The following is a 55,124-nucleotide window of genomic DNA, read 5'->3' on the forward strand; positions in this document are numbered from 1 at the left end:
GCTCGAACTTCCTCAAGTGAGTGCAGCGCACGGTTCGGGAAGAAAGATGGAAGATAGATAAGATTTCTTGTATGTGGTTTTGAAGGTACATGTACCTCAATTAAATATTCCTCCTTAGCTCAGTCGGTAGAGCACTCGGCTGTTAACCGAGTTGTCGTTGGTTCGAGTCCAACAGGGGGAGCTGACAGAGTCTTATATTACTGAGGTGATATGAGACTCTTTTTTACTATTGGCGCAAGGAAAGAAGCAAGGGACGTGAACTGATGAAAGTGAGAGAAAAGATAAACTGGGGAAGACCTATGACCGTGACAGCTATACTGATTGCCTTGATCATATCGGTTTCCTGCGGCGTAAGTGCCTGGATCAATCACAGGGAGGAGGAGCGGAGCTTTGAACGTCTCTATGAAGAAGCCGGCGGTATTGCGGACGAGATTGAGTACAATATGAAGAACGACAGGGAAGAGCTGGAAATGATCGCGGCAGTTGTAGCCAGCTATAACGATCTGGGCTCAAAGGAGCTATGGAGCCTTCTGGATTCGTATACAACAATTGGGATGATGTCCAGAGTGGAAATGCTGCTTCCGGACAACACGGTCATAACAAAGGGAGGGCAACGGATAGACGCGGAGGGAAGGCTTTCCTTTTCAGAGGAGGCTTCCCTTGGAGAGCATATTTCAGACCGGGAGACGGATCTGACTGGAGACGAGGAGTATATTGTCAGGCATTATGTGCCAGTAAAGAAGGACAATGAAACGATTGCTATGCTCTATGGTGTGATAGAGCTGGGTACGCTGCCGGACAGTATTGCGAACAAGCCTTATGACGGAGATGCGGCTATTTATGTTATTGATGGAGAGACGGGGGATTTCCTGGTCGATACATGGCATCCCGGCGAGACGGGAAATATATGGGCTCTGGGCGAGCGTAAAATGGCGCCGGGATATGACCAGAAACAGCTGGAGCAGGGACTGATTGATGGAAAAGACGGGTATGTGGTCTTTGTTTCTGCGTCTATTGGGGAGTATCTGTATTTCTGCTACAAACCTATGAATATCAATCAGTGGCGGATTGCGCTGTCCGTGCCAGAAGATGTTGTGTTTCAGAATGCGGACGAGATCAAAGGCGCGCTGAATTATGCCTTTATATTTGAAATTATTTGCTTTATCCTCTATTTCCTCTGGATCAGCCGGTATTTCCGCAGTGTGACAGATGAGAAGCAGCGAAAGCTGGAGACGATCAACTACATGTATGATGTAGAAAACCTGCTTTTTAATGCTCATGAAAAGCAGGAGAATATTGCCACGACCCTGGAAAAGATCGCTCATATCCTGTCGGCAGAGAGAGTATGCTTTTGGATGGTTGGAAGATCCCGGGAGGAAAAGCGGTTTATCTGGCAAAGAGATGAAGGGGCGGCAGACCAGGATTTGAGTACCAGAAAGGAAAAAATTTACAGACTGCTGGAATATTTTGGACAGGGAAACAATGAGTTTGCCGCGTACAGCCCGGAGGAGATTGAAAGGAAGCTGCCTGGCAACAGCCAGGGTATGATGGAAAACATCATCGCTGTTCCAGTGAAGGATCTGGAAGGGCGGATCTGCGGTATCCTGATAGGCTGTAATATGGACAGAAACAAGGCAGATACCGCGTTCCTGGAGAGTGTAAAATTCAGCTTCAGTATGTTCTGTCAAAATCTGGATACGCTTAACGCTGTCAGGGAGTATGGAGAAAGGGATGCGCTGACAGGACTGTACAACAGGAACAAATATGAGGAAGACCTGCCCAAAGTACAGGGGTGCTATGAACATTCTCTGGCATGCGTCTATATTGATGTCAATGGACTGCATGAGCTGAACAACACAAAAGGACATGAGGCTGGCGACATGATGCTTAAGACTGTATCCCGGAAAATAAGAGACAGGTTTGGCGAGGAGTATGCCTACAGGATAGGGGGAGATGAGTTTGTCGTATTTGTGCCTGACCAACCGGAGGAGGTCTCCGGCAGGCTCGCTGAAGAGCTCATCGGATTTCTGAAAGAGGATGGGTACTATATCTCTGTGGGAATCGCATGGGAGGAGAACGGAGCTGTAGACGGCCTGATCAAGACGGCGGAAAGGAAAATGTATATAGAGAAAAAGAAATTCTATGAGCAAGCGGTAAATGACAGAAGGGGCAAGAGTCGCCTGTAGGCAGCTGACTGCGTTTCTTGTTTCAAAATGAAATATATGATAGACTAACTGTTATATTTGTAGCTTGTGGGACAAAAGAGTGGAGTGGTAGAGTGGAAAAGAATTTTGGAGATAGCCTGAAAAAATATCTGAAGCGTTCAGGACTGAAGGAAAAGGACCTTGCTGCTTTTATTAACTATGATATTACATCCATAAGTAAATGGATCAATGGGGCGAAGCTGCCTTCCAGCAGAAACGGCGAAGACATTATCCGGAAGATGGCTAAATGCTTTGCCGATGGGGAAGGGGCTGATCTGTCCGAGGAGGAAGTCGCGGACAGTCTGCGCTCAGCCTGGGAGAAGGATCTTGCCTATCAGGATATGAATGTGCCAGGACTATCCGGGAGTCTGGCTTTTGTAGACGACAGAAGAGCTTTTTTTGATCTGATGAGGAAGATTTTCAGGCAGACAGGCGTGGTCAGAGAAAAGTCTATTGAAATCTGTGCGACCTTTGATGTTCTGAAGCTTCTTGGACATAGATTTTATGAGCTGATCCGCGAGCTCCCATCTCTGGGGATACATTTCATTTCTCTTCAAATGTGTATGGACATGGATGAGGCAGTGGGGGACTATCACTTTTACTGCGAGACTCTACTGAACATGGTGGCCGGATTTGAACGGGCCGAGATTACGATCATACAGAGCGAGAGGGACATGCCAAGGATGCTCATGGTGGGAGACCTGTTCTATGTCCAGATACTCCACATGTCCGGGGATGAGTTTGCTGCCTGCTACAGCGCGGCCAGGGAGATTACGGAAAAATTTGCAAAGATATGCGCGGAAATACTGGAGAGGCCTGATAAGCTTCTGACCTATGCGTCTCCTGAAAATCTGAGAAAGACAAATATTCAGCTGGATTCCTATTCTTCTGAGAGGCAGAGGCTGTTTTTCAACGAGGCACCCGCTATGCTTCTGCCGGACTCTGTCATGGATGAGCTGATCCATGGGACAGAAAACAGAAGCTATCAGGAATATCTCCGGAAATTAAAGCGTGTGTTTCAAAAATACACCTGTAAGGCTCACGTGGATCTGATCCTGTACTCTTCCGTGATCAGCGACTATATCATGACCGGTGAACTGAGCCTTGGCAATGTAGCCCATCAGATGGAGCCGGAGCAGGTGAAAGCACATATCAACTACCTGGCAAGGTGTCTGGAGGAAAATGAGAATTTTCGGCTGTTTGTCTTGAAAGATACCTCCAACATGAGGACGAATTTTCCAAAACCGCCCTCCATTTTTATTGATACAAATGCGGTCACGATTGAGAATTCCCAGAGAAAGCCTAATGAGAACTATCATATCTCTATGTATCCGCAGATGATAGAAATGTTTGCGAATTATTTTGACGATATAAAACAGAAGCCTAACTGTGTGGAGCTGACAGCGGAAGAGCTGCGCAGGTACCTGTAAAAGGATGCTGAGAAAGAGGTTGAACCATTTGAATTCAACCTCTTATTTTTTGCGCAAATTTGACGGTAAATGATGAAAATAAGGTTCAATTGAATGATAATTTCCTGAAGTGTATAGTGAAATTACAAGGACGGAAATAAAATGAAAAAGGAGGTTTCTCATGGAAGGCAACAAAATCAGTATTCCCCAGATTATTGCCATAGGCGGAGCTTTTATGGGATTCGTGATCGGCTCCAGCTTTGCGTCTGGACAGGAATGTATGCAGTATTTCACGGGCCACGGGGTCCTGGGCAGTATTGGTGTTGGCATCATCGCAATGATCCTGTATATCTGGTTTGTCACAGTGATCGTAGAAGACGGAAGACAGCTGAAGCTTCAGAATTCCGGAAAGATGTTTAACTTCTATCTCGGAAAATACCTGGGCTATGTCATGGAGTGGTTTACGCCCATCATGCTTTTCTTCGTGTACTCTACCATGATATCAGGAGCGGGATCGACCTTTGAGGAGTATTACGGGGTAAACGGAAATATAGGGAGGGCGTTTATGATCATCGCCTCACTGGCCACAGTGCTTCTGGGGCTGAACAAGCTCGTCAAGATCGTCGGATACATAGCCCCTGTGCTTCTTGTGGTGACTATGGTGATCGGAGTGATTTCAATTATCAACAACCCGGCAGGTATTGCGGAGGCGGACGAGGTTCTGAAGCATGTGGAGGTCAAAAACACATTTAACAACTGGGCAGTATCCGGTTTTATGTACGGGGCTTACACGGTTACAGGGGTGGTGCCGTACCTGGCGGATATAGGAAAGTCTACGGCGACAAACAAGAAAAATGCTCTTCTGGGAGGATTTTTCGGGGGCGGCGCTTTTCTGATCGCGGTGATGATCCTGAACTTCGGGCTGCTGGCCAATCTGGCAGATGTGTACAATCTGGAGATTCCGTCGCTTTTTGTGGCGGCATCCATCCATCCGGTGTTTGGCACTATCTTTTCTGTCCTGCTGATCGGAGCCATTTACACAACTGCAGTGCCGATGCTTTATACTGTATGTAACAGGGTCTCATCGGATTCAAAGAGTACACCGTACCGGGTGGCGGCGATCGTGACGGCTATTGTCAGTATCTTTGGCGGACAGCTTTCGTTTTCCACTATGATCGGAATTATTTACCCGATTTCCGGGTATGCGGGAATTGTCATTTTTGCGGGAATGATCTACACAAAATATATTAAGAAGAAAAAATATGAAGATTTTGATGAAAATGATGTCATAGGAAAAAGGAGGGCATAAGTATGAGAACGTATGAAGATGGAAGAGAGTTTGCGCAGAAGAAGGATGCGGCGGACGGATTGAAGAAATTTCAGGAGCGCTTCTACAAACAGGAAGGGATTATCTATATGGACGGCAATTCCCTCGGACTTTGCAGCAAGGATGCGGAGGCGAGCCTGATGGAGGCGCTGGATGCGTGGAAGAAGGCAGGAATCGATATCTGGAGCCAGTATGGATATTTTCTCTATCAGGATAAGTTGGGAGAGCTGTGCGCGCCACTTGTGAACGCTGATCCGGACGAGGTGACGATCTGCATGAGCACAACAATGAACGTGCATCAGGCCATTGCCACTTTCTATCATCCCACACCGGAGAGAAATAAGATTATCATGGATGATCTGAACTTTCCTACAGACCGCTATGCGGTGTACAGTAATATACGGGTGCATGGCTATGACCCTGAGGAGTGCCTGAAGGTGGTCAAGAGCCGCGATGGTGAGTATATCTATGAGGACGATGTGATCGAGGCCATGACAGATGATGTGTGTCTTGTGCTTCTCCCCTCTGCCCTCTACAGGAGCGCGCAGCTGATTGATATGAAGAAGATTGCGGATGCGGCTCACGAGAGAGGGATCTATGTAGGATTTGACCTGTGCCACTCCATAGGAGCTGTGCCCCATGACTTCAAGGAGATCCAGCCGGACTTTGCGCTCTGGTGCACCTACAAATACTTAAATGGCGGGCCGGGAGCGATCGCGGGACTGTATATCAACAGGAAGCATTTTGGCATGGAGCCGGGACTTGCGGGCTGGCACGGCAACAAAAAGGATACCCAGTTCAATCTGGAGCAGTATTTTGACCATGCGGAGTATGCCGGAGGCTGGCAGACGGGAACACAGCCTGTTCTGTCCATGGCGCCCCTGGAGGGCAGCCTGAAGATGATCCAGGAGGCGGGGCTTCAGAATTTGAGAGAGAAATCCCTCGACATCACAGAGTATCTGATGTATCTGATCGACACCAAGCTGGCAAAATACGGATTTTCTGTAGGAAATTACAGGGAGGACTACAGGCGCACCGGACATGTGGCTCTGGTACATGAGGATGCCATCCGCATTAATGCGGCTATGAAGGCCCGGGGAGTGATCCCGGATTTCCGGTTCCCGGATGTGATCAGACTTGCACCGGTTCCTCTTTACATATCCTACACAGAGGTTTATGACATGGTGGATATTATCGTGGACATCATGGAGAAGAAAGAATACGAAAATTTTGAAAATAAGCGTGGAACAGTAGCATAAAACGAGGACCAGGTCCTCCGGCTTACAGAAGCCGGAAGACCTGGTTTATTGTCTGTCTGATATTTTCTTTTGCGTTCTCTGGTTTCATAGCTTCTTCCAGTGTGGTGACGCCCCGGACAACGGGGAAGAAGGCGTCGATGCCGGCGTCGTTGCAGGCGGTGGCCTCTCTTGTGACGCTGCCTGCAATGGCAATCACCTTTGCGCCGTGCTTGTGGGCCAGCTTTGCCACGCCAACCGGGGCCTTGCCCATGGCTGTCTGGTGATCCAGACGGCCCTCTCCGGTGATGACCACGTCCGCGCCCTCCAGCTCGTCCTCCAGTCCCACAGCGTTCAGGATCAGGTCAATGCCCGGCGAGAGCTCCGCGCCCAGGAAGGAGAGGAAAGCAAAGCCGAGTCCGCCGGCAGCTCCCGCGCCCGGATACTCCGCGTAGTCGCATCCCAGATCCCGGGAGACTGCCTTTGCATAGTGAGCCATACCCTGATCCAGGGATTCCTTCATCTCATCGGTGACACCCTTCTGGGGGCCGTAGATGTAGGTGGCGCCGTTCTCGCCGCAGAGGGGGTTGTTCACATCGCAGGCGATCCGGAAGTGACATTCCTTCAGGAGGGGATTTTGCCCTTCTGTTTTGACTGAGGCTACCTTTGCCAGGGCCTGTCCGCCCTCGCCGGGGTCATTGCCGTCCGCGTCTGCAAAGGAGAAGCCCAGAGCCTTGAGCATGCCGATCCCTCCATCGTTGGTGGCGCTCCCGCCGATGCCAATGATAAAATTTCGGCAGCCTTTCTCCACCGCGTTCAGGATCATCTCCCCCACGCCGTAGGTGGAAGCGCGCAGAGGGTCTTTCTCCGCATCGGTTACAAGGGTGATGCCGGCCGCGGCTGCCATCTCGATGATGGCGGTCTGGCTGTCAGGCAGGTAGCCGTAGTAGCAGTCCACAGGCTTGCCAAGGGGACCGGTGGCAGTCATTTCCACCTTTTCTCCGTTCATTCCCTCGATGAGGGCGTCTGTGGTTCCTTCACCTCCGTCCGCCAGCGGCTTTACGGCGATCTGCGTGTCCGGCTTTGCCAGGAGTATGCCTTCTTTGGCCGCGTTCCCGGCCTCCATGGAAGAGAGGCTTCCCTTGAACGAGTCTATTGCAGCAACAACTTTCATTAGAAATTCCTCCTTATTCTGATCTGTTATTCTTAGTCTATCATCTTTCCTTTGTTATAGAAATAGAATTTATGACAAAAAAGAGAAAAAATATGTTATGTATAACAATAATTGGCCTTTAAGGCCAGATAGAGAACAGCGGCGTCCCGGAACCTGCGGGGATTGAGGCCGCAGAGCCGGTGGATTCGGTTCAGCCGGTATTGGACCGTATTTTTGTGGAGAAAGAGAGCCTGGCAGGTGTCCGCAAGGGACTGATCCTTCTCAAAATAGGTTTCCAGGAGCCGCAGGTCGTCGCCGGAGAGGGCGGACAGAACCTTTTCCAGAAAGAGCTTCAGGTTTTCCCGACTGATACCGGACAGCAGGACTTCCAGTGTCAGGTCATCAAAGAGAGAAAAGGACTCCCCGCTTCCAAGCGCCTCCAGCGCGATGCGGGCTGTGGCCAGGGAGCGGGGCAGATCCTCAAGGGGGACAGAGGAGCCGGCTCCCGCCAGGAGAGCAGAAGAGTGGGCTGCGTGGAACTGCTTCAGTTTTTCACGGAACAGCTCCAGATCCCTGTCATTGATAAGGACACGGAAGAAGGAGGGATACTGATAGCCATAGAGACAGCCGGGCATCTCGTCCAGCAGCCGGGCTACATTGCTTTCCAGGCCGGATAGGCTCTCCTTTTCCGGATACCGCAGCCTGAGCAGCAGCATCCGCTTGGAGGAGGACGGGTCTATATGGAACTGCTTCAGCTCCTCAAGAAGCTCGGGAAGGCCATCGGAAAAGCGCTGTCTGTCCTCCTCCAAAAGAAGGTCCAGGAGATAATTTTTCTTCTCGGCCAGGGAGCGGGCTCTGGCGCCGATCTCCTGCTCCCGGAGGATGAGGAGAGTGATCCGCTCCGCCAGGTGGGCGAAGGCGCGTACCTTCTCCGGATCCCCGCTGATGCCGATGACCGCGGCCAGAACACCGCCTCGAAAGACGGGAATGTTCACACCCTTCTTCGTGCCGGGAAGGAGATCGTCCTGCTCCACCTCCAGAGTCTCTCCACGGGCGATGACCTGCCTCCCGCCCTCGTGGACAGTGCCGATCCGCGCCGGATCCGTGCTGGCGATGACAAGGCCTCTGTCATTGATAAAATTGATGTCGTAGCCGCAGACCTCCTTGACGGTGTCCGCAATCTGCTGCGCAGTCTTCTTGTGGATCATATGGTGTACTCCTTTTTTGCTCCGCGTTTTACTTCTATATCTTACCGTGAAATATGAAATGCCGGCTCACAGGCTCTAACCGGCATTTTCCGGGAAGAGGGGTTTGCTTAATGGCATGTAGGTGAAAATACCCTGGGCCAGCAGGCTGTCCTGGTCATCATATACGGTGACCTCGTAGACGAGGAGACGCTTTCCTCTCTTGATGGCCCGGGCCCTTCCGGTTAGACGTGAGGTCTGAAGACCGGCCCGCAGAAAGTGAAAGCTGCTGTCCACCGTGGCGATATGCATGCCGCAGGAGCTGGCCGCGGCGCCGCCCACGGCATCAGCCAGAGTATAGAGGCATCCGCCGTGAACCGAGCCGCCCGGGTTCAGGTAGTCGGATGTGACAGGAAGCTCTGCCTCCGCCTCACCGTCCCGTATGGCTGTGATGGTCAGCCCCAAGTGGCGGGCAAAGGGGTTGGTGCTGTTCCGCAGCTCTCTGAGTCTCTCATAATCCATGGTCATCTCTCCTTTGGAATTGAAAAATTTATATTTTTTAATCTAAATTAGTTATAACCGCAATACAGGGGAATGTCAACGCGGGATTTGTGGGGGTTCTAGCCAACGACGCATATCCCAATGAGGCCGGAAGGCAGATCGCAGAGTACGTGGACAAGGAGGAACTCTTTGCCAGGTCGGATGTGATCGCGCTCCACTGTCCTCTCTTCCCTGAGACGGAGGGGATCGTCTGCAAAGAAAATATTGAGAAGATGAAGGACGGCGTCATCATTCTGAACAACTCCAGAGGGCCCCTTGTGAAGGAGCAGGATCTGGCGGACACGCTGAACAGCGGGAAGGTCTATGCGGCCGGGCTGGACGTGGTTTCCACAGAGCCCATCCGGGGAGATAATCCGCTTCTTCAGGCAAAGAACTGTATCATAACGCCCCATATGTCCTGGGGAGCGAAGGAGAGCCGCCAGCGTCTGATGGATATAGCAGTCTCCAACCTGAAAGCATTTCTGGAGGGACAGCCTCAGAATGTGGTAAATGGCTAGATGAAAAAAGAGACGAAAAATTAAAAAAAATCTTGCAAATAGCAGGATGGTATGCTATCATATAAAACGGTCACTTGAGGAATTGCTGTGCGCATTTTTGACAAGTGACTGTTTACGGCTCCGTGGTCAAGAGGTTAAGACATCGCCCTTTCACGGCGGTAACACGGGTTCGATTCCCGTCGGAGTCATTAGCGCGTCAACTGTAAGGTTTGCGTTAAGTGCGCCGATGTGGCTCAATTGGCAGAGCAGCTGATTTGTAATCAGCAGGTTATCGGTTCGAGTCCGATCATCGGCTTTAGTCCTTTAAGGGACTGATAATTTTGGACCTTTAGCTCAGTTGGTTAGAGCAACCGGCTCATAACCGGTCGGTCCTGGGTTCGAGTCCCCGAAGGTCCATCGAGTACAGAAGTGCCTGGGATAAGGGCACTGAGTGCTCAGAATATATTACAATAGAATTTGGCCCAGTGGCTCAGTTGGTTAGAGCGCCGCCCTGTCACGGCGGAGGTCGAGAGTTCGAGTCTCTTCTGGGTCGTTAGCTTAGGCACTTGCCGAGGCCTTTTCGAGGCTGGTGTTAAGCTGCAACCTGCTGGCTTAGCGAGGTTTTTCACGAACTTAGCAGCGCGGTTGTTTCATCTGGGATCTTAGCTCAGCTGGGAGAGCATCTGCCTTACAAGCAGAGGGTCATAGGTTCGAGCCCTATAGGTCCCACTTATCTCATACATATGAGATATGCCGCAGTGGCGGAACTGGCAGACGCACAGGACTTAAAATCCTGCGGGACTAACCTCCCGTACCGGTTCGATTCCGGTCTGCGGCATTAAAAAACCCTTGATTTTTCAAGGGTTTTATTTTTTTATGTTGTATTTCGTGTTGCATATACTTTCAAAATGTGAGTTTGTCAGAGCTGACATTTCTTTTGATTTTTCTTCCATTGCGTGTCTGTATACTGCTTTCAGTACACCGTCATTTCCCCATCCACCCCGCTGCATTATATAGGCATCCGGAACTCCGATGGCATGCTGGATACTTGCTGAGTAATGTCTTAGATCGTGGAAGCGGAAGTGGGGCAGGCCGGCTCTTTTGAGGATGTACTTAAATCTGTCTGTGATCTGGTTCGGAGTAAGTTCTACAATGCGGCCTTTCTTTCCCCTAAATCTATTTGTGACGAAATCAGGAAAATCTATATATCGGTTTCCGGCATATGATTTTGGTTCCTTCTCAATCCAGGTATTGTCGGTTGTCCGAACCATATTCCGTTGGACATGGACCAGAGAGCCTTGGATATCTTCTGCACGCAATGCACAAATCTCTCCTCTGCGCATAGGCCCGAATGCTGCGAGAAGGATTGGAAGCTCCATTTCTGTTCCGGCAACGGTGTCGAGCAGTTTTTTGACATCCTGGTCTGAAGGAATGTACAATTCCACTTTTTTCTTCTTGGGGAGAGAGGTGTTAAGCGCAAACTCTGGCCGGTATGCCCTCAGAACGGCGGAAATCAGCCCGTGAATGTTTCGGATTGTCTTAGGTGATAAATGTACCGCCTCAAGGTTTACCGCCCTTTGTACGTCCTCCTGCGTGATCCTGTCGATGGGTATGGGCATGAGAGACTGGATATAGTTCTTCCGTGTGCATTTGTAGTCCATGATCGTCCTGGGGGATAGGACATTCTCCCTGGAATAGATATATTCATCCAGTGCTGTCCCGAACGAGACAGAACATTTCGAAGATGTTTCTTTGTCTGCCGCCCAGGAAGCGGCCATCTGCTCGCATTTCCGTTTCCCTGCAGGCCCAGGGGTAGAACATGTGAATGATCGGTATATTCGCTTCTTTTTGATAGTTCCGTCCTTCTGTGGTATCTCCTCCGTGTGGGAGTATACTTGACATCTCCATGATCCAGACGGTAGTTTCTTTGCTGTTGCCATATCATCATCTCCTTTTGGGGTACAAAAATAACAGCCAGCATGAAACATCTGTTCCGCTTGCGCTGTTTCCAGGAAGATGATAGAATGATTTTTGAGGGAGCCGTATTAATTACGGCTGCGAGGCTCTTCCTGGAGTCTTGCATATAGCCGCTCGGTATTGGTAGTACCGGGCGGTTTTCTTATTTCAGTTCTTCTTGTTTTTTTCTGTATAACGTAGGAGTACGTATACCATCTATATGTTCGAAGAGATCATCTTTAATAGTCGATCGCATTGGATCAAGTATGAAATCAATTCCTTCTCGACGAGCCTGCTTTGCGGCTGGAACAAAATCGCTATCTCCGGATATCAAAATAATTTGGGTTACTTGGTGCTTAAAAACAAGAGAAGATATATCAACGCCTATTCTCATATCAACACCTTTTTGCTCTATATTGAGTTGGAGATCACTAAGAGTTATATCTGTTAAATTAATATCTCCTCTCAAAAGTTTTTTTGTGGGATCAGGTTTTAGAGAGTATTGTACTTGAGTGTCATTGATACGCCCCATCCGGAGAGCAAATTTTCGGTGATGTTTCAATTCTTTTAAAAATTCTGTCATCCAAGAATATTCAGGTGTCGCTTCAAGAGAGGTTGTTTTTTGTGTTATTGGGTTATAAATGTTTTTACCTATTGGGGGACAATCATAATAAAAAACCCTATATAAATATCGATTCTCATATTTGTCTTGCAGATGTTTATAGCAATAGTCATTAAGCTCATTAGCCCGTTCTGCAGGAGTTTTATTTCCCCATAAAGCTTTTGCACGTTTGCGATAAAACCCACCGTCTACTAATATTGCCGTGCGAATTTGGTGCCTTTCAAATTTTCTTTTGTTTTCATTATCCATATTTTTCTCCTTAAATAAAAATACCCCAAGTTTCGTCGATTCCCTTATGGTGGGAGGACTACAGCTAGGGGTATGTTAATGCTTTGTAACTATCTGTTACATCTTTATATTATTCCCCTTGCAAGAAAAAATCAACACTTTTTAAAAAATAATTTGATTAATTTTTTGTAAAGTTGTATAATAAAAAAGCTGTTTATATAGCATTCCGTCCCGGTGTTGGCGCACCGGGGCGGTTTTTATTTATTATTCGCCAACTGGTACAAGTTGTATGGATGTACCAGATATGCTCAATGTTTCGCCTTCTGGTAAAACGGCATTATTAAACTGAGTAATTCCAAATCCATCATTTCCCATTACTTCATTGAGACCGCCTTCAAACATATTAGATGACGATACATTCCCAGAACCTCCAGTTGCTACGATAGTATAGGTTCCAGCAGGAAAATCTGTCCCAGAAGTATAGTTACCAGCTTGAAGATCTACGGGTGTTCCAGAAGCTTCTCCACGAGCTGTAACATTGCCTGTCTGAGCATCTTCAGCTACGAGATGGATTACAACATTCCCTCCAACGCTTAAAGTGACATTTTCATCCATTGCCAATCCGTTAAAAGATTGCTGGGAAATACCATCATTTTCAGCTCCCATCACTTCGTTTAACCCGCCATTATACATATTGCTAGATGAAACATTTCCTGATCCGGATGTAGCAGTAATATTATATGTTCCAACTGGAACATCTTTCCCTGCTATGTAATTTCCAGCAGACAGATCAATCTCGTAATGTTCTTTCACGGGTTCTTGTGACTCTGCCGACGCATCTTGCGTTGCACCATCACCAGATGTATCTGTGGTATCAGAAGAACCACCGCATGCGGTAACGGATGTGGCAAGCATGCCAACAAGTAATAAAGTTACAATTTTCTTTCTCATAAAAACCTCTCTTTCATCCTTGGTATTGAGAAGCCGTCTATTATATAAACGCCAGAGCGGTTATATCAAATATCATATAGCCATGATTGCTCCATAGCCCGAAGGCGCCGCCCGTCTTCCGGGAAGTCCCTGAAATAATCTATATGCCCTAATTTCCGTGCAGGGCTCCGGTCAGCAAATGGAATTTCGCACATGTGACAGTGGCTATCGCGGGAATTGTACAAAATCCTTCCGCAGAAGTCACATTTCTTTTTGCTCCACACGAAACACTTCTGATCTGGGTTATAGAACTGCGCATACATGGCCTTGTCAAGAATAGTCATTTTATGAGTAACAACTTTTCGGTGCCATTTCCGATAATCAATATAGGCGTTGTCAGCTGCCTCAAAAGACATCCCAAATAGCTTTGCTACATCATTCGCATTTTTGCACTGGGCATAGTGTATAGCCATTCTCGGAGCGAGAATGTAACTGGCAAACGCATTGGCTGCCTTTTCATTCTGGTCAGACGGATATGTATGCCCTAAAACATGGTGTCCAAGCTCGTGCATCAGTGAAAATCTTATACGTCCCTCCGGTCTATCCGTGTTATAGGCTACAACCTTTGAAATCCCAGAGCGAAAGGCATCCTCGGAATAATCCAGACAAAGAACGTATAGTTCTGGGTTCTTTTGCTGAAGTTCCTTATAAGTGAAGAGACGATATCCATAGTGGATAAGTAGCTCTTCGCAATCGATAGGAAATGAATGCACATTACACTCATGAAACACTTCAATGGTAGCTGAGACTATTCTGTTGTTATCCAAAAAATCAGTCCTTCACTAATCTATTTCGGACAAAAGTTTGATCAAGCGCATTTTCTGTTCAGTAGAAAATTCTTTTCCATTACGGGCGAGGAGCTGCTCTACTTCCTCATAGGATGGCTCTTGAGATTTTTGCTGAGGAATATCGTCAAAATCATCTAAGCTACATCCTAAAACCCGTGCAATGGCTTTTAAGGTTTCCAATTTAGGATCCTTTGTTACTCCAGATAAAATTTTATCAAGAGTTCCCTTGGGAACACCGGATTTTTCGGCCAATTCCGCCGTTGTCATACCAAGTTTCCTTTTATATTCCTCGATTATTTCAAGTCCCATCCGTTCTCCCTCCTTTATAAGTAGAATATAGCACCGTTGACGGATATAGTCAAGAAATATATTTCCGTCAAAAGCTACAAAATAATAATTAACGGAAAAAAAGTGCGTAAAATCCATTGACAATAGTAATTAACGGATATATAATGCAAGCACAATAACCATTAACGGAAAGGAAGGAGTGGTTTAATGTACAGGGTACTAAAGGGAGAAATGGTAAAAGCAGATATCAGCATCCATGACTTGGCTATGAAAATCGGCATTACTGAAAGAAGTCTGAGGAACAAAATCAACGGAGTTACTGCTTTTACTTGGACGGAGGTACTTAAAATTAGGTCAATTGTTTCTCCCGATATGTCATTGGAAGACCTGTTTGAAGTTGCCTAACACAAACAAATGTTCGATAAATTTACTATAGCATTTCCATATACGGAAATCAACTGGTAATTATCGTAATGCAGATGAGGTGTCCTATAAAAAGGACAAGGAGGTGAGGAAGATGGTAAGACCAAGAGGGACTGACTCGGCAAAGGTCATTCAAGTTATTCAAACAAAGTCCCTACGTGGAGAAGGGACGCAGCAGGATTTATGCAGGATTGTTACTCAATACTGGGATTTCGATGGAAATTTACTTGCTGAGAATGATCCGTGTGCAAAAGAAAAAGAGTAGTTTCCTACCCTTTATCCTTTTGAGATTGCATGTCTTGATCAAGTTCAAGAACATCTTTATACAGTTGTTCCTGCTCATGACGTTCGATGTACCATTGGCGAATTAGAAGTTCAATAATGGAAATTAATTTTTGTGCATCTTCTGGTTCGATATCAATGATCAAATTTACATCAGCTTCAGGGTGAGCGCCAATGTTACCTATGCGTCGAATGCTATTAAGAATTTTCCATTGTGATGCTGGTACTTTATCTTGCAGAGCATCTATTTCATCTACCAAACGCTTTTTGTCAGTGATCTTCCAAAAATCACGGATCATACCTTGGAGGCATCTTCGTGAAAGTGTGGCAGAAGCTTTGGGGCTAAGAGATACTATTGCACAGGCTTCCTCGTAATCTTGACGGATAGATTCTGGAATATAAGACGGGAATTGTATAGCAAGAGAAGATGGGCGAACATGTATGTTTTTAACATCTTCGACAGAACTCCCGACTCCGTTAAGTATGATTGAATATTGTTTGCAATTAGGACATTCGTAAAAATCAATTTTTAAGCAGGATTTGTTGTAACAGATTTTATAATCGGCATTTCGATAAACGCCATGTTGACTGTCAAACGAAGGATATAAAGTTTTGTTGGTATCTTGTGAGATTGGCATTACCATTGAGCAATACGGACATTTAAAGCCAGGCATATTATCATTCCTTTCATCATTTGATAGGAAGATTATACCAGATACCGGCAACCCGGACAATCCGGAAAGCTATGAAGGAGGTGAGGTAGATGCCAAAAGTTAATCTCGGCACACAGGTGTTGGATGACCGGTACAGGCGCACTATGAGTCATGTATTGGTTGATACGCCAACCAAGAAGTTGTGTAAGGTTCTGGGAATAAGTGAGAGTTGTCTGTATGACAGGAAGAGGCGGCCGGAATTTGCGACACTGAGAGAGCTGAGGATACTGCGACAGACAGGACGGGTTACAGATGAACAGATACTTGATTTTATTAGGGAGGGCCCGGACAGATGAGGAAGGGAAAGATCAAGCGGCACCGCCGCAGGGCGAAGATAAGAGCTGCCGCCTGGAGACTGGCTGCCGGGGCCTATGACCTGGCCGTGGATGCCTGGTGGCTGTATATAGGCATGGCACCGATTACTGTTCCGCTGACCATGTTGCTGATCGGCGGGGCGCTGTATAAGCTGCTGGGATGGTGAAGGAGGTGAGGACGATGAAAGTTATCATGGACGACAAAGAGTTCAAGGAATATCTCGAACATCAGCGTTCCAACATGGAAATTGTTGAATTTATGGGACATGACGTGAAGGAGCGTATCGGCATCCTGTTTGACATGCTGACAATTACAGCGGGGATGAGCCGAGAATTTGCGTTCACGGCCAGCCAACTGGAGCAGTTGCTTGAAATGGCAAAAGAAGAGCGCCCACATATGCCCGGTAAGGCGTAGGCGCTTAGAAAATTAACCACTTACATTTTAGCAGAAAGGAAAAGAAAAGTGAAGAAGTTTGAGTTAACAAGTGAGTTTGTCACAAATATTTTTGGAATAAAATTGTTCCGCATCAAGGCTTTGGTGGAGTTTGGGGGCGTTGAAGTCGGAGAACTTGGCGGATACATAGAGAAAGAAGAGAACCTTGACCATGATGGTACTGCGTGGGTCTACGGCGATGCGAGGGTCTACGGCAATGCGGAGGTCTACGGCGATGCGAGGGTCTGCGGCAATGCGGAGGTCTACGGCGATGCGAGGGTCTGCGGCAATGCGAGGGTCTGCGGCGATGCGTGGGTCTCCGGCAATGCGTGGGTCTCCGGCAATGCGGAGGTCTGCGGCAATGCGTGGGTCTACGGCGATGCGAGGGTCTACGGCGATGCGAGGGTCTGCGGCAATGCGAGGGTCTGCGGCGATGCGTGGGTCTCCGGCAATGCGGAGGTCTGCGGCAATGCGTGGGTCTACGGCGATGCGAGGGTCTACGGCGATGCGAGGGTCTACGGCGATGCGGAGGTCTACGGCGATGCGTGGGTCTGCGGCGATGCGGATTACGTCTATGCACACGGTTTCGGTTCCGTTAATCGTACAACTACTTTCTTCCGGCTCAAGGACGGCGGAGTAGGAGTAAGATGTGGATGCTTTTATGGGACGCTGGGCCAGTTTCGGGAAAAAGTGCAGGAGACGCACGGAGATGGAAAACTGGCGCAGGAGTACCTGATGCTGGCGGATCTGATGGAATTAAGATTTACGAAGGAGGAAGGATAGGATGCGATTATACGAACTTGCAGAACAGTGGGATGCTGTTTTTAACATGATGGAGGACGGAGAGACAGATGAGCAGGTGATCCTTGACACTCTGGAGAGTATCGAAGGGGAGATTGAGGACAAGGCTGACAACTATGCCAAGATAATCCGTAACCTGCAGGCCAGCGTTGATGCGCTGAAAGCGGAAGAGGAGCGGCTGTATCAGCGGCGCAAGTCTACCGAGAACCATATCCAAAGGCTGAAGGACAACCTGCAGGCCAATTTGGAGTTCATCGGGAAGACCAAGTTTAAGACGGACCTATTCAGCTTTTCCGTGTCCAAGAATGGCGGGAAACAGCCGCTTTCTATTACGGACAACCTGGATGAAATCCCGGGCAAGTACCTGATACCCCAGCCGCCCAAGGTGAATAATGACGCTGTCCGGGAGCTCCTCAAAGAGAAGACCGTTGACTGGGCGCACCTGGAGCCCTATGGCCGGCACTTAAATATCCGGTAACCGCCTATGGATGAGAAGAAAGCGCAGGGGATCGCGCCGTACCGGATGGGACAGCTTGTCAAGGCTGCCGGCAGCATAGCCGAGTAATTGACAAACGGGAAGTATATTTACAGCCCTACATACCATGAGTGTGAGATCTGTCTGGAGCTGGTATTGGAAGCGGTCAAGAAATGTAAGAACGAGTACAGGAGGAAATAGGATGTTTTTGAATAAGACCATGTTTAAGAAGTGGGTCAAATCGGCCTATCAGCATAACGGATTAGTAGTAGGCCGAGTTTACGGTGGACTGGTGCTGTCCGGTGCAAACTGGGTAACCTGGACACAGGATGGATACGTGCCTAACTGGCTGAAGGCGGCCATCATGGAGCATGTCGGAGAACTGCCGGGAGCCGGGAAGGTGTTCCGGGCGAAAAAGGATGAGGTGAGCCAGTACGAAGTGTCTGACAATCCTTATCTGAACCTGCCGGAGAGATGGAAGGAGGCAAAGGTGCCGTTTGTGGTCACACCGATCATCTATGATACCAGGTGGAAACACTATAGGTTACTCCAGTGCAGGGATACAGGCGGGATCGTCCCTGTCCCAAGTGGCTGCTATGACATCATTGATGTTCGAGAGCTGGAAACAGACGGTCGTCCAATGGGACCGTCCGCACGGACAGACAGAGGAGATGTCCTGATCTGGAAGAACGAAAACGCTGCGTTGGCGGTATGTCGGGTCGATGTATCAGAGGCCGGGCTGCCCGTCCTGGAGGTCCTTGCAGGCCTGGAGTACGAGGAGGTGCCGATGTAATGGGAGTACCAGTACTTATCATCGGGAAATCCGGGTCCGGGAAGAGCCGGAGCATGAAGTCCTGCGTGGGAAAGGATTTTGGTGTGATCCGGGTTCTAAATAAGCCGCTTCCCTTCCGGGGGAAGCTCCCGGGAAATGTCTGCAGTGACTACGGAAAGATCAAGGCAGCCATCAAGAGTAAGCAGTGGCCGAAGTCTATCGTGATCGATGACGCAGGCTACCTGATCACGGGGCAGTTCATGGACGGCCACAGTACTACTGGGAAAGGAAATGCGGTCTTTGGGCTGTATAACCAGCTGGCAGATGACTTCTACCGTCTGGTCCAGTCTGTTGCCGAAGCGCCGGAGGACAGGATCGTCTACATTATGATGCATGAGGATACCAATGAGTTTGGAGACATCAAACCCAAGACCATAGGGAAACTCCTGGACGAAAAGGTCTGCCTGGAGGGAATGTTTACGGTTGTACTCCGGGCGGTAAAAGGAGAGCGGTATGTATTTGTTACCCAGTCCAGGGACGGGGCGGTGAGCAAGTCGCCGGATGACATGTTTCCGGAAATTGAAATTGACAATGATCTCCTGTACGTGGACAACACGATCCGGGAGTATTACGGGATTGAAAACCCGAAAAACAAAGAAAGCGAGGAAAAAGTAAATGATAACAAAACCACAGGGATATGATGAGGCACCGGCCTATACCGGTGAATTTATGCAGCTGCCGGCAGGACTCTATGTATGTGAGATCCTGGGGGTAAAGCAGGAAGAGTATAACGGCCATGACCGTTTTGTCATGCAGTTTGACATTGCGGACGGAGAGCACAAAGGATTTTACCAGAAACAGTATAATGCGGAAAAGGCGACCAACCAGAACGCCAAGTATAAGGGCGTTCACAGGCAGTACATGGACAGCAACAGCCTTCCATTCTTTAAGGGGCTGATGACCAGCGTGGAGCGTTCCAATCAGGGCTTTCACTTCCCGTGGGGAACCCAGGGGAATGAGAAGACACTTGTGGGAAAGAAATTCGGAGCCGTTATGGGCCGTGAGGAATTTCTGACCGCGGACGGAGAGAAGCGCATGGCTACAAAGATCGTGCAGATCCGCAGCATTGACGGCCTGAAGGATGCCAAAGTACCAGAGGACAAGCTGCTGGATGATGTACCTGCAGCAAGCGCACCAGCACCACAGCAGGGCGCGGCAAGCGAGGACGGATTTATGAATATTCCGGACGGTATCGATGAAGAGCTACCATTTATGTAAGGAAGACTATGAGGAAGTAAAGCAGAGACTGAGCATGAGGCAGGTGGCGGAACACTATGGCCGCAAAGTCAAGCGGGATGGGACCTGCCTCTGCCCCTTCCATAACGACACACATCCAAGCATGAAGATTTATCCGGATGACAAAGGATTCTATTGCTGGGTGTGTCAGAAGGGAGGGGATGTGATCAAGTTTGTGGCTCTTCTGTATGGGCTGAAAAACGAGGAAGCCTGTAAGCGTCTGATTGACGATTTTTCGCTTCCTATCCATATTAGTGACCTTACCTATAAGGAAAAGCGGGAGCGGCAGAAGCAGCGGGAACGTGAAAAGGAGCTGAGAAGGTTCCGGGAGGATGCCTACTCTGTCCTGAAAGGATACTGGCTCCTGCTGACAGAAGCGACGCTTGATTGCATGGACTGGCATTTTGAGGAGGCCCTGCAGGAGCTTCCTGTTGTAGAGTACCGTCTGCAGTGCTTACGGGAATGTCCCGAGGAATATTTTGCAGACAGAGAGGCGGTGAGACGGCTTGGAGAAATCCAGAGACGAATTGCTGGATGGTATGACAGACCTTAGCCTGGCGGAGCCATTCCCGGATGAGGTCTTTTATAAAATATTTGAGATTGAGGATCACGTGGAGCGCACGCAGTTTGTGGAGGCGCTGAAAAATAAGGCCAGAGAGATGGGCCGGGCGAAAGAGTTTACCAACGTGCTGAAATCCTTTTTTGTAGATTACCAGCAGCGGATGATGGAGCATGGAAATACAACTCAGTTCACAGGGCAGCCAGAAGAGCTCCAGTGTGGGGCCTGGCGTGCCACGGATCTGGGCGTGACTATGCAGAAGTTTGATGGACGTGGGATGCCCGTGCAGATTACAGCCTGTATGCACCCGATCCTTCCCATTGAGATCCTCAAAAACGTGGATACGGGAGAGGAAAGGGTAAAGATTGCCTATTTTAAATACGGCGCCTGGAACCAGGTAACGGTCAACCGGGAAGTGTGTGCGGATCACACCAGCATCGTGAAGGTACTGAGTAAGATCGGCATTGATGTGACCAGTGAGAATGCAAAATTCCTGGTGCGGTACATAAATGACTGCATCGGCATGAACCCGGCCAAGCTGGAACCGAAGCGTTCCATCAACCGGCTGGGCTGGTGCGGGGCAGAGTTTATGCCCTATGCGGACGATATCGTCTATGACGGGGACAAGGAGTATGATCCCATCTTCCGAAATATCCGTGAGAGCGGGAGTTTTGCCGTCTGGAAGGAGCACTGTGCCGGCCTGCGGAAAAACAAGATCAACCGGCTGGCCTTTGCCGCCAGCTTTGGCAGCGCACTGATCGAACCACTTCGAATTCTGCCATTTGTGTTCCATGTATGGAGCGGAGAGTCCGGGACAGGAAAGACAGTGGCCATCATGGCAGCTATGTCTATCTGGGGCAATCCGAAGATGGGCGGGCTGGTGAAGACTATGAACACTACCAAGGTGGGGATCATGCGCACGTCTGCCTTCCTTTATTCATTGCCCTACGCGGGAGACGAGCTGCAGACCATGAAGGATAAATGGACCACCAATTTTGACCAGCTGATCTACCAGATCACAGAAGGAATTGACCGGGGCCGGGGCCGGGCATCCGGCGGCGTGGAGGAGACAAAGACCTGGCATAACAGCTACTTGTTTACCGGGGAGGAACCTATCACAAAGTCCAACAGCCGGGCTGGTTCCAAGAACCGTGTCATAGAGATTGAGGTGGAGGAGAAACTCATTGAGGATGGTAATTATACCGTTTCCCTGCTGACAGAGAATTACGGACATGTCGGGAAGAAACTGGTGACGTATCTGCAGGGGGCGGATGAGGGACAACTTAGAGAAGAGTATAAGAAATACTTTGATGCCATGTGTAAGCTGGATACCACGGAAAAACAGGCAATGGCCATGTCCTGCATCATGGTGGCGGACCATATACTTGTGGATCAGATCTTTACGGATGAGGAACCTCTCCAGGTGAATGATGTGAAAGGATATCTGCGCAGCGCAAAAGAGGTGGATGTCTCGGAACGATCCTACCAGATGGTATTGAACTGGATTGCAAAGAACCCGATCCGCTTCCAGAACCCGAATGGTGATGACCAGATCAACAAGGGAGAGGTATGGGGCCGGATCGATGCCGATGATGACCACCCGGAAATCCCTCCGGTGGCCGTGATCAATAAAGATGTGCTGTGTGACTTCCTGGAAAAGAGCGGATACGATTATGCGGCGGTGAGCAAGAAGTGGGCGGCCAAGGACCGCCTGGTGAAAAACTCACAAGGGAAATTTGTCCACCAGACCAGGGTATACGGTATGAAGGCAAGCTATATCAAGCTGCGGATGGAGCCGGAGACAGACGGGGAAGGCTTCATGGACCTGGAAGATACGGAAGTGAAACTTCCATTTGAGTAAATGTCTTACCTCTCAAAAAATGGTAAGACAAAAGGTAAGACAAAGAAATGGCTTAAAATGGGGCTTTATTATATATTGTCTTACCATCTTACCTGTCTTACCAGTAAACATACATATATAGATTGCAACATATTTGCTGAAAAATATGTTAACTATTAAAAATGTTACTAAAATATTTGATTGTTTGGACGGTTTTTTGGTAAGAAGGTAAGACACCGCATATTTACTGGCTTTGCAGGCATTTTTCTGGTAAGAACCGGGTAAGCCAAAACGGGAAAATGGTAAGACATATGAAAGTGAGGAAAAAAAGTGAGTAATAAAAGTAATGGCACCGCCTTTGAGCGGGAATGGGCGCAGATGCTTGCGGATCACGGTTTCTGGGCTCACTGCCTGAAGGATAACGCAAACGGGCAGCCTTTTGATGTGATTGCAGCCAGAAACGGAATAGCCTATGTATTCGACTGTAAGGAGTGTGCCAGTGGTCGCTTCCAGCTCAGCCGGATCGAGGAAAATCAGAAGAACGCAATGACGCTCTGGAGCGAGACAGGGAACACGATGGGCATGTTTGTACTGAAGTTTGAGGAATTGATTGTCCTGGTTCCATGCAGGATGATGCAGATCCTGCAGAAGGACGGAAAGTCCAGCATCAATAAGGTGGAGGCCTACCGGATCGGACGGACAGCAGCGCACTGGTTTGAGTGTCGGGACCGGCTGGATAAGAGGTGAGAGGATGCAGGTCACGATAAGTAATGAGATATATGTGCAGGACCCGGTGCCGGAGCTGGTGCGATGGGCCAGGGAGAACCTGGTGATCCCTAATCCGGAATACAGCAAGAAGCAGCGGATGGGTCTGTGGACAGGAAACACTGAGGAAGTCCTGTATCTCTACTATGTGGATGGTAATGTGCTGGCGCTCCCCTGCGGGACCGGGAAACAGATACGGGAGTATATCCTGCGGGAGGATACGAAGATCCGGCAGGACCTGGCTGACAACGGGAAGATTTCCCTTCCTGGGATCGTTCCTCTGTATGATTATCAGACCCTTGCTGTAAATGCAATGCAAAAGGCCGGCTGTGGCATCCTCCAGAGTCCCTGTGGCTCCGGGAAGACGCAGATGGGGATTGCTCTGGCGGCCAGGCTGCATAGGAAGACACTCTGGCTGACCCACACAGCGGACCTTTTAAATCAGTCCTATGACAGGGCAAAGCAGTATTACCCCGAGGAGATCCTGGGAAAGATTACGGCGGGGAAGGTGCAGATTGGCAGCCACATGACATTTGCCACGGTCCAGACACTCTCAAAGCTGGATCTGCAGAAATACAAATATACCTGGGATGTGGTGATCGTGGATGAGTGCCACCGGGTATCCGGGACGCCGGCCAGCATGAAGATGTTTTACAGGACTGTGAGTAGCTTGGCCGCTAGGTACAAGTATGGGCTGTCCGCTACAGTTCACCGTTCTGATGGGCTTATCCGGAGCACGTTTGCGGTGCTGGGTGATGTCCAGTATCAGGTGCCGGATGAGGCGGTGGCAGAGAAGACAATGAAAGTGAAGGTACTGGAGCGCCGGACTGGCGTAAAGATCAGCCGGGCCTGTCTGGATACGGACGGGACACTGGTCTATAGCAAACTGATGGAGCATCTGACGTGGAACACGGCAAGGGATGATGTAATACTGGAAGATCTGGTAAAAAACCAGGACCATTGCAATCTGATCCTTTCCGACCGTCTCCTGCATCTGCAGCGACTCATGGCTGTTATGCCGGTGGAAATCCGAAAATATGCAGTGATGATTGACGGAAAAATGACATCTAAAAAGGGAAAAGCGGAGAGGGTGCAGGCTATTGAGGATATGAAGTCCGGAAAGAAGAGATACCTTTTCGCATCTTTCAATCTGGCGAAAGAGGGATTGGACATTCCCCGGCTGGACCGCCTATATCTGACTACACCAAAAAAGGATTATGCGGTAGTGACGCAGAGTATTGGCCGCATTGCCCGTGTGGCGCAGGGAAAGACTGACGCTATCTGCTATGACTATGTGGATGATATCCAGTTTTGTGAGAACCAGTGGAAGCGGAGGAAGACCAGTTACCGGAAAGCGGGGTGCAGGATCGTTGAATGGGACGGAGATTGACCGGCAGGTGACAGCGGTCTATAACGACTGTTGGAAGATCTATCGGGAATATACAAAGACACATGACATGAGTCAGTACAATCGAAGGATTGTAGAGCTGAAAGCAAAGTACCCGCAAATGCAGCGGTTTGTGATTGATATCCTCTGGGCATTCGTCCCAGTGGTCAATTCGCTTCATGCGGAGTACATGATGCAGAAAGGAGGAGAAGGAGTACGAAAACAATAGAGATAGATTACCAGAAACTGTGCGATGAGCTGAAGCATCAGGGAAAAACGCAGAGCGGTTTCGGGCAGGAGCTGGGACATGACAAGAGTTACATCGGGAAACTAAAGAATAATCCCAGCATCCCGGAGAGCATGGAGAGGGTGATGTGCCTGCTCCTTGGGAAGGAGCCGGGATACTTCCAGAGAGAAATTCCGCGAGATGAACGGACAGCAGAAGAGATCCCGGCGGCCATCGTAAACATCCACAGGGAGATCCAGGGCATGAGGAAACAGATGGAGACGATGGCTGAACTGACGGAGAAGATATTTTCCAAGTGCAACGCCAACACGAAGCAGATCGAGGACGTGAAGGTGCACGTCCGAGCGCTGGCTAAGACAGACTATGACCGGGCCTGTGAGTTCCTTCAGGAGGCACTGGCAGGCGGAAGGCTTAACGGGAACGACCTTCTGTTACAGGCAGATGAAGCGGGGATTAAGCGTAGCGAGATTATGAAGGCAAAGAAAGACCTGGGTGTACAGATAGACATCAGCGGGTATGGAAAGAACCAGAAAGCCTGGTGGTACATGCCAGCGTAACGGGAGGACGTAATGGGAAAGAACAAAGAGGCATCAGAAGCCCTTTCAGAGTTCCTAGACTTCCTGGACGCCTGTGAAAGCCAGTATCAGGCCGCCAGGGATGCGGTCGGGCTGGAAGACAGGAGGCTGCAGGATCTACTGCACGAGCTGGAGTTTGCACAAGACAAGGCCGAGAGGAACCGTGTCGCCACAAAATTCCAGCGCAGCCGCCGGGAACGGCGAAAACAGAAGGATGAAGTACAGAGGCTGGAGCTAATCGTGAATTTCTTCGGCGAGCAAAATCATAAGAACACGGTCAAGAAAATGAGGCAGCTCCTGGGACGGCAGCGGAAGGAAGAGGAGTTCCTGAGAGGAAAGAGAGTGTATAAGCCTAGAGTGAAGGCTGATTAAAAAAACATGGGTGAGTGTACATTGACAACAAAAAACAAGCAGCAGACCGTCCGCCAAGACTATGTATCTGCTGCTCTCATCCGATAAGCGACAAGTTAATTGAGTTATAACTTGATTTTAATTCATTAAGATGAGTTAAATGATTTTTTAAAAGAGGATCAATCGATGAAAAAGATGAAACCGATTATTAAGAAGATGGATGGAATAACCAACTATTACTGCCCAAAGTGTAAGAGGATTATTGTGAGCACATGGAACTTGCGGCAGTCTGGAACCAAGGATAATTACTGTCGTGAATGCGGGCAGGGGCTTGATTGGAGTGGGATAACACTAGAAGTTTACTGGGTGGATTGATTTTTAGAGGAGGCATGAGATGAGAGAAAAATGTAAGCATGCAGGAAAAACGGTCAAAATTAAGAACGGCGTAGGAAAAGGATTACAGGTTGGAGACATGAGTGGAATGGATTTCACCATTGAAGATTGGTGTGAGAACGTCATTGGATGCTCATGGATGGACGCAAACGGCCATCCGGCAGCATTAGAGTATGCAGTAAGAACAGGAGTTTACGGTTCAAACAATGGTGCTCCGGTGTTCAGTAACGATGTTCTATATGGGAAAATTGGCATGCTTGGACATTTATTTCATGTGAAAGAACTGATTTTTTAGTGGAGGTAGAGAACAATGACGTTTGATTATGCAGAAAAAGTTGAATTCTTGCATTGTATCGAAGTAGACACAGAAGATGAAGAACTGTTCAGTGAGATTGCTGATGATATCGCAGATGAAATGAATGATGGCTGTGATGACGGAACGGAAATGGCATTAAGAAAATTCCGAGAAGCATTTGGGGAAGATAAAGTTACGTTTAAAGAAGATGGAAGTGGAACGGTTGAATATGAAGCTTACTAAATGATGATTTAGTGGAGGAACTATGGATGACTTAATTATTGACTGCTTCGCCGGCGGAGGCGGGGCAAGCGTTGGAATAGAAATGGCGTTAGGGCGGACGGTTGATATCGCAATCAACCATGATCCTGATGCAATCCTGATGCATAAGACCAACCATCCGGATACGCTACATCTGACTGAGGATATCTTCCGTGTTGACCTGAAGAAATATGTCAAGGGCCGGCATGTGGCTCTGATGTGGGCGTCGCCGGACTGTACAAGCCATAGCAAGGCGAAAGGCGGAAAGCCGCGGGAACGTGGACTGAGGATCCTGCCGTGGGCAGTATATAAACACGCCCGAACAATCCTGCCAGATGTGATCCTGATGGAGAACGTGGAAGAGATACAGCAGTGGGGACCGCTGGATGCAGACGGACATCCGATCAATGAGCGCCGTGGAGAAGATTATCAGAAGTTCATAATGGCAATGAAGAGCCTCGGCTATATATTTGACTGCCGGGAGCTTATAGCGGCCGACTACGGAGCACCGACGACGCGGAAACGCTGGTATGCGATATTCCGGAGAGATAGCCGGGAGATTGTTTGGCCGGCACCGACACACTTTAAGGATCAGGAGCCGATATGGAAAGCATGTGGTGATTACATCGACTGGTCAGATCTGGGGAAATCCATCTTTGACCGGAAGAAGCCTCTGGCAGATGCGACCATGAAGCGGATAGCAAACGGGATCCGGAAATACATCATTGATAATCCGTCTCCCTACATTGTGCGGAATAAAGAGGCGGTGTCTTTCCTGATCCAGTATCACGGCGAGACGAAGGCGGGAGACTCCCGGGGACAGTTCCTGACAGAGCCGATCAAGACGATAGACACCAGTAACCGGTACGGCCTTGTGACAGCATTTATCACCAAGTATTACAAGACAGGTATCGGTCAGGGATGCGATGAGCCATTGCACACGATAACAACATCTCCGGGGCATTTTGGTTTGATATCTGCATTCCTGATCAAGTATTAAGGATCAGGAGGAAGCTGCCAGAGTGTTGACAGACCTCTGGGCACGATCACTACAAGGGATCGGTTCGGACTGGCGAATGTGGTGTTGGATATTCAGGGCGGGAAATATATCCTGAAAGATATCTTCCTGCGGATGCTGAAACCGGAAGAATTGAAACTGATGCAGGGATTTCCGGAGGATTACATCATTGACCGGGATTACAACTGGAAACCATATCCGATTGCAAAGCAGGTGGCACGGATCGGAAACAGTGTGGTGCCGATCATGGCACAGAAGCTGGTAGAAGCCAACTGCCCATATTTGAAAGTTGGGGAGCGGGCACCGAATTTGAGAGTTGATCAAAACGATGTGCAACTTAGATTTGCCTAAATAGACCTTTAGTGAAGGAGGATAACGATGAAAAAGATACATAGAGCAGCCATCGCTGTGCTGGCGGCTGTAGCGATTGTGTGCACGGCAGTGATCGGCAGGATTGCCCTAATGCCAGAACAAACAAAACCGGAGCCGCCAGACCCGGAGCCTCTGGTGATAAGCACGGTGGAGCGCCAGGACGATATCGTGCTGACGGTGATGCGGGGAGAGGAGACAGTATTTCAGTATGCGGGGAGCGTTGAACTGTGGAAGGGGGCAGATGGCAAGGCATACGGGATTATTTATCTTGACGAGGAGGTGACACGGTGAGAGAGTACAAGCACGGACGGAGTCGCAAGCAGCAGAAGATTGACCGGGACCAGGCTTACGATGAGGAAGAGGCGCACGTAGACGATAAGGCCCGGGAGCGGTTCCTGCGGAAGCCGTATAAAGTAGACGATGTGGCGGGCTATATGGCCAAGAAATACGACATCAAGAAGGAGGTGGAACCGTGAAGCATATACGATGTGCTGTGTGCGGCAAGGATATACACTACACCCAGGCGGTACACGTGAGGGTGCATGAGATGACGGATGTGTACAGGTTCCGGACTCAGCCGATGGAATACTTCGACATGTGCCGGGAGTGCTACGGGAAACGGAGAGGAGGGGATGCCATTGGACAAGAAAGTCCTGAGTGATTACATAGATGCCTGTAAATTCATAGAGGAGACAGAGGCAGAGATCAAGAAGCTGGAGAAGAGGCGCCGGATTGTGCAGGACAAGGTCCGGGGGAGCAATCCGGAGTTCCCTTACGAGGAGCGGTCCTTCAGCCTGCACGGGACGGCGAAGACGCTGGTGGAGGCCGGCCGCCTGGCCCGTGAAAGGCAGATCCTGGAGGACCAGAAGGCTGAGGCGGAGGAGTTGAAGCTGCAGGTGGAGGAGTGGATGCAGGAGATCCCGTTCCGGATGCAGCGGATTATCCGGTACAAGTTCTTCAAGGAGCTGACCTGGGAGGAAGTGGCCACGCTGATGGGGAGAAAATGTACCAAGGAGAGTGTAAGAAAGGAATTTGAGCTGTTTATGAAATAGAGGATGTTTTTCCGCTTTTTCCGCACTTTCCGTTTTGAAAATGATATAGTATAAGCTGAAAGAAGTGTAAGATTGACATTTTCTTTTCCTTCTAAAACCTATACTGAATCCAGAAAGGACGCTTTGCGGACGCAGGGCGTCTTTTCTTTGTTGAAATATTATATAGAAAAAAGGAGATTAAAGTGTTAGAATATTTAAAAATATGGTTTTTGGAGGAAAATCCAATGTTTAAACTTAACTACAATCAACTTGTAGATACGATAAACAAAAAATGGACTACAAAGAAGTGCCCAATGTGTGGCCAAAATAATTGGACTGTAGATGATGAAATTCAGACACCGATTAAAGTTGGAGAAAAAAAAGATGTTCAAATAGGAGGAAAATTTTTCCCGATAGTTGCTGTTACATGTTTAAACTGCGGAAATGTTGTGTTTGTAAATCCTCTTGTTATTGAAGCTGTTGAAGATACAGAAAAAGACGAATAGCAAGAGGTGGGGTTGATGAGTGAGATAAACGAGAGTAGAAGAGCAAATACAACAGTGGAAATAGATAAGAAATCTATTTCTTTGAATAACGAAGGTGGGAAAAAGACAACAGCAAATACAACAGAAGAACCGTGGGTTCCCGATGATGCAAAGAAAAAATACCATAATCAAAGATTAGGACAGTCAAAATGGGCTTTCCGATTGAGTATTTGGGGGAGTATTGCGGGATTTGTGATATTAATTTGGAGTATACGGCGAGGAATTGAAGTTAATAATCCTGAATGGGTTGGCTTGGCTTCTGGAGCTATATTAGAAGCGGTTTCTGTTTTGTTTTATACACTGTCAAATAAAGCCAATGAGAAGATTTCAGAGTTTTTTCAAGAACTTACTAAAGACTCTAATATTAAAAGTGCATTGAATTTGTCGGATGATATCGAAAATATAGAGACTAAAGATCAATTAAAAGTAAAATTGGCTTTGCATTTAGTGGGAATTAATGAAGATAAAATATGTAAAAATACGAATGAAATATGTAAAAAGGTGGAAGAAGATTAAGAAGCACCCTCCGGGGTGCTTTTCTCATGCGGGTATATCATCAACGGCAGATGTGCAGGGTAGCGTCCTGTGTCCCGGTTCGACTCCGGGTGCTACGCTTTTATATGAAAGAGAGGTGAGCTTGCGTGACAGAAAAACAGAAAAGGTTTTGCGATGAGTATTTAACTGATTTGAATGCCACTCAGGCAGCTATTAGAGCGGGGTATTCAAAGAAGACGGCATACTCTATTGGAGAAGAAAACCTGAGAAAACCTGAACTCAAAGAATATATTGAAAAACGTATGGCAGAGAAAGAGTCTCAGCTTATAGCTGATCAAGATGAAGTTATGCGATATCTCACATCCGTCATGCGGCGAGAAAAGATGGAGTCTGTTGTTGTAACCTTGAATACCGAAAAAACATCATATGTTCCTGACGAAAATGGGACAATGCGAAAGCAGACGGTTAAACAGGAAATACCGCAGATTATTGAGATCCCTGCCCAGTTAAGAGATGCGAACAAAGCAGCAGAACTACTTGGAAAAGCATATGGCATTTATACAGACAAGGTTGACGTGGATGCCGACATGGATCTGAATATCACGATTGATTACGGTGAGGATGATACCTGATGGATATCACGGTAAAGGCAAATCCTTGCTTTAAAGAGGTGGATCGGAGCCGCAAGCGTTACATTGTGATGAAAGGATCTGCCGGATCGGGGAAGAGCGTTGATACAGCCCAGAACTACCTTTTGCGTCTGATGCAGGATAAGGGCAGGAACTTGGTTTGCATCCGAAAGTCAGACATTACAAACCGTGATAGCACCTATGCTGAGCTGACGGGAGCCGCTTACCGGATGTTCGGGGATCAGGCAGATCGATACTGGAATATCAAGCAAAGCCCGTTGTCGCTTACCTGCCGGGCAAACGGAAACCAGATTATTTTCCGGGGAGTAAATGATGAAAAGCAACGTGAGAAGCTTAAATCCATCACCTTTCAGCGAGGAAAGCTGACAGATGTTTGGATCGAAGAAGCAACAGAAATCACGCAGGCTGATTTTGAGATCATAGATGACCGTCTTAGAGGAGAGCTTCCTCCAGGACAGTTTTATCAGATACGGATGACCTTCAATCCGGTGAACAGAAATCACTGGATCAAGAAGGTCTTTTTTGATACTCCTGATCCGAATGTTTTGACGCATCACAGCACGTACCTGGACAACCGCTTTATTGATACTGCGTACCATGTCCGTATGGCTCGCCGTAAGGAAGTAGATCCGGAAGGATATCAGATATACGGGCTCGGAGAATGGGGAGAAGTTGGTGGTTTAATTCTCCACAACTGGAAGGTTGAAAATATTAGTCAGAATATAGACCATTATGACGATATTGCAATCGGGCAAGATTTCGGATTTAATCACGCGAATGCAATTCTTCTTTTGGGAATTAAAGATGGGAATATTTATATTCTCCAAGAAGTCTATGTCTTTGAAAAAGAGACTGCAGAAATCATCCCATTGGCCATCAAATCCGGAATTCCGTCAAAAAGAACGATGTGGTGCGACTCTGCTGAACCAGATCGAATAAAAGCGTGGAGAACAGCCGGATTTAGGGCACGCGCGGTAAGGAAAGAACATACTACAGAAAAGAAGTATCAGTCTGCACAGGTTGACTGGTTGAAAGGTATTGTCGGAAAAGACAAAGTGATCAAAAGGATGCTTTATGTGCATCCGTCCTGTGTAAATACAATACGGGAATTGCAACAGTGGAAATGGAAAAAGGATGAAAAAACAGGAGAGTATCTGGATGAGCCGGTTCCATTTCAGGATGATGCGATGGCCGCACTAAGATATGGAGTTGAAGGCTGGCGGAAATCAAAGACAGGATATCACCGGGTAAAAGGAGGAGTTTAGGAATGTTTCGATTAGAAGATGATGAAATACTTGATGAAGATAGGCTCGGAAGATTTCTTGCCCAACATGCAGCGGAGGCGACATTCCGGTATAAGCCACTTATGGATGCGTATATGACAGAATATCCTATTTTTCGGGAGCCACCAAAACCAAAGTACAAACCAGATAATCGGATCGCAGTAAATTTTGCAAAGTACATCGTGGATACTATGAATGGCTTTTTTATTGGTGTCCCGATTAAGTTGCAGTGCGACGATGATAAGGTGTCGGAGTATGTGGAATTTCTGGATCAGTACAATGACCAGGACGACAACAATGCAGAGCTGTCTAAGATATGCAGCATATATGGAAAAGGTTATGAAATGTATTTTGTGGATCAAGAGGGTAAGATTGGGATTACCTATCTGGATCCGCAGGAAGCATTCATGATTTATGACGATTCGGTGATTGAGCGACCAAGATATTTTGTTCGGACTTATTTAGATTCAAAGAATGTACTTCATGGAAGTGTATCAGATGATGAGAAAGTAAGATACTTTGTACAGAAAGGCAAGATCCAGTTTATTGATGAATGTGAGAAAGAGCATGGATTTTCCGGGGTGCCGGCAACAGAGTACAGGGAAAATGCAGAGGAACAGGGCATTTTTGAACCTGTACTGACAATGATCAACGCATATAATAAAGCGATATCTGAAAAGGCCAATGATGTGGATTATTTTGCGGATGCGTACATGAAAATATTGGGTGCGATGCTTGACGAAGAAGAAATAAAGCATATCCGTGATGACAGGATTATCAATTTTGATGAAGATGCAGACAGAATGATAGTGGACTTCTTACAGAAGCCAGATGGCGATACAACGCAGGAACATCTAATTGACCGACTGGAGCGTTTGATCTTCCAAATTAGTATGGTGGCAGATATTTCTGATGAGAACTTTGGAACATCTTCTGGCATCGCTTTAAAATATAAGCTCCAGGCGATGAGCAACCTGGCAAAGACCAAAGAACGGAAGTTCAACAGCGGCATGAACCGTAGATATATGTTGATATTTAGCAATCCAGTGTCCGGCATGCTTAAAAATGACTGGGTGAAAGTGAAGCCGATCTTCACACGAAATTTCCCGGCGAATGTTTTAGAAGAAACCGAGATTGCTGGAAATCTGGAGGGAATTGTTTCGAAGAAAACGCAGCTTAGTACTCTGTCTATAGTGGATACCGTAGGCGATGAGCTGGAGCGAATTGAAGCGGAAGAGAGTACTATGAAGAACGATGCAGTTATGAGACAGATGTTTGGAAATTCTGAAGGAGGAAGTGCTGTTAGTGCTGCAGAGACAGAAGTACAGGGGAAATCTTTGAACGGTGCTCAGACGCAGAGTTTACTTGCAATCATGGCGCAGTACTCTGCAGGAAGCCTAACGGAAGGACAGGCAATCGCCCTTATTTCTACCGCGATAGGGATTAGTAAGGAAGAGGCACGATCTATTTTGAATGGAGAGTTGTAAATGGATTCACAGACGTACTGGAAGAACCGGGAGACAGAACAGAGGAAGCATAACATCCAGGATGAAGCCGAGTATCAGAAGCATATCCGGGAGATCTACCAGAATATGATTGATGAAATTGAGAAGGAGATCAATGGATTTTACGGCAAGTATGCTAGTAAAGAAGGCATCACACTGGCAGAGGCGAAGAAACGGGCTGCCAAGGCTGATATCGAAGCTCTGGGGCGAAAGGCTGCCAAGTATGTAAAGGAGAAGAATTTCTCTGATCAAGCCAATGGAGAGATGCGTTTGTACAACATGACCATGAAGGTGAACCGGCTGGAGCTCCTGAAAGCGCAGATTGGACTGGAGATGGTAGCTGGATTTGATGAACTTCAGAAATATTACGGCGATATTCTAACAGACCGGACGATTTCAGAGTTTGAACGGCAGGCTGGTATCCTGGGTAAGACAATCCAGAACAATGCGAAAGCTGCCAATGCTATCGTGAACGCCTCTTTCCACAATGCGACGTATTCAGACCGGATTTGGATGTATCAGGACATGCTCAAGAATGAGCTGTCAAGTCTGCTGCAGACAGGACTAATCCAAGGACAGAACCCGCGGCGGTTGGCAACGCATCTCCGGAAGCGCTTCGGAGTCAGCCAGAGCAATGCAGAACGGCTGATGATCACGGAACTGGCGAGGGTGCAGACGGAAGCACAGAAGCAGTCCTTTGAGCGGAATGGCTTTGAGGAGTATACTTTCCTTGCGCTGGGGACGGCCTGTCCGATCTGCAGGGCTCTGGACGGAAAGCACTTCAAGGTGGAAAAGATGATGCCAGGGACAAATGCGCCGCCGACGCATCCAAATTGCCGGTGTTCCGTGGCTGCCTATGAAGACAGCGAAGATTATGAGGCATGGTTGGAGTTCTTGGACAAGGGAGGTACCACAGAAGAGTGGAACAAGGTGAAATTAAAAGACTCCACAGATAAGTGGGCGAAAGAAGCGAAAAGCGAGCTGCTTAAATCTGAGAAGAGTCTTGGCAGTAGAAGCAAAGAAACGATGGAAGTTTACGGTCCTGGTGGAGAATATAGATTTTCCAAGAGAGGGGATACAAATAGTGTTAGTATTTCAGTTTTGGATATCCCTAAACTACGCGGGGCAGTAGTTACCCACAATCATCCATCTGGAGGGTCTTTCTCATTTACGGACCTCAAATTTTTGAAACGAATGCCAGTTTCCGAGATTAGAGTATCAACATCAAATGGCTCTTACTACATCAGAAAACCGGAAGAATGGCCGAGCGGTATCAGTTCGACTGCAAAAATGGAGAAGGCATACAACGAGATTAGAAATAGCTTGAAGTCAAAGTACAGGAAGCTATATAATGATGGAAAGATAAGTAAGGCAGATCGCCACAGATTATTTTCCGATGAAGTAAATAGAATTTTCGCAGAAAGGTATGGTTTTGAGTATGGATTCGAAACTTATGAGTAAAATTCTTAAAGAAAAGAAAATCAAAATCAGTGATATTCCAGACAATCTTGACTTAGAGGATTTGCCGGACGATGTAGAGATTATTCTTGATGAAGAATTTCCTGAGTTGGAAGATAGTTTTTGGGAAGAGGACGATGAATAGGCGCCACCAGTCAGAAATGGCCGGTGGTATTTTTATATCCATTTTTAAGAAAGGAAAGGTGAAGAACATGAAATTTACAGAGGCGTTAAAGAACATGAAGAAAGGAATTCCGATGAAACTTCCGTCATGGGGAGGCTATTGGTATTGGGATCCGGAAAAAGAAACGATTATGATGAAATGCCGGGCGGTTGACTCGGATACTGGAAAGGATCTGCTTGATATCAGAGAAACGCAGCGTGTTGAGTATACCTTGACAAATGTACTGTCTGACGAGTGGATCCCAGCTACAGAAGAAAATACAACCATATTGGGAGGAACTCCGACTTTCAGCTTTGGTGATGCCATCAAGTACATGAAACGCGGACTTAAAGTGAAGCGCCAGGGCTGGAACGGGAAAAACCAGCATATCGAACTGGCTAGGAACATTAGCTATGTTACATCGGACGGAAGTGTACAGAATTGTGAACATGAAGCCATCGGAAATATGGCTATTGCTTTTGTCGGGACATCAGGTGTACAGATGGGGTGGCTTGCTTCTCAAGCTGACATGTTGGCTGAAGACTGGATTTTTGCAGAGTAAAGGAGTGGTGTGATTGATTGAAGTAAGCGTCCGAAAGGACGGAATTGAGGTATCCGGCCATGCCGGATACGCAGAGAATGGAAAAGATATTATCTGTGCTGGAATGACAGCACTTGTGCAGACGCTGGTCAAGTCGGTTGGCGATCTGACCGAGGACAAAATTGAATGCGAGATATCGCCCGGAAGGGCTGATATACATTACAGGAATCTGTCAGAAGCAGGAACGCTTCTGGTTGATTCCTTTTTCATTGGCATCTGTCAGATCGCTGATGAGTTTCCGGATCATGTCCGGATCGAGTAACACGTCGTGTCCGAAATGACGATAAACTATGATTCGATGCAATGGCCTGGGCTTAAATGAATGGGCTGGGGCAGAAAGGAAAAAAACGATGAAAAATAAGGTGTTTGAAGCAATGAGAAGCCTGCAGTTATTTGCAGAGGGTGAAGGCGCTGGAGCTGGAGGGTCCGGAGATGGCGGCGGCACTAGTGGAAAAAATGGAGCAGGTTCAGGAGGCGAAGGCGGAAGTGGTGATGAACCCCTCTCTTTTGATGACTTCTTGAAACAGGAAGGTAATCAGGCAGAGTTTGACCGTAGGGTACAGAAAGCCATTGATACAGCGGTATCGAATGCACAGAAGAAGTGGAAGGATATCCACGATGATAAACTGTCTGAGGCTGAAAAACTCGCAAAAATGACCAATGAAGAAAAGGCGGCTTATCGGATGTCACAGATGGAAAAGGAACTGAATGCTTTTAAGGAGAAAGATACTCTGGCAGAGATGTCCAAGACGGCGAGAAAGATGCTGTCCGAGGATGAAATTAACATCCCGGATGAACTGCTTGCTCATTTGGTCAGCACGGATGCAGAGGATACGAAGCAGGCAGTCCAGGCATTTGCAAAGCTTTTTAAGGACGCCGTGCAGGATGCCGTCAAGGATAAGCTGAAAGGAAACCCGCCGAAGCGCGGGACCGGAGGAAAGGGAACTGTTACGAGGGAGCAGATCCTTGCAATCAAAAATCCTTCTGAACGCCAGAGGATGATCGCGGAACACATGAACTTATTTGAATAAAAAGGAGATGAAAACTTATGCATGATGTAAGTAAACTTGGGCTGCAGGTATTCGCTGCACCCACCAATATGACAGGACAGGCACAGATCCAGGTAAGGGCAAGGGAGATTGATTTTGTCACTTCTTTTGGCAAGAACATGCAGGCCTTACTGGATATCATGGGCATCACTAGGATGATCAAGAAGACAAACGGAACTGTGCTGAAAGTGAAAAAAGTATCCGGCACGCTGCAGTCTGGGGACGTAGCGGAGGGTGATGAGATCCCGTTATCTCAGTACAAAGTCGAAGAGAAGGATTTTGATACCATCAAGATTGAGAAATACAGAAAAGGTGTTTCTCTTGAAGCAATCGCAGAGAAGGGCTATGACGCTGCGGTGGATCAGACCGATGCCGAATTTAAGTCCGATCTGCAGAATAAAATCCTGGACAAGTTTTATGGCCAGCTGAAAATGGGTTCCCTGGTAGGACATGAGACCACCTGGCAGATGGCCGTTGCTATGGCGATCGGAAAAGTGAAAGATAAGTTTGAGAAGATGAAGAGGACCGCAACAGGGACAGCTGTATGGGTAAACACTCTGGATGTCTATAAATACGTAGGCGCCGCAGATATTACCATGCAGACTGCTTTTGGCATGAACTATATCCAGAACTTCCTGGGAGCAGATATCTGCTTTATTTCTTCCCAGATCCCGGAGAATACGGTTATCGCCACTCCTCTGAACAACCTGGTTGCATACTATGTGGATCCGGCGGACTCTGAATTTGTGAGAGCGGGCCTTGCATACACTGTAGACTCTGAGACTGGCTTTATCGGCTTCCACGCACAGGGAACGTATGAGAGAGCGATTTCCGATATGTTTGCGATTATGGGAGTCCGGCTGTTTGCAGAGTACCTGGATGCGATCGCATACATTGCTGTTGGTTCTTCCGACACACAGACTCTTGGATCTCTCACTCTGACTTCCGCGGAAGGAACTGAAGAGGGAAAGACAAAGATCTCTGTCAAGGAGCAGCTGGCATCTATCAATGACGTGTTCCGGTATAAGACAAATGCATCCGCAGCAACGGAAGTTACATACGGCATGGATGTGTCTACTTGGACCGCATGGGACGGAGAGTCTGAGATTACAGCAACGGACGGGCATCATGTGACAGTCGTTGAAGCTGATGTAAACGGAAAGGCTGTTCGTTCTGGAGATGTAGTGGCTGACGTGTTTGCTGGAGCGTAGGAGGTGTAAAAGATGTATAAGGTAATCAAAAAGTTTCATGATCTGCAGGATGCGAGAGAGACAAAAAATGGTAAGGTTTACCATGAGTACAATGTGGGGGATGTATTCCCCCATGATGGTATGGAGGTCTCTGAAGAACGTCTGGCAGAGCTGTCTGGATCTGATAATAAGCAGGGTGTTCCTCTGATTGAACTCGTTCAGGAGAAAACTGACAAAAAGACTTCTTCTTCCAGGTCAACTACTAAGAAGACAACGGCAAAGGCGGCTTCAAAATAAGGAGTGGTGCGTATGCTGAAAAATTTAAAGATCCTTCTTGGTATTTCAGAGAGTGATACATCACAAGATGCCAAACTGAACCTGATTTTGTCCGGAACAACAAGCCGACTGAAAGCTTTGCTGGGAGGGCAGGACCCTCCAGAAGGTCTCAATTATATCATTACAGACGTGGCAGTGATCCGGTTCAACAGGATTGGATCTGAGGGGCTTTCTTCTCACAGTGTTGAAGGGGAGAGCCTCTCCTTTTCGGACGATGATTTTGCAGGATACCGCGAAGATATACAGGCATATCTGGACAGTCAGAAGGAGGCGAAGAAAGGCCGGGTGAGGTTTCTATGAGATACGACACACCTGTATATTTCCAGAAGATCACATCTGGAGAGTATGATCCTAAAACCGGGAACTATGCGGATGATATCGTCGTGGAGACTTTACGGTATGCGTCCGTCATGAATACCGGTGAAGAGCGGCTGAAGCTGGTCTATGATGGACCAAAGCAGGGGAGTCTTACAATCCAGCTCCAGAACCATTACACGAAACCGTTTGACCGGATCCGGGTTGGGGAGGAGATCTACAGTGTGGACTTCTCCCGGAAGCTCCGGACGAAACATACTTTTGTGGTATCGGAGGTGCAGTGATGGGAGATATCAAGATTGTCGGCATGGAAAAGTTACAGAAGAAGCTGAAGCAGAATGTTCGGATGGACGATGTGAAGCGGGTTGTCCGGCACAACGGTGCAGAGATGCAGGCTAAGGCGCAGCGGAATGCCCCGGTTGATACCGGATACCTAAAACGTAGCATTGGGCTTGAGATTACCGATAGAGGGATGGCGGCTGAAGTGGAACCAAAGGCCGATTATGCCCCGTATCCGGAATTTGGTACACGTTTCATGGAAGCGCAGCCATATCTGGCTCCGGCCTTCCGTGATCAGGCGGGGCAGTTTCGGAAAGACATGAAGAAGCTGGTGGAATGAGGTGATGGCATGGATCCGCAGCAGGAGCTCTTCACGGAATTATTATTGAAACTTAAAGAACTGGAATATGACGTGTATGATACTTTCCTCCCGCCGGAGGACACGCCGTATCCCTTTATTTATCTGGCAGACAGCCAGCAGACGGATACCCAGACAAAAAGTGCCGTGGTGGGGAATGTATACCAGACAATCCATGTCTGGCACAACAACCCGAAACAGCGCGGTACAGTATCGGAGATGCTGCTGGATATCAAGAAGGTCTGCTACAAATTGGAACATACGGAGAATTTTGCATGGATGATACAGAATGTGAACCAGCGAATTCTTCCGGACAACACAACCAAGACTCCACTTCTGCATGGTCTGCTGGAAGTGGAGTTTAAATTTTCATAAGAATGGAGGTATAAGATGAGCGCAATTAGAGGAAGCAGAATTATTTATCTGTACCGGATCTTGGCGGATGCGGCCACGGTCGATGCGACAGGAATTGCATTTACGACAGAAAACGGCCGGACAAAATCCAGGGATGCTGATACGACTGAAACAAAAGACGGCCCGATCAGAACGCCGGGAGCGTTGGAGTCTGAGATCACTACTACAGCACTTTTTGCAAGTGAAAACGATGAGATGATCGACAAACTTGAAAAAGCGGTAGACAACTCAGACAAAGTGGAAGTGTGGGAAGTGAATTTGGATAAGCCCGGAGAAACAGAAAATGTAGGGAAGTTTGCTGCAAAGTATTTCCAGGGGTATGTGACGGAGTTTGAACTTACATCAAGTGCCGAAGATCATGCAGAAGCTTCTCTTACATTTGGTCTCGAAGGGACCGGGGCAGACGGGTACGCAACCGTTTCTGATGAGCAGCAGGAACTGGCATCTTACGCATTTGCAGATACGGAAAAGACAGGAGCGTAGGCAGGAGAGGCAATTCTCCTGCCATTTTTTATACATGGAGGTAGATCAAGATGATGGAATTAACAATTAATGGACAGGTATATCAGTTCAACTTTGGGATGGGCTTCCTTCGGGATGCCAATAAGTTGGTATCCACAACGGTGGACGGCATTAAAGACGTGAAGAAAGATATCGGTGCGAGATACATGATCGCCCGGGTGATCGATGGAGAGCCGGACGCCCTGGTGGATCTGCTGGATGTAGCGAACAAAGGGCAGAACCCGAGAGTGACAAAAGCGCTTCTGGACTCCTATATCGATGATCCGGATACAGATGTAGATGCGCTGTTTGAGAACACGCTGGATTTTTTAGGGAAAGCAAATGCTACCAAGAAAATGATGGCAAAGATGGCGGAAGCGATCGAGAAAGCGAAAGAGGACCAGAACTAACCTTTGAGGAACAGTACCGGGAGATGGCAGTGAATTGTTTCCGGTATTTTGGCTTTACGACTTTTGATCAGGTGGATAACCTGACAAATGCTCAGTATGAAATTATGGCAGAGGCCTTGGAGTTGCGAATGTTGGACGAAAGTCTGCATGAGCATCGCCAGGCATTTTTAAATTTTGCGGCGCAGGCAGAAAAACCGGCCGGCAAAGGAAAGACCAGGCCGGTATATCGAAAGTTCCGGCAGTTTTTTGACTATGATAAAGAGCTGAAAAATCTAAAGTCAAAGAAGAAAAAGAAGGTAGATGGCAGGTTTTCCGGAATAGGAAAGCTTTTGCGGAAAGGAGAGTGAGAGCATGGCAGAGTCATTTAGTATAAAAGCGATATTGTCCGCAGCGGATAAAGGATTTACATCTACGATGAAATCTGCGTCCGGATACGTGGACAATCTGAAAAGCACTCTCACGAGCGGCGTTGGCTTTGGTGTGATGATGGCCGCCGGGCAGGCTGCCTTCAATACAATCAGCAATGGCGTAACCGGTCTGGTGGGAGATCTGAATTCTTCCAGCGCTGCATGGAAGACCTTCCAGGGGAACATGGAAATGACCGGGAAGTCAGCTGATCAGATCAAAGCGGTTAAGAATGAACTGCAGGACTTTGCGGAGGCTACCATCTACAGCTCTTCGGATATGGCGTCAACCTTTGCACAGCTGGAGGCAGTAGGAACAAAGAACACCACAAAGTTGGTAAAAGGCTTTGGCGGCCTGGCAGCAGCAGCGGAGAGCCCAACCCAGGCAATGAAGACTCTGTCTCAGCAGGCCACGCAGATGGCGGCGAAACCCACGGTAGCCTGGGAAGATTTTAAACTGATGCTGGAGCAGACTCCTGCAGGTATTGCGGCAGTCGCAAAGCAGATGGGTAAGTCTACACAGGGGCTCATTAAAGATGTACAGGCGGGTACGGTGGCCACGGAGGATTTCTTTGACGCTATAGCCGCGGTCGGTACAAATGACGCATTTACGAAGCTGGCCACTGAATACAAGACGGTGGGCCAGGCGATGGACGGATTGCAGGAGACAGCAGCGAATAAATTGCAGCCGGCATTTGATGTGCTGTCATCCAAGGGTATCAGTGCAATCAGTAAGCTTGTTGATAAGATGGGGCAGCTGGACGGCGAAAAGATTGCCGCAAAGCTGACCTCCGGGCTGGATAAGATCAAACCGTACTGGGATACGATCGTGAGCGTTGCAAGCGAGGTGGGCTCTGCGTTCGGTGATGCGTTTTCAGCTATTTCAAAAGAACTGGCTGACCTGAATGGAAGTTTTGGCTCCACTGAGAGCGTGGAAGGATTTGGTGATGCCATTGGAGTGGCCGGAGACGCTTTGAAAGCGTTTGCCGGGTTCCTGGAAGATAATGCGGATACGGTGGCACTGCTGATTGACAATCTGCCAAAACTGCTAATGGCTTATATGGCATTCAAGACTGTGAAAGCGGTTGCGCCGGGAGTAACGTCATTCGGAAAAGCGATTATCGGGCTGGCAAGCAATGGCATCAGCGGGCTGGCTACAAAGCTTTTTGGAGTCAGTGATGCGACCAAAACAGTGGGTAATGCTTCGGCGACAAGTGGGAAAATGCTCATGCAGTCGGCCGTGTCATTCCTGGCATTTGGTGCCGGCATTGCTTTGGCGGCAGGTGGACTTTATATTATGGCGCAGGCAGCAATACAGCTGGCCAACGCGGGACCGGGAGCCGTGGCCGTGATGGCGGGCATGGTGGCTGTGATGGCTCTCCTTGCGGTAGGGGCCTCCAAGATAGGGACACAGCTTACAGCGGCCTCTGTCGGTATGGTCGCTTTTGGTGCGGCAGTGCTGATCGCCGGGGCTGGAATGTATGTGATGTCAGCCGCTGCGATTAGTCTTGTCAATGCAGGTACCCCCGCTATTGCTGTAATGGCGGGTATGGTAGTGGCACTGGCCGGCCTGATGGCTCTTGCGGCTGTGTTGGGACCGGCTTTGACGGCCGGTGCAGTAGGTTTTATTGCTTTTGGGGCGGCCATTGCCCTAGTTGGCACAGGTGCTCTTCTGGCCAGTGCAGCTCTTGCAGTTGTGGCAGCTGTTCTTCCAACGGTAGCTGAATATGGATTGCAGGGAGCGGCTTCGATTGCGGCGCTTTCGGTTGGACTTATAGCCTTTGCGGCGGGTGCTACTTTGGCTGGAGCAGGAAGTGTAGTGCTCGGAGCGGGGCTCGTTGTTGTGGCGGCCGGTCTGGTGGCTGTAGGGGCGGCAGTTCTGGTCACTTCTGCAGGTGTTCTTGTATTATCAGCCGGAGTCGTTGCTCTGGGAGCTGGGCTTACCTTAGTGGCCGCATCGTTAATGGTTGCGGGGGCGGCACTGCCCTTAGTGGCCTCCGGGGCTGTAGCTGGAGTCGCAGCTTTTACTGCCCTATTGGCCGTGACAACAGCATTGAGTGCAGTCATGATACTGTTATCGGCTTCTTTTGTTACTATAGGTGTCACATCGGCAGCTTCTGCGATAGGTATAGCAGCATTTGCACTGGCGATGACAACAGGAGCTGTAGGGGTATTGGCAATGTCGGTGGCGCTTAAGGCGGTAAACTCTAGCATGAAATCTATAGCAAGTAACGCCAAAAGTGCGCAAAAATCACTGACGAGCATGAAGTCTTCGGTGAATATAGTTAATGATGGTTTGGATGCGCTGGGCAATAAGGCGAAATCAGCGATCAAGTCCTTGATAAGCGAGTTTTCAAATGCAGAGAGTAAGGCAAAATCTTCTGGAAAGGCAGTCGGTGACAATTTCAATAGTGGAGTGACGTCCGGAATGAGTCGGGCAGTATCCACGGCGTCTTCGATGTCGGCATCTGTTGTGGCTGCCATGAGTTCAGCACAGAGTGGTGCGTATAGCAGCGGTGTCTATATTGGTGTGGGCCTGGCAAACGGTATCTGGTCGCAGGTCGGGGCAGTACGGAGTGCTGCAGCATCCCTGGCGGCCGCGGCGGAAGCGGCCATTGTCGCCAAGGCGAAGATCGGGAGCCCGTCAAAGATATCTACGGATCTGGGCGAGTTCTGGGGCATTGGCTGGATAAATGGTATTTTGTCGAAGGTGAAGGATGCAAAAGCAGCGGCGATGGATTTGATAAGCATTCCATCCCTGGTTCCGGTACCGGATATTGGCATGAATATCCGGGGTGGCGGTATCCAGGATCTGAATGATGACTATAACTACACCAGGACAGCACGGTATACGATCGTTGTGCCAGTGGAGATTGACGGGAAAGAGACAGCCCGTGTGACGGCGCCGTATACGGAGGCGGAGCTGAACAAGAAACAGAAGGTCAAGAACATGATCAAAGGCAAAAAGGGGTAATGGCATGTATAACTTTGTTGATACTACAACCGGGGGTGCACCAGATGGTGCGCTCCCGTCAGAGGCCCTGCAGATTAACGGGGCGTATATCGAAAATGAAATAGAGGGATATCGAACCCTGTATGTCCTTGGCCGGGAACTGACGGAAGCGGAGATCACAGAGCTTCAAATTGGACAGATGGACGGCTCCGAGTATCGAAACAGTCGGATTGTTTCCCGGAGTATCACGGTGGGGTATCAGCTGCTGACTGACTCCCCGGAAGATTTTCGTGAGAAGTTCAATGCGCTAAACAAAATCCTGAACCAGAAAGAGGCAAAACTGATATTTGCGGATGAGCCGGACAAGTATTTTATCGGGACCAAGAGCGAAGTCGGAGACGTGAAAGAAGGCCGGCTGAATGTTACCGGGGAGTTTGTGTTTTACTGCTGTGACCCGTATAAATATGCGACTACAGAGAAAAGCTTCCAGGCGGCAGACAATACGGACGGGGTACTGGAAGTCACGATTGAAAATGGTGGTGCGGCCAGCGCCCCGGTCAGCTACGAGATCACCCATAACCACGAAAATGGATTTATCGGCATTGTGTCTGAGTATGGTGCTATCCAGCTGGGAAAGGTGCAGGAGGCGGACGGCGAAAACTACCAGCAAAATGAGGTGCTGATAGACGGGCTCCAGCCGTTTCTGGCTGCACCAGACGACCACGGTGTTAACTACATGCATCCTGATCACGATATGGGGGGCAGTTTGAGCAGCATTGATAATACGGCTATTGTTATCGGGAGCATGGGGAATGGACAGCCTGGGAAGTGGTGCGGCGGCATGAAGACCATTACTATACCGGCTGACTCAGAAAGTGAAGTTGGTGCTCAAAACTTCTACTGTTACCTGAATTGGTGGTTCGAGACAGGGTTGATGGGACAGACAGCGGAACAGTCGATTGCATTCCTGACTGCCGACAATAAAGTAATATGTGGGTATAGTCTGTATAAGAGTGACATGACCGGTAATACGGCACATCTGGAATATTGGCTGAATGGGAAAATGATAAGAGACATCGCTTTTACTCCTTCGATGCTTCAGAGCCAGAACCCATTTGATAATGCACGGGGACATCAGGATATCCTCAAAGAAGGGGATACAGTGAGATATCATTGGTGGGGGTCTTATCCCTGCTATTCAGACCCAGCAATCAAGGATATGGTCTGCACGAAGATACAGATTGCCTTCACGCAGTATTATGGAAGAAATCTTGGTGACCAATATGTAACGAGAAACTCTATCCGTTCGTTGCGGTTCCAGAAAATGAATGTTGAAAAATGGCGGGACGTTCCGAACCGGTATGCTGCAGGGGATGTAGTTACGATAGACGGCGCTGCTACCAAAGTGTATCAGAATGGTATGAACATTACCGGCGATGAGATCACTGGGAGCAAGTATTTTCTCGCTCCGCCCGGGGAGACGAAAGTACAGTTCTTTTTCTCGGATTTTTCCGAACCAAAACCTACAGTAAAAGCAAAAATAAGGGAGGCGTTTCTGTAATGATGAAGGAGATAAGGATTGCGGTCCTGGATCAAATGGACCAGGTTTTGAGCTATATGGATAACACAGGTCCTAAATCACTGCATTATTATGATGACGAACTGCATGAATATCTGCAGGGCAGCGCCTATACCTATAACTTTACGTGTGATGCGTGTCACGAGGATAGCCAATATATCGTGGAGGGGAATAAGATTTCTTTCCGCGATGAAGAGCAGCAGAAGGACTATTATCTGAATATCGTACATGTAGAAAAGGATGAGCAGGAAATCCGGGCAGAGTGCTACGGGCTCCTGTTTGAACTTCTAAACGAGGAAAAAGAGGCATATGCAGCCGCCCAGGCCATGACGTTCGCCCAGTATTATGCTGTTTTTGACCCAGAAGGCAGTACAGTGCTAGGGCTGAATGAGGTGTCGGATAGATCGATCAAGCATGAATGGACCGGAACGGAGACCCTTCTTGCCCGTCTGTATTCCCTTGCAAATGCATTCTCGGCTGAGATTGAGTTCATAACAGAACTGAATGATGACTATTCCCTGAAACGGGTAGTGGTCAATGTATACCGAGAGCATTCTGATGACTATCAGGGGATTGGCCGGGCTCGGACAGATATTACCCTGCGATATGGGAAAGAAGTGACCGGGATCACGAAGACTTCTGATATCACAGAACTGTACACAGCAATCCGGCCAACTGGGAAAGACGGATTACAGATCACGGACCTGGTCAAAACAGAATATGACGAGAATGGAAATGTAGAGTTCCAGAGCTCCGCAGGAAATAATGCTATCCTTGCAGTGCAGGCAAGGGACCGGTTCCCTTCTAATCTGACACGTTTGGAAGATGGGTATATAATGCGGATCTGGTCCTATGAGACAGATAATGTAGAGATGCTCTACGGTCAGGCACTGGCAGAGTTAAAAAAAATTTGCGAGCCCCAGGTCAGCTATGAGGTGGAAGGGTATTTTGACACAGCGATCGGGGATACTGTGAACATAGTGGATGAGGCCTATAACCCAATACTGTATCTGAACGCCAGAGTCACAGAGCAGATCCGAAGCTTTACGGACCCAACGCAGAATAAGACCACCTTTAGCAACTTCCGGGAACTGCAGAGCCAGATTGACCCGGAGCTCCTTAGCCGGGTTCAGGCCCTGGTAGATGCGAACCGGACCTATACCTGCTCAATCATCACGGACAATGGCATCATATTTAAGAACTCCGTGGGGAGCACGACCCTGACCGCGTCCGTGATGGATGCCGGCGTAGACTTGACTGACTCTATGGTCATCGACTGGTCAAAGGATGGCACCTCTATCGGGACGTCAAAGAGTGTGACGGTCCAGGCGGCGGACATCGACGGGAAGGCAGTATATCGGTACGAGGCATATGATGCCGATGGTGTCCTACGTGGGGTATGCGAGGTTACCATCAGCAATGTGGACGATGGTGAGCAGGGGCCGACAGGACCGCAAGGTGAACAAGGCCCTCAAGGAGAGAAGGGAGAAAAAGGCGATAAAGGAGACAAGGGGGATCAAGGGGAGCGCGGACTGCAGGGACTTCAGGGCGAGAAAGGAGACCAGGGCATCCCTGGTCCTGCCGGAGAAGACGGAGAAGACGGTAAGACCAGCTATACCCATATCGCATATGCCAATAGTGCAGATGGACAGACAGATTTTTCCGTGTCAGACAGCAATCGGGATTACATTGGTATGTATGTGGATTTTGCGGCAACCGACAGCACAGACCCTACTGACTACGCCTGGAGTAAGATTAAGGGCGCAGACGGAGCGCAAGGGACGCCGGGGAAAGCTGGAGCGGACGGTAAGACGCCATATCTGCATATTGCCTATGCCAATAGTGCAGATGGTTCCAGCGGTTTTTCCACGACCGACAGCACCAACAAACTGTATATTGGCCAGTATACTGATTATACCGCAGCAGACAGTACGGACCCGGATGATTATGCCTGGACACGTATCAAGGGTGAAACAGGGGAAACTGGAGCCCAAGGAGAAAAGGGAGAAAAAGGCGATACGGGACCTCAGGGAGCCACCGGTCCCAAAGGCGAACAGGGGGAGAAAGGTGATAAGGGCGACACCGGCCCCAAAGGTGATAAAGGAGACGCCGGTACCGGAGTGTCGAATGTGGATGTACAGTATTATAAGTCCACAAGTTCCACCTCTCTTTCTGGCGGGTCGTGGTCTACGACTAACCCCGGCTGGGAAAACGGAAAGTATATCTGGTCAAAAACGGTAGTTACATATACAGATGGAACGACCGAAGAGTCTACTCCTGTCTGTATCACCGGAGCTAAAGGTTCCACTGGAGCTACGGGGGAAACTGGTGCGGCCGGAGCAGATGGGGCTGACGGCAAGGGTGTTAAGTCCATCGTGGAGCAGTATTACAAATCCACCAGCGCAACGTCGTTATCCGGCGGATCATGGTCCGCAACGTATCCTGGCTGGGAGAATGGAAAGTATATCTGGACTCGAAGCATCATCACGTACACTGATAATTCCACAACGACTACCACTGCGGTATGCGTAACCGGACAGAAAGGCGATACCGGCGCAACAGGGGCGAAAGGCGACAAAGGAGATACTGGGGCCACCGGGCCTACCGGGCCGAAGGGAGATAAAGGTGATACAGGAGAGGCAGGCGTGGGTATTAAATCCATCACGGAATACTATGCGGTATCAGCATCCAATACTACTGCACCGAGCTCCTGGAGTACTTCTGTTCCAACCATGACAACGTCCAATAAGTATCTCTGGAACTATGAACGGATCACATACACCAATAATACTACCAGTGACAGCGCAAAAAGGGTGATCGGCGTTTATGGGAATACCGGTGCGACAGGTGCAAAGGGGCCGCAAGGGGAAAAGGGGAACACGGGAGCAACGGGAAACGGAATTAAAAGTATCACGAATTATTATCTTGCCACAACGGCAGCAAGCGGTGTGACAACAAGTACCTCCGGCTGGACGACATCGGTACAGACGATTACGACCAGTAAGAAATACCTGTGGAACTATGAGAAGATTACCTATACAAATGGAAGCACCACGAATACGACTCCACATATCATCGGTGTCTACGGCAACACCGGAGCGACAGGTCCCCAGGGGCCGCAGGGAGAAAGAGGACCACAGGGATCTACTGGACCACAAGGGCCTAGTGGTGCGGCCGGCGAAGACGGACAGATGCTCTATGCGACCTGTGGGACAGCGTCAGCAACCGCGACAAAGGTGGCAACGCTGGCGGCAGGCAAGCTTACCCTAAAGGCTGGTGCGACTGTGGCCGTCCGGTTTACCTACGCTAACACCGCTTCCAACCCGACCCTAAACGTGGCTGGGACCGGGGCAAAAGCTATCTATACCCAGGGGGTACGCTATGCCTACTGGCGTGCTAATCAGACCGTGGTATTTACTTATGATGGCTCTTACTGGCGGGTAGCGTCTGAGCCGGTATATGCAAATACGGTGACTGTGGGTAATCCGGCTGCGAAGAATGTATATATTGACGCAGACAGTATTGATATCAGATCAGGGTCGAATGTACTTGCGTCATTTAAACAGGATGAGATAAGTCTGGGCAAATGGGGGAGCAATACCCAAACCAGAGACAAGGCATCGATCAAGCTGTTCGGGAATAGTGGCGCCATAGAATTAGAGATAGGCGGCACAAGAGATGTCATGCGGATTGGTTCCGGAGAAATGGAACTCAAGGGCTATAACGCATATATACAGATTGGGAGCGAAGTCAATGTATATGCGCCAGATCTGATCTTGCATACGGAGACAGAAGATATCAGCCTATTGGATATGATAAAGATAGGAGAACAACAATCCTATTCAGAAAACAACTGGACTATTACATATCGAAAAATAGGTATAAACCGCATATATATTTCGGCGAGTAAGACCGTTAATTCAATCGGGTCTGGTGCCAATCAATTAGAGGCTGCTGCATTACCCTTTAAAGTCGCTTTTGATCAGCGGCTTACGGTACACATGAATGTGGCAAACACACCCGTTGGATATGGGAATTTTAGGTTTACTCCGCTATCCAATGGGCTATCCGCAATGTACAGGAACAATACGGCGTATAGTGCTCCTGTCAATATGCTCATCTGTGGAGAACTTATAGTAAATGATTAGTCCAGGTGTTCCTGTGGGAAGGAGATTTTATGGAGATTAGAGCGAGACCGTGACAGGTCTTATTTTTATGCATAAGTATTATGAGGAGGCTGACATGGAAAATGTAATCAGCAGGGAAGAACATGAAGAGTTTGCCCGCCGAATGGAGGATGAACATAAGCGCATCAGCCATAGGCTGACGGATCTGGAAGAGACTGTCAGGCAGATCGGCCAACTGACAGCCAGCGTGGAGAAACTGGCCGTGTCGGTGGAAAGCATGGCAAAAACACAGACTAGGCAGGGTGAACGCCTGGAGGAGTTGGAAAGCCGGGACGGAGAAATGTGGAGAAAAGTTACAGGCTATGTCATAACTGCAGTTATAGGCATAGTTGTAGGGTACATTTTTACACAGATTGGAATGTAGAAAGGAGAATGAACATGGAACAGATAATAAACTATGTGAAACCCGAACTGATTGTTGTGGCAGTAGTCCTGTATTTTATCGGTATGGGGCTGAAGCAGGCTCAGGCCGTGAAGGATAAGTATATCCCCCTTATCCTGGGAGGCGCTGGCATCGTACTGTGCGCTATATGGGTGCTGGCTACCAGCCCATTGGGAACGGGACAGGATATTGCAATGGCGGTGTTCACAGCGATTGTCCAGGGTATCTTGGTGGCTGGATTATCTACTTATATTAACCAGATCATTAAGCAGGCAAATAAAAGCGAATGATCTGAGAGCAACTGTGAAATCAGACTGATTGCGCCGGCCGGATGCCGGTAGGAAGGAGAAAAAAACATGAGAATTTATTTTACAACTGACGAAGGCAAGGAAGTAACTTTTGAGGAGCTTTTGGAGGTCCAGAAACAGTATGACAAAGAGCATGAAGGGGATGAAGAATAATGAGTATTTGTGGCGGAATTGCTGGCCGGAGAGGGCAAAATCCGGTCGGTATTTTTTTTCACAATGACGCAGGCAGTAAGAAAGCTACGAAAAAATACTATGAGTCCTGGCTCAAAACGCATAATCTGAAAAATGGTTTTGCACATTATTATGTATGTAGTGACGGGACTTTACAGGCTGAGGATGATACCAATAAAGCTTGGCATTGCGGACAGTCAGATGGAAATGCTAATTATCTGTCCATCGAAATATGTCAGTCGATGGGGGATATTGCAACATTTCAGAAAAATGAAGAGACGGCATTGCAGCTTGCGGCACAGAAGTGCAAGCAGTACGGCATTACCCCGTCGATGGATACGATCCGGCTGCACCAGGAAGTATCAGCAACGGACTGCCCACACAGATCCGTAGAAATACATGGAGGGCGAACAGCGACCAAACAGTATTTTATCGACCGGATTAAAGCCTATATGGGAGAAACCACAGTAACAACAGCAATAGAGAATAATATGGAGGATGATGACAATATGAAATGTTTTTATACAGTAGATGGGAAAGGGCCAGTAATGTACTTTGACGGCTATGCTGTACATCCGCTTGCACATCAGGATGAGATGACCGTGTTGAATAACATCTATAGAGACTGCACGGGAAAAAATATCCCTTGTTATAGCTGGAGCAGCAAGGCACCCTGGTATGTGCGGCTGAAAAATGCAATCAGCAGATAGTATGATCCCCGGGGCCGTCAGAAGCTCCGGGGGTGTTCTTCTCCGCTAAATGGCAAGATGACGGTAAAAGAGGTCAAAATAGTATAAATACGGTGAAAAAACGATAAAAAAGCGCTAAAATTTTCTGCTAGGTAGTTGAAATTAAGAGGAAAAAAGTTTATGATGTAAGCGAAAAGACAAAAGGCCAGACGAGTATTTACATAGACCGCACCCTATAAAGGTTATACTTATATACGGGGTGATTTTTTTGTCTGATCAGGAACAAAAAACAAAAGTTGTACCAAGGGAGAAAAGTAAGGAGGAAGGCATTATGGCAGCAGTAGCAAAACCTAACACCCGAGCTTTTAGGCTTCGTCCTGATAAGGTGGATCAGTTTGTGAAGCGAAATGGTTCCTTTGACAAAGCAATGGAACGATTTCAAGCGCATAGGCCTAAAAACGGTGTTGAAACACCATCAAAGGGGAAACATGAATAAGTACGGGGGAGAAATATCATTTAGTTTTAATTTGCTAAGGGTTGAGGATTATGAGGATCTTCAACCCTTTACATGCGGAAACGAAAAACTGGACAGCCACATACATACAGGTATAATACAACATGGTGAAATCGTTGATGAAGATGGTTTATACTTTGTTTTCAGAGACATAGATACAGGCAAAGTGATTGCCATCGTTTCTTTAGCGGCATCAGGAATAATTTTTGAACAGACCAATTACATGCATGTGCTTCCAGCTGTAAAAATAGATGTGCTCGCCGTTGATATTAATTATCAAAAAATACACTATGATAAAGCGTCTGAAGATAACCCAAATCCTAATAGTCACTATTATTTTAGCGATGAAATTATGGGAGAAATTATTCGCCATTGTAGAGAACTTGCTGAAACAAAGGCCTTAGCTAATTTTATTGTATTATACGCAGATGTCAAAGCGTATCGTTATTATGAAAGAAACGGTTTTTGCGATTTTGAGGCATTTATGGTAAAAGAAAATAACCAAGAAATTAATGAAAATATACCTATGTATATGAAACTATATTGATATCGCCAAAAGCACCCTAACGGGTGCTTTTGCCATTTAATAAAGTAGAAAGGCGCCCGGATCATCCCGGACGCCTAAGATATTGTATCATATTCGTGTTGTATTTCGTGTTGCATAGATCTGTTTTTCGTCATAAATTTAAAGATTATATCAGAGTATTACTTCATTATAAAACATGATAAAAGCCTGTATTTACGCGTGTTCTATGGAAAAGCCCGAAAAATCAATAAAGTATAAAAATGAGTTTAATCCGGTTCGATTCCGGTCTGCGGCATTTAAAAACCCTTGATTTTTCAAGGGTTTTATTTTTCTTCCGATGCTTGTCTATATACTGCTTTCAGTACGTTGTCAAATTGCTGTATAATTTAGATACAATGAATGAGGAGTTATTCGAGGTGGTAAATTTCGTTGCAACCACGCACCCTTTGGGTCAAAAGAGATGCAGGAGAGGCGATGCCTGCCGAATAACTTCTCATTTTTTGCAAATATTGGAATTTATGGATACCATCAGCCAAGCAGCGGCCGGTGGTTTTCTTATAGAGCTTTTTCCTACGTCCGGCAGTCCCCGATGTCATAGAGGATAAAAATTCCATCCTCCGGGGGCCACTGGGTGTACTGCGCCTCATCGGCCAGGTCGCTGGTCAGGATTAGGATGGAGTTCAGGCCGATACGGCCCTCATCAAGACCCTTTTCCTCATTTTCCAGCAGGGTGAAGCAGAGACTGACAGAATAGCTCCCCTTATCCGTGAGCACGTTGTAATTTTTTTCCATATATTCCGAGAGCATGCCGCTTTCGTATGCTGCCGTGCACTGCACGCTTGTGGATGTGCCCTGATAGAAAGTAAAGAACTCGTCTGCCTTTTCGTCGAAATCAGGCAGTGCGGCCGTGTCATCGCAGAACATGGATTTAAATGCTTCTCTGTCGCCTGCGTCCAGAGCCGGCAGGATCTGGTCTTCAAAGACCGTCCCGGTCATGTGGGCGCGGGGATTGGCGCCGGTGGCAATCTCTACAACAGAGCGGACCATGTCTGCGGCTGTGCCGACCGCCTGACAGCCGCTCAGGCAGAGGGAAGCGGACAGGAGTGTGCAGGGCAAGATGTATTTTCGGATGTGTTTCCCCTTTTTCATATGAACAGTTCCTTTCAGTCGTGCCTTCTGTTTATATATGTGCCCATTATATCACAGAGAAGGGAGAGGTGTCCCGCCCTTTTGAGAAACTGCCGGGCGCAAGCTGCCGGACACCAAACTGCCGGCTGCGAAACTGTCGGCTGACAAACTGCCGGGCGGTTGACATTTGCCAGAAGACCGATTAAAATGTCAGTTAATTTGAAAAATCAAAAATGCTGTGCAGGGGAGGAGGAAGGCCATGTGCGGGAGATATTACATAGATAAAAGGGTAGAGAGCGCGCTGCCGGTAGATGCGGGCCTGGGGCCGGCGGACACCCTTGGGTGGCGGGAGTTTTTGAAAAAGAGTGCGGGGGATGTGTGTCCCTCGCAGCAGGCGCCTGTCCTGACAGGAGAAGGAGGAGAGCTGCACCTGGAGCTTATGACCTGGGGTTTCCTGCCCCCTTCAGGAGAGCAGAAGAGGGATGGAAAGGTGCGCCCCGGAGGCCTTCTCATCAACGCCAGGGCGGAGACGGCGCTGGAGAAGCGGATGTTCCGGGACAGCATAAGGAGCAGGCGGTGCGTGATTCCTGCGGGACACTTCTACGAGTGGGATGAGGACAGGAACAGGGCAGAGTTTTCAGACTGTGAGTCGCCGCTTCTCTACATGGCGGGATTTTACCGGTATTTTCAGGAGGAGAAGAGGTTTATCATCCTGACCACAAAGGCCAATGCCTCGGTGGAGAGGGTGCATGACAGGATGCCTGTCCTTCTGGCAAAAGAGGAGATCGAGAGCTGGGTCTTTGAGGATGAGTTTGTGCCCTTTGTTCTGGGGAGGACGCCCGGGGAGCTGAAGGTATTCCGGGAGTATCAGCAGACCACTCTGGCAGACCTGGGGCTGGAGCTGTGACAGAGCGAAAGAGACAGTGGAGACAAGTGAGAGAAGGAGAAGGCAGATGGATATACGGGTACTCAGATATTTTCTGACAGTGGTGCGAGAGGAGAATATATCAAAGGCAGCGCAGGCCCTCCACGTCACGCAGCCTACGCTGAGCCGCCAGATGGCCCAGCTGGAGGAGGAGCTGGGCACCCCGCTCTTTGTGAGGGGAAAGCACCTCACACTGACGGACGCGGGGGTGATGCTGAGAAGAAGGGCTGAGGAAGTGGCGGAGCTGATGGACAAGATTGAGGATGAGTTTGCTTCCAGGGAGGAAGTGGGGGGCATCATCTCCATCGGGAGCGGCGTGCTGAGAAGCTCCCATGTCCTGACCCGGGAGCTCCTTGCCTTTCGGGAAAAATATCCCCGGGTGCAGTACGAGATCTACACAAACACATCTGACTACATAAAGGAGAAGCTGGACAGGGGACTTCTGGATTTCGGCCTGCTCCTGGAACCGGTGGACATCAGCAGATACGACTATATCAGGCTGCGGGAGAAGGAGCGGTGGGGGCTGTTCATACCGGAGGGGCATCCTTTGGCGCAAAAGGAACAGATCACCAGGGAGGATTTGAAGCGGACTCTTCTTATCACCCCCAGCCGCCAGTCTGTACAGAGCGAGATTTCCAACTGGCTGGGAGAGGATTTCCAGAACCTGGATATCCTGGCCTCCTTTAATCTGATCACCGATATGACAGTCATGATGAACACGGGGGAGGCCTGCTTTCTGGCCATAGAGGGGGCCATGGAGTCCTATGTGGGGAGAGGCCAGG

Annotated in this window: 68 protein-coding genes, 7 tRNA genes and 1 pseudogene (1 of these 76 running past the window's edge); 66 read left to right on the plus strand and 10 right to left on the minus strand. The window is 48.3% G+C overall.

Annotated elements, in window-relative coordinates; genetic code table 11:
* The first annotated feature begins 108 nt into the window (after positions 1 to 108).
* The 5 genes from NI21_RS0103860 to kynU all read left to right on the plus strand — a co-directional run bounded on the left by NI21_RS0103860 (position 109) and on the right by kynU (position 6,199).
* Positions 109 to 181, plus strand: a tRNA-Asn gene (locus NI21_RS0103860).
* Positions 182 to 263: 82 nt separating this feature from the next.
* On the plus strand, positions 264 to 2,186 hold the full coding sequence (locus NI21_RS15990; protein WP_052083896.1) for a sensor domain-containing diguanylate cyclase: 1,923 nt from the start codon (positions 264 to 266) through the stop codon (positions 2,184 to 2,186).
* A 92-nt stretch (positions 2,187 to 2,278) separates the two neighbouring features.
* Entirely contained in the window at positions 2,279 to 3,634 is a 1,356-nt protein-coding gene (locus NI21_RS0103870; protein ID WP_033124941.1) for a helix-turn-helix transcriptional regulator, read from the plus strand.
* Between the two features lie 160 nt (positions 3,635 to 3,794).
* Positions 3,795 to 4,922: a hypothetical protein gene (locus NI21_RS0103875; protein ID WP_033124942.1), complete on the plus strand. Its 1,128-nt coding sequence runs from the start codon at positions 3,795 to 3,797 to the stop codon at positions 4,920 to 4,922.
* A gap of 2 nt (positions 4,923 to 4,924) precedes the next feature.
* Positions 4,925 to 6,199, plus strand: a complete 1,275-nt coding sequence (gene kynU / locus NI21_RS0103880; RefSeq protein ID WP_033124943.1) for a kynureninase — start codon at positions 4,925 to 4,927, stop codon at positions 6,197 to 6,199.
* Between the two features lie 22 nt (positions 6,200 to 6,221).
* Here the strand turns inward: kynU and NI21_RS0103885 are convergent, their stop codons facing one another.
* From NI21_RS0103885 to NI21_RS0103895, 3 genes are all read right to left on the minus strand, one after another.
* The gene (locus NI21_RS0103885) at positions 6,222 to 7,349 is read right to left on the minus strand and encodes a glycerate kinase (RefSeq protein WP_033124944.1); all 1,128 of its coding nucleotides are present in this window, start codon (positions 7,347 to 7,349) and stop codon (positions 6,222 to 6,224) included.
* Positions 7,350 to 7,444: 95 nt separating this feature from the next.
* Positions 7,445 to 8,536: a sugar diacid recognition domain-containing protein gene (locus NI21_RS0103890; RefSeq protein ID WP_033124945.1), complete on the minus strand. Its 1,092-nt coding sequence runs from the start codon at positions 8,534 to 8,536 to the stop codon at positions 7,445 to 7,447.
* A gap of 75 nt (positions 8,537 to 8,611) precedes the next feature.
* Complete coding sequence (locus NI21_RS0103895; RefSeq protein ID WP_033124946.1) at positions 8,612 to 9,034, minus strand: PaaI family thioesterase; 423 nt, start codon at positions 9,032 to 9,034, stop codon at positions 8,612 to 8,614.
* Between the two features lie 95 nt (positions 9,035 to 9,129).
* Between NI21_RS0103895 and NI21_RS0103900 the strand changes: the two are divergent.
* The 7 genes and pseudogenes from NI21_RS0103900 to NI21_RS0103930 all read left to right on the plus strand — a co-directional run.
* Positions 9,130 to 9,570: pseudogene (locus tag NI21_RS0103900) on the plus strand (NAD(P)-dependent oxidoreductase); the annotation flags it as partial.
* A 116-nt stretch (positions 9,571 to 9,686) separates the two neighbouring features.
* Positions 9,687 to 9,758 (plus strand) — tRNA-Glu (locus NI21_RS0103905).
* A gap of 34 nt (positions 9,759 to 9,792) precedes the next feature.
* Positions 9,793 to 9,865, plus strand: a tRNA-Thr gene (locus NI21_RS0103910).
* Positions 9,866 to 9,892: 27 nt separating this feature from the next.
* A tRNA-Ile gene (locus tag NI21_RS0103915) sits at positions 9,893 to 9,966 on the plus strand.
* A 62-nt stretch (positions 9,967 to 10,028) separates the two neighbouring features.
* Positions 10,029 to 10,102: transfer RNA gene (locus NI21_RS0103920), tRNA-Asp, on the plus strand.
* 103 nt (positions 10,103 to 10,205) lie between these two features.
* A tRNA-Val gene (locus NI21_RS0103925) sits at positions 10,206 to 10,278 on the plus strand.
* A gap of 23 nt (positions 10,279 to 10,301) precedes the next feature.
* Positions 10,302 to 10,387 (plus strand) — tRNA-Leu (locus NI21_RS0103930).
* A gap of 28 nt (positions 10,388 to 10,415) precedes the next feature.
* On the opposite strand, the gene NI21_RS0103935 is transcribed toward NI21_RS0103930, so the two are convergent.
* The 5 genes from NI21_RS0103935 to NI21_RS0103955 form a co-directional block, all read right to left on the minus strand.
* Positions 10,416 to 11,489 carry a site-specific integrase gene (locus NI21_RS0103935; RefSeq protein ID WP_033124947.1) on the minus strand — a complete coding sequence of 358 codons (1,074 nt, stop codon included), beginning with the start codon at positions 11,487 to 11,489 and terminating at the stop codon, positions 10,416 to 10,418.
* A gap of 179 nt (positions 11,490 to 11,668) precedes the next feature.
* Positions 11,669 to 12,376, minus strand: a complete 708-nt coding sequence (locus NI21_RS0103940) for an NYN domain-containing protein (protein WP_052083899.1) — start codon at positions 12,374 to 12,376, stop codon at positions 11,669 to 11,671.
* 243 nt (positions 12,377 to 12,619) lie between these two features.
* On the minus strand, positions 12,620 to 13,306 hold the full coding sequence (locus NI21_RS0103945; RefSeq protein WP_242842809.1) for a hypothetical protein: 687 nt from the start codon (positions 13,304 to 13,306) through the stop codon (positions 12,620 to 12,622).
* 65 nt (positions 13,307 to 13,371) lie between these two features.
* A complete protein-coding gene (locus NI21_RS0103950) occupies positions 13,372 to 14,112 on the minus strand; it encodes an ImmA/IrrE family metallo-endopeptidase (protein ID WP_052083901.1) in 741 nt (246 codons plus the stop codon).
* Positions 14,113 to 14,127: 15 nt separating this feature from the next.
* Complete coding sequence (locus tag NI21_RS0103955) at positions 14,128 to 14,442, minus strand: helix-turn-helix transcriptional regulator (RefSeq protein ID WP_033124948.1); 315 nt, start codon at positions 14,440 to 14,442, stop codon at positions 14,128 to 14,130.
* 186 nt (positions 14,443 to 14,628) lie between these two features.
* On the opposite strand from NI21_RS0103955, the gene NI21_RS0103960 reads away from it, so the two are divergent.
* Positions 14,629 to 14,826, plus strand: coding sequence for a transcriptional regulator (locus tag NI21_RS0103960; RefSeq protein ID WP_033124949.1), 198 nt, complete (start codon positions 14,629 to 14,631; stop codon positions 14,824 to 14,826).
* 112 nt (positions 14,827 to 14,938) lie between these two features.
* Positions 14,939 to 15,109: a hypothetical protein gene (locus tag NI21_RS0103965; RefSeq protein WP_033124950.1), complete on the plus strand. Its 171-nt coding sequence runs from the start codon at positions 14,939 to 14,941 to the stop codon at positions 15,107 to 15,109.
* A gap of 4 nt (positions 15,110 to 15,113) precedes the next feature.
* Here the strand turns inward: NI21_RS0103965 and NI21_RS16280 are convergent, their stop codons facing one another.
* A complete protein-coding gene (locus tag NI21_RS16280; RefSeq protein ID WP_033124951.1) occupies positions 15,114 to 15,800 on the minus strand; it encodes a DUF4145 domain-containing protein in 687 nt (228 codons plus the stop codon).
* Between the two features lie 89 nt (positions 15,801 to 15,889).
* On the opposite strand from NI21_RS16280, the gene NI21_RS0103975 reads away from it, so the two are divergent.
* The 50 genes from NI21_RS0103975 to NI21_RS0104210 all read left to right on the plus strand — a co-directional run bounded on the left by NI21_RS0103975 (position 15,890) and on the right by NI21_RS0104210 (position 52,310).
* Positions 15,890 to 16,135 (plus strand): hypothetical protein, encoded by a 246-nt coding sequence (locus NI21_RS0103975; RefSeq protein WP_033124952.1) that lies wholly within the window; start codon positions 15,890 to 15,892, stop codon positions 16,133 to 16,135.
* Positions 16,132 to 16,320, plus strand: coding sequence for a hypothetical protein (locus NI21_RS0103980; RefSeq protein ID WP_033124953.1), 189 nt, complete (start codon positions 16,132 to 16,134; stop codon positions 16,318 to 16,320). The genes NI21_RS0103975 and NI21_RS0103980 overlap by 4 nt, the downstream gene beginning before the upstream one ends.
* A 14-nt stretch (positions 16,321 to 16,334) precedes the next feature.
* On the plus strand, positions 16,335 to 16,568 hold the full coding sequence (locus tag NI21_RS0103985; RefSeq protein ID WP_033124954.1) for a hypothetical protein: 234 nt from the start codon (positions 16,335 to 16,337) through the stop codon (positions 16,566 to 16,568).
* Positions 16,569 to 16,616: 48 nt separating this feature from the next.
* Positions 16,617 to 17,369, plus strand: coding sequence for a hypothetical protein (locus NI21_RS0103990; RefSeq protein ID WP_033124955.1), 753 nt, complete (start codon positions 16,617 to 16,619; stop codon positions 17,367 to 17,369).
* 1 nt (position 17,370) lies between these two features.
* Complete coding sequence (locus tag NI21_RS0103995; protein ID WP_033124956.1) at positions 17,371 to 17,865, plus strand: siphovirus Gp157 family protein; 495 nt, start codon at positions 17,371 to 17,373, stop codon at positions 17,863 to 17,865.
* 199 nt (positions 17,866 to 18,064) lie between these two features.
* Positions 18,065 to 18,655: a hypothetical protein gene (locus tag NI21_RS0104000; protein ID WP_033124957.1), complete on the plus strand. Its 591-nt coding sequence runs from the start codon at positions 18,065 to 18,067 to the stop codon at positions 18,653 to 18,655.
* The gene (locus tag NI21_RS0104005; RefSeq protein ID WP_033124958.1) at positions 18,655 to 19,335 is read left to right on the plus strand and encodes an AAA family ATPase; all 681 of its coding nucleotides are present in this window, start codon (positions 18,655 to 18,657) and stop codon (positions 19,333 to 19,335) included. Before NI21_RS0104000 ends, NI21_RS0104005 begins: the two co-directional genes overlap by 1 nt.
* Positions 19,310 to 19,912, plus strand: a complete 603-nt coding sequence (locus NI21_RS0104010; RefSeq protein WP_033124959.1) for a hypothetical protein — start codon at positions 19,310 to 19,312, stop codon at positions 19,910 to 19,912. The genes NI21_RS0104005 and NI21_RS0104010 overlap by 26 nt, the downstream gene beginning before the upstream one ends.
* On the plus strand, positions 19,890 to 20,483 hold the full coding sequence (locus NI21_RS0104015; protein ID WP_033124960.1) for a CHC2 zinc finger domain-containing protein: 594 nt from the start codon (positions 19,890 to 19,892) through the stop codon (positions 20,481 to 20,483). The genes NI21_RS0104010 and NI21_RS0104015 overlap by 23 nt, the downstream gene beginning before the upstream one ends.
* Positions 20,437 to 22,350, plus strand: coding sequence for a DUF927 domain-containing protein (locus tag NI21_RS0104020; protein ID WP_242842810.1), 1,914 nt, complete (start codon positions 20,437 to 20,439; stop codon positions 22,348 to 22,350). The genes NI21_RS0104015 and NI21_RS0104020 overlap by 47 nt, the downstream gene beginning before the upstream one ends.
* A gap of 309 nt (positions 22,351 to 22,659) precedes the next feature.
* On the plus strand, positions 22,660 to 23,076 hold the full coding sequence (locus NI21_RS0104025) for a Holliday junction resolvase RecU (RefSeq protein WP_033124962.1): 417 nt from the start codon (positions 22,660 to 22,662) through the stop codon (positions 23,074 to 23,076).
* Positions 23,077 to 23,080: 4 nt separating this feature from the next.
* On the plus strand, positions 23,081 to 24,484 hold the full coding sequence (locus NI21_RS0104030) for a DEAD/DEAH box helicase (protein ID WP_033124963.1): 1,404 nt from the start codon (positions 23,081 to 23,083) through the stop codon (positions 24,482 to 24,484).
* Between the two features lie 357 nt (positions 24,485 to 24,841).
* The gene (locus NI21_RS0104040) at positions 24,842 to 25,285 is read left to right on the plus strand and encodes a hypothetical protein (RefSeq protein WP_052083905.1); all 444 of its coding nucleotides are present in this window, start codon (positions 24,842 to 24,844) and stop codon (positions 25,283 to 25,285) included.
* A 12-nt stretch (positions 25,286 to 25,297) separates the two neighbouring features.
* Positions 25,298 to 25,675: a hypothetical protein gene (locus tag NI21_RS0104045; RefSeq protein ID WP_033124966.1), complete on the plus strand. Its 378-nt coding sequence runs from the start codon at positions 25,298 to 25,300 to the stop codon at positions 25,673 to 25,675.
* Positions 25,676 to 25,840: 165 nt separating this feature from the next.
* Positions 25,841 to 26,029 carry a hypothetical protein gene (locus NI21_RS0104050; protein WP_033124967.1) on the plus strand — a complete coding sequence of 63 codons (189 nt, stop codon included), beginning with the start codon at positions 25,841 to 25,843 and terminating at the stop codon, positions 26,027 to 26,029.
* 19 nt (positions 26,030 to 26,048) lie between these two features.
* A complete protein-coding gene (locus tag NI21_RS0104055) occupies positions 26,049 to 26,342 on the plus strand; it encodes a hypothetical protein (RefSeq protein WP_033124968.1) in 294 nt (97 codons plus the stop codon).
* A 15-nt stretch (positions 26,343 to 26,357) separates the two neighbouring features.
* The gene (locus NI21_RS0104060) at positions 26,358 to 26,585 is read left to right on the plus strand and encodes a hypothetical protein (protein WP_033124969.1); all 228 of its coding nucleotides are present in this window, start codon (positions 26,358 to 26,360) and stop codon (positions 26,583 to 26,585) included.
* A gap of 22 nt (positions 26,586 to 26,607) precedes the next feature.
* Entirely contained in the window at positions 26,608 to 27,603 is a 996-nt protein-coding gene (locus tag NI21_RS15795) for a DNA cytosine methyltransferase (protein WP_369792765.1), read from the plus strand.
* A gap of 81 nt (positions 27,604 to 27,684) precedes the next feature.
* Positions 27,685 to 27,972, plus strand: a complete 288-nt coding sequence (locus NI21_RS17220) for a DNA cytosine methyltransferase (protein ID WP_369792766.1) — start codon at positions 27,685 to 27,687, stop codon at positions 27,970 to 27,972.
* Positions 27,973 to 27,999: 27 nt separating this feature from the next.
* Complete coding sequence (locus NI21_RS0104070; RefSeq protein ID WP_033124970.1) at positions 28,000 to 28,284, plus strand: hypothetical protein; 285 nt, start codon at positions 28,000 to 28,002, stop codon at positions 28,282 to 28,284.
* A complete protein-coding gene (locus NI21_RS0104075) occupies positions 28,281 to 28,469 on the plus strand; it encodes a hypothetical protein (protein WP_033124971.1) in 189 nt (62 codons plus the stop codon). Before NI21_RS0104070 ends, NI21_RS0104075 begins: the two co-directional genes overlap by 4 nt.
* Complete coding sequence (locus NI21_RS0104080) at positions 28,466 to 28,654, plus strand: hypothetical protein (protein WP_033124972.1); 189 nt, start codon at positions 28,466 to 28,468, stop codon at positions 28,652 to 28,654. Before NI21_RS0104075 ends, NI21_RS0104080 begins: the two co-directional genes overlap by 4 nt.
* Positions 28,632 to 29,045, plus strand: a complete 414-nt coding sequence (locus NI21_RS0104085) for a DNA-directed RNA polymerase sigma-70 factor (protein ID WP_033124973.1) — start codon at positions 28,632 to 28,634, stop codon at positions 29,043 to 29,045. Before NI21_RS0104080 ends, NI21_RS0104085 begins: the two co-directional genes overlap by 23 nt.
* A 182-nt stretch (positions 29,046 to 29,227) precedes the next feature.
* On the plus strand, positions 29,228 to 29,530 hold the full coding sequence (locus NI21_RS0104090) for a hypothetical protein (protein ID WP_147581162.1): 303 nt from the start codon (positions 29,228 to 29,230) through the stop codon (positions 29,528 to 29,530).
* Positions 29,531 to 29,545: 15 nt separating this feature from the next.
* Complete coding sequence (locus tag NI21_RS0104095; RefSeq protein WP_033124975.1) at positions 29,546 to 30,085, plus strand: hypothetical protein; 540 nt, start codon at positions 29,546 to 29,548, stop codon at positions 30,083 to 30,085.
* A 125-nt stretch (positions 30,086 to 30,210) separates the two neighbouring features.
* The gene (locus NI21_RS0104100; protein ID WP_033124976.1) at positions 30,211 to 30,696 is read left to right on the plus strand and encodes a terminase small subunit; all 486 of its coding nucleotides are present in this window, start codon (positions 30,211 to 30,213) and stop codon (positions 30,694 to 30,696) included.
* Complete coding sequence (locus NI21_RS0104105) at positions 30,696 to 31,979, plus strand: PBSX family phage terminase large subunit (RefSeq protein ID WP_033124977.1); 1,284 nt, start codon at positions 30,696 to 30,698, stop codon at positions 31,977 to 31,979. Before NI21_RS0104100 ends, NI21_RS0104105 begins: the two co-directional genes overlap by 1 nt.
* Positions 31,980 to 31,981: 2 nt before the next feature.
* Positions 31,982 to 33,484 carry a phage portal protein gene (locus tag NI21_RS0104110; protein ID WP_081957961.1) on the plus strand — a complete coding sequence of 501 codons (1,503 nt, stop codon included), beginning with the start codon at positions 31,982 to 31,984 and terminating at the stop codon, positions 33,482 to 33,484.
* Positions 33,485 to 34,963, plus strand: a complete 1,479-nt coding sequence (locus NI21_RS16290) for a minor capsid protein (RefSeq protein ID WP_081957962.1) — start codon at positions 33,485 to 33,487, stop codon at positions 34,961 to 34,963.
* Positions 34,956 to 35,105, plus strand: a complete 150-nt coding sequence (locus NI21_RS16705; protein ID WP_156111846.1) for a hypothetical protein — start codon at positions 34,956 to 34,958, stop codon at positions 35,103 to 35,105. Before NI21_RS16290 ends, NI21_RS16705 begins: the two co-directional genes overlap by 8 nt.
* Positions 35,098 to 35,685, plus strand: a complete 588-nt coding sequence (locus NI21_RS0104120) for a DUF2829 domain-containing protein (protein WP_369792767.1) — start codon at positions 35,098 to 35,100, stop codon at positions 35,683 to 35,685. The genes NI21_RS16705 and NI21_RS0104120 overlap by 8 nt, the downstream gene beginning before the upstream one ends.
* A 13-nt stretch (positions 35,686 to 35,698) precedes the next feature.
* Positions 35,699 to 35,986, plus strand: coding sequence for a ribosomal-processing cysteine protease Prp (locus NI21_RS0104125; RefSeq protein WP_033124978.1), 288 nt, complete (start codon positions 35,699 to 35,701; stop codon positions 35,984 to 35,986).
* 88 nt (positions 35,987 to 36,074) lie between these two features.
* Positions 36,075 to 36,755 (plus strand): DUF4355 domain-containing protein, encoded by a 681-nt coding sequence (locus tag NI21_RS0104130; RefSeq protein ID WP_033124979.1) that lies wholly within the window; start codon positions 36,075 to 36,077, stop codon positions 36,753 to 36,755.
* A gap of 17 nt (positions 36,756 to 36,772) precedes the next feature.
* Positions 36,773 to 37,984: a hypothetical protein gene (locus tag NI21_RS0104135; protein ID WP_242842811.1), complete on the plus strand. Its 1,212-nt coding sequence runs from the start codon at positions 36,773 to 36,775 to the stop codon at positions 37,982 to 37,984.
* A 12-nt stretch (positions 37,985 to 37,996) separates the two neighbouring features.
* Entirely contained in the window at positions 37,997 to 38,260 is a 264-nt protein-coding gene (locus tag NI21_RS0104140; RefSeq protein WP_052083907.1) for a hypothetical protein, read from the plus strand.
* A gap of 12 nt (positions 38,261 to 38,272) precedes the next feature.
* Entirely contained in the window at positions 38,273 to 38,599 is a 327-nt protein-coding gene (locus tag NI21_RS0104145) for a phage head-tail connector protein (RefSeq protein WP_033124980.1), read from the plus strand.
* Positions 38,596 to 38,898: a hypothetical protein gene (locus NI21_RS0104150; RefSeq protein WP_033124981.1), complete on the plus strand. Its 303-nt coding sequence runs from the start codon at positions 38,596 to 38,598 to the stop codon at positions 38,896 to 38,898. The genes NI21_RS0104145 and NI21_RS0104150 overlap by 4 nt, the downstream gene beginning before the upstream one ends.
* Entirely contained in the window at positions 38,898 to 39,233 is a 336-nt protein-coding gene (locus NI21_RS0104155) for an HK97-gp10 family putative phage morphogenesis protein (RefSeq protein WP_033124982.1), read from the plus strand. Before NI21_RS0104150 ends, NI21_RS0104155 begins: the two co-directional genes overlap by 1 nt.
* A 9-nt stretch (positions 39,234 to 39,242) precedes the next feature.
* A complete protein-coding gene (locus tag NI21_RS0104160; RefSeq protein WP_033124983.1) occupies positions 39,243 to 39,626 on the plus strand; it encodes a DUF3168 domain-containing protein in 384 nt (127 codons plus the stop codon).
* A 15-nt stretch (positions 39,627 to 39,641) separates the two neighbouring features.
* Entirely contained in the window at positions 39,642 to 40,148 is a 507-nt protein-coding gene (locus tag NI21_RS0104165) for a phage major tail protein, TP901-1 family (RefSeq protein WP_033124984.1), read from the plus strand.
* 50 nt (positions 40,149 to 40,198) lie between these two features.
* Positions 40,199 to 40,576 carry a tail assembly chaperone gene (locus NI21_RS0104170; protein WP_033124985.1) on the plus strand — a complete coding sequence of 126 codons (378 nt, stop codon included), beginning with the start codon at positions 40,199 to 40,201 and terminating at the stop codon, positions 40,574 to 40,576.
* A gap of 71 nt (positions 40,577 to 40,647) precedes the next feature.
* Positions 40,648 to 40,923 carry a hypothetical protein gene (locus tag NI21_RS0104175; RefSeq protein WP_147581163.1) on the plus strand — a complete coding sequence of 92 codons (276 nt, stop codon included), beginning with the start codon at positions 40,648 to 40,650 and terminating at the stop codon, positions 40,921 to 40,923.
* A gap of 4 nt (positions 40,924 to 40,927) precedes the next feature.
* Complete coding sequence (locus NI21_RS16000) at positions 40,928 to 43,954, plus strand: tape measure protein (protein WP_052083909.1); 3,027 nt, start codon at positions 40,928 to 40,930, stop codon at positions 43,952 to 43,954.
* Between the two features lie 4 nt (positions 43,955 to 43,958).
* Positions 43,959 to 45,494, plus strand: a complete 1,536-nt coding sequence (locus NI21_RS0104185) for a distal tail protein Dit (RefSeq protein WP_033124986.1) — start codon at positions 43,959 to 43,961, stop codon at positions 45,492 to 45,494.
* On the plus strand, positions 45,494 to 49,660 hold the full coding sequence (locus tag NI21_RS15800; protein ID WP_034810293.1) for a phage tail spike protein: 4,167 nt from the start codon (positions 45,494 to 45,496) through the stop codon (positions 49,658 to 49,660). Before NI21_RS0104185 ends, NI21_RS15800 begins: the two co-directional genes overlap by 1 nt.
* Before the next feature lie 94 nt (positions 49,661 to 49,754).
* Positions 49,755 to 50,063 (plus strand): hypothetical protein, encoded by a 309-nt coding sequence (locus NI21_RS0104195; protein WP_033124987.1) that lies wholly within the window; start codon positions 49,755 to 49,757, stop codon positions 50,061 to 50,063.
* A 14-nt stretch (positions 50,064 to 50,077) separates the two neighbouring features.
* Positions 50,078 to 50,371, plus strand: a complete 294-nt coding sequence (locus tag NI21_RS0104200; protein WP_033124988.1) for a phage holin family protein — start codon at positions 50,078 to 50,080, stop codon at positions 50,369 to 50,371.
* Between the two features lie 170 nt (positions 50,372 to 50,541).
* Positions 50,542 to 51,270: an N-acetylmuramoyl-L-alanine amidase gene (locus NI21_RS0104205; protein ID WP_033124989.1), complete on the plus strand. Its 729-nt coding sequence runs from the start codon at positions 50,542 to 50,544 to the stop codon at positions 51,268 to 51,270.
* A 310-nt stretch (positions 51,271 to 51,580) separates the two neighbouring features.
* Positions 51,581 to 51,745, plus strand: a complete 165-nt coding sequence (locus NI21_RS16710; protein WP_156111847.1) for a hypothetical protein — start codon at positions 51,581 to 51,583, stop codon at positions 51,743 to 51,745.
* Complete coding sequence (locus NI21_RS0104210) at positions 51,738 to 52,310, plus strand: hypothetical protein (RefSeq protein WP_033124990.1); 573 nt, start codon at positions 51,738 to 51,740, stop codon at positions 52,308 to 52,310. Before NI21_RS16710 ends, NI21_RS0104210 begins: the two co-directional genes overlap by 8 nt.
* Positions 52,311 to 52,859: 549 nt before the next feature.
* Here the strand turns inward: NI21_RS0104210 and NI21_RS0104215 are convergent.
* Positions 52,860 to 53,438 (minus strand): DUF5104 domain-containing protein, encoded by a 579-nt coding sequence (locus NI21_RS0104215; RefSeq protein WP_033124991.1) that lies wholly within the window; start codon positions 53,436 to 53,438, stop codon positions 52,860 to 52,862.
* Positions 53,439 to 53,676: 238 nt separating this feature from the next.
* On the opposite strand from NI21_RS0104215, the gene NI21_RS0104220 reads away from it, so the two are divergent.
* Entirely contained in the window at positions 53,677 to 54,324 is a 648-nt protein-coding gene (locus tag NI21_RS0104220) for an SOS response-associated peptidase (protein ID WP_033124992.1), read from the plus strand.
* A gap of 46 nt (positions 54,325 to 54,370) precedes the next feature.
* On the plus strand, positions 54,371 to 55,124 hold the 5' portion of the coding sequence (locus NI21_RS0104225) for a LysR family transcriptional regulator (RefSeq protein WP_033124993.1). 119 nt of this gene lie beyond the right edge of the window; only the first 754 of its 873 coding nucleotides appear in the window; it begins with the start codon at positions 54,371 to 54,373; the stop codon falls past the right edge of the window.

Source organism: Eubacterium sp. ER2, assembly GCF_000765215.1.
GTDB lineage: Bacteria > Bacillota > Clostridia > Lachnospirales > Lachnospiraceae > Claveliimonas > Claveliimonas intestinigallinarum.

Excerpts from the sequence above, each read along its gene's own strand:
- NI21_RS15990 (WP_052083896.1), top strand. The coding sequence starts at position 264 with ATGAAAGTGAGAGAAAAGATAAACTGGGGAAGACCTATGACCGTGACA.
- NI21_RS0103875 (WP_033124942.1), top strand. The coding sequence starts at position 3,795 with ATGGAAGGCAACAAAATCAGTATTCCCCAGATTATTGCCATAGGCGGA.
- kynU (WP_033124943.1), top strand. The coding sequence starts at position 4,925 with ATGAGAACGTATGAAGATGGAAGAGAGTTTGCGCAGAAGAAGGATGCG.
- NI21_RS0103885 (WP_033124944.1), bottom strand. The coding sequence starts at position 7,349 with ATGAAAGTTGTTGCTGCAATAGACTCGTTCAAGGGAAGCCTCTCTTCC.
- NI21_RS0103890 (WP_033124945.1), bottom strand. The coding sequence starts at position 8,536 with ATGATCCACAAGAAGACTGCGCAGCAGATTGCGGACACCGTCAAGGAG.
- NI21_RS0103895 (WP_033124946.1), bottom strand. The coding sequence starts at position 9,034 with ATGGATTATGAGAGACTCAGAGAGCTGCGGAACAGCACCAACCCCTTT.
- NI21_RS0103935 (WP_033124947.1), bottom strand. The coding sequence starts at position 11,489 with ATGGCAACAGCAAAGAAACTACCGTCTGGATCATGGAGATGTCAAGTA.
- NI21_RS0103940 (WP_052083899.1), bottom strand. The coding sequence starts at position 12,376 with ATGGATAATGAAAACAAAAGAAAATTTGAAAGGCACCAAATTCGCACG.
- NI21_RS0103945 (WP_242842809.1), bottom strand. The coding sequence starts at position 13,306 with ATGAGAAAGAAAATTGTAACTTTATTACTTGTTGGCATGCTTGCCACA.
- NI21_RS0103955 (WP_033124948.1), bottom strand. The coding sequence starts at position 14,442 with ATGGGACTTGAAATAATCGAGGAATATAAAAGGAAACTTGGTATGACA.
- NI21_RS0103960 (WP_033124949.1), top strand. The coding sequence starts at position 14,629 with ATGTACAGGGTACTAAAGGGAGAAATGGTAAAAGCAGATATCAGCATC.
- NI21_RS0103965 (WP_033124950.1), top strand. The coding sequence starts at position 14,939 with ATGGTAAGACCAAGAGGGACTGACTCGGCAAAGGTCATTCAAGTTATT.
- NI21_RS16280 (WP_033124951.1), bottom strand. The coding sequence starts at position 15,800 with ATGCCTGGCTTTAAATGTCCGTATTGCTCAATGGTAATGCCAATCTCA.
- NI21_RS0103975 (WP_033124952.1), top strand. The coding sequence starts at position 15,890 with ATGCCAAAAGTTAATCTCGGCACACAGGTGTTGGATGACCGGTACAGG.
- NI21_RS0103980 (WP_033124953.1), top strand. The coding sequence starts at position 16,132 with ATGAGGAAGGGAAAGATCAAGCGGCACCGCCGCAGGGCGAAGATAAGA.
- NI21_RS0103985 (WP_033124954.1), top strand. The coding sequence starts at position 16,335 with ATGAAAGTTATCATGGACGACAAAGAGTTCAAGGAATATCTCGAACAT.
- NI21_RS0103995 (WP_033124956.1), top strand. The coding sequence starts at position 17,371 with ATGCGATTATACGAACTTGCAGAACAGTGGGATGCTGTTTTTAACATG.
- NI21_RS0104000 (WP_033124957.1), top strand. The coding sequence starts at position 18,065 with ATGTTTTTGAATAAGACCATGTTTAAGAAGTGGGTCAAATCGGCCTAT.
- NI21_RS0104005 (WP_033124958.1), top strand. The coding sequence starts at position 18,655 with ATGGGAGTACCAGTACTTATCATCGGGAAATCCGGGTCCGGGAAGAGC.
- NI21_RS0104010 (WP_033124959.1), top strand. The coding sequence starts at position 19,310 with ATGATAACAAAACCACAGGGATATGATGAGGCACCGGCCTATACCGGT.
- NI21_RS0104015 (WP_033124960.1), top strand. The coding sequence starts at position 19,890 with ATGAAGAGCTACCATTTATGTAAGGAAGACTATGAGGAAGTAAAGCAG.
- NI21_RS0104030 (WP_033124963.1), top strand. The coding sequence starts at position 23,081 with ATGCAGGTCACGATAAGTAATGAGATATATGTGCAGGACCCGGTGCCG.
- NI21_RS0104040 (WP_052083905.1), top strand. The coding sequence starts at position 24,842 with ATGGAGAGGGTGATGTGCCTGCTCCTTGGGAAGGAGCCGGGATACTTC.
- NI21_RS0104045 (WP_033124966.1), top strand. The coding sequence starts at position 25,298 with ATGGGAAAGAACAAAGAGGCATCAGAAGCCCTTTCAGAGTTCCTAGAC.
- NI21_RS0104050 (WP_033124967.1), top strand. The coding sequence starts at position 25,841 with ATGAAAAAGATGAAACCGATTATTAAGAAGATGGATGGAATAACCAAC.
- NI21_RS0104055 (WP_033124968.1), top strand. The coding sequence starts at position 26,049 with ATGAGAGAAAAATGTAAGCATGCAGGAAAAACGGTCAAAATTAAGAAC.
- NI21_RS0104060 (WP_033124969.1), top strand. The coding sequence starts at position 26,358 with ATGACGTTTGATTATGCAGAAAAAGTTGAATTCTTGCATTGTATCGAA.
- NI21_RS15795 (WP_369792765.1), top strand. The coding sequence starts at position 26,608 with ATGGATGACTTAATTATTGACTGCTTCGCCGGCGGAGGCGGGGCAAGC.
- NI21_RS0104070 (WP_033124970.1), top strand. The coding sequence starts at position 28,000 with ATGAAAAAGATACATAGAGCAGCCATCGCTGTGCTGGCGGCTGTAGCG.
- NI21_RS0104095 (WP_033124975.1), top strand. The coding sequence starts at position 29,546 with ATGAGTGAGATAAACGAGAGTAGAAGAGCAAATACAACAGTGGAAATA.
- NI21_RS0104105 (WP_033124977.1), top strand. The coding sequence starts at position 30,696 with ATGGATATCACGGTAAAGGCAAATCCTTGCTTTAAAGAGGTGGATCGG.
- NI21_RS0104110 (WP_081957961.1), top strand. The coding sequence starts at position 31,982 with ATGTTTCGATTAGAAGATGATGAAATACTTGATGAAGATAGGCTCGGA.
- NI21_RS16290 (WP_081957962.1), top strand. The coding sequence starts at position 33,485 with ATGGATTCACAGACGTACTGGAAGAACCGGGAGACAGAACAGAGGAAG.
- NI21_RS16705 (WP_156111846.1), top strand. The coding sequence starts at position 34,956 with ATGAGTAAAATTCTTAAAGAAAAGAAAATCAAAATCAGTGATATTCCA.
- NI21_RS0104120 (WP_369792767.1), top strand. The coding sequence starts at position 35,098 with ATGAATAGGCGCCACCAGTCAGAAATGGCCGGTGGTATTTTTATATCC.
- NI21_RS0104130 (WP_033124979.1), top strand. The coding sequence starts at position 36,075 with ATGAAAAATAAGGTGTTTGAAGCAATGAGAAGCCTGCAGTTATTTGCA.
- NI21_RS0104135 (WP_242842811.1), top strand. The coding sequence starts at position 36,773 with ATGCATGATGTAAGTAAACTTGGGCTGCAGGTATTCGCTGCACCCACC.
- NI21_RS0104140 (WP_052083907.1), top strand. The coding sequence starts at position 37,997 with ATGTATAAGGTAATCAAAAAGTTTCATGATCTGCAGGATGCGAGAGAG.
- NI21_RS0104145 (WP_033124980.1), top strand. The coding sequence starts at position 38,273 with ATGCTGAAAAATTTAAAGATCCTTCTTGGTATTTCAGAGAGTGATACA.
- NI21_RS0104150 (WP_033124981.1), top strand. The coding sequence starts at position 38,596 with ATGAGATACGACACACCTGTATATTTCCAGAAGATCACATCTGGAGAG.
- NI21_RS0104155 (WP_033124982.1), top strand. The coding sequence starts at position 38,898 with ATGGGAGATATCAAGATTGTCGGCATGGAAAAGTTACAGAAGAAGCTG.
- NI21_RS0104160 (WP_033124983.1), top strand. The coding sequence starts at position 39,243 with ATGGATCCGCAGCAGGAGCTCTTCACGGAATTATTATTGAAACTTAAA.
- NI21_RS0104165 (WP_033124984.1), top strand. The coding sequence starts at position 39,642 with ATGAGCGCAATTAGAGGAAGCAGAATTATTTATCTGTACCGGATCTTG.
- NI21_RS0104170 (WP_033124985.1), top strand. The coding sequence starts at position 40,199 with ATGATGGAATTAACAATTAATGGACAGGTATATCAGTTCAACTTTGGG.
- NI21_RS16000 (WP_052083909.1), top strand. The coding sequence starts at position 40,928 with ATGGCAGAGTCATTTAGTATAAAAGCGATATTGTCCGCAGCGGATAAA.
- NI21_RS0104185 (WP_033124986.1), top strand. The coding sequence starts at position 43,959 with ATGTATAACTTTGTTGATACTACAACCGGGGGTGCACCAGATGGTGCG.
- NI21_RS15800 (WP_034810293.1), top strand. The coding sequence starts at position 45,494 with ATGATGAAGGAGATAAGGATTGCGGTCCTGGATCAAATGGACCAGGTT.
- NI21_RS0104195 (WP_033124987.1), top strand. The coding sequence starts at position 49,755 with ATGGAAAATGTAATCAGCAGGGAAGAACATGAAGAGTTTGCCCGCCGA.
- NI21_RS0104200 (WP_033124988.1), top strand. The coding sequence starts at position 50,078 with ATGGAACAGATAATAAACTATGTGAAACCCGAACTGATTGTTGTGGCA.
- NI21_RS0104205 (WP_033124989.1), top strand. The coding sequence starts at position 50,542 with ATGAGTATTTGTGGCGGAATTGCTGGCCGGAGAGGGCAAAATCCGGTC.
- NI21_RS16710 (WP_156111847.1), top strand. The coding sequence starts at position 51,581 with ATGGCAGCAGTAGCAAAACCTAACACCCGAGCTTTTAGGCTTCGTCCT.
- NI21_RS0104210 (WP_033124990.1), top strand. The coding sequence starts at position 51,738 with ATGAATAAGTACGGGGGAGAAATATCATTTAGTTTTAATTTGCTAAGG.
- NI21_RS0104215 (WP_033124991.1), bottom strand. The coding sequence starts at position 53,438 with ATGAAAAAGGGGAAACACATCCGAAAATACATCTTGCCCTGCACACTC.
- NI21_RS0104220 (WP_033124992.1), top strand. The coding sequence starts at position 53,677 with ATGTGCGGGAGATATTACATAGATAAAAGGGTAGAGAGCGCGCTGCCG.